The organism is Paraburkholderia strydomiana, from assembly GCF_046030495.1.
GTDB lineage: Bacteria > Pseudomonadota > Gammaproteobacteria > Burkholderiales > Burkholderiaceae > Paraburkholderia > Paraburkholderia strydomiana_A.
The window spans coordinates 1-57156 of the sequence record NZ_JAQQCJ010000009.1 but is presented as its reverse complement, the minus strand read 5'-3'; the positions used below and the strand labels follow the sequence as shown (position 1 = coordinate 57156).

Here is a 57156-nt window from a genome sequence, read left to right as displayed (position 1 = left end):
TCCGGGTTGTAGCCGCCGTTGCCGAACGGCGACGTGCCGCCCGTGCCGATCCACTTGCTGCCGCCTTCGTGGCGCTCTTTCTGTTCGTCGAACAGCTCCTTGAGGCGCTCCATCAGCTTGTCGAGCCCGCCCATCGCCTCGATCTGCGCCTTTTCCTCCGGCGACAGGTCGCGTTGCAGCTTCTTCTTCAGCCAGTCGAGCGGGACGTCGAACGCCAGTTCCGACGCTTTCGCGACGCCGTTGAAATACGCGCCGAACGCCTGATCGAACTTGTCGAAATACTGCTCGTCCTTGACCAGCGTGATGCGCGAAAGGTAGTAGAACTCGTCGAGCGACGGCGCGATCACGTTGGCTTTGAGCGCTTCGAGCAGCGTCAGATATTCCTTCACCGACACCGGCAGCCTGGCGGCGCGCAGCGAGTAGAAGAAGTCGATCAGCATGCGGTGTGCCCTCCAGCGGCGAATGGTCGATGCGACGCGTCGGGCGGCGGTGGGCCGGCATCGACCCGGCTGCCGCTCTTCGACGACGAGGCTCGCCCGATCAACGGTTGTTGCGGTTCATGAAAATCAGCCGTTCGAACAGGCTCACGTCCTGTTCGTTCTTCAGCAGCGCGCCGTGCAATGGCGGAATGATCTGCTTCTGGTCGGACGAGCGCAGCGCTTCGGGCGGAAGGTCTTCGGCGAGCAGCAGCTTGAGCCAGTCGAGCAGCTCCGAGGTGGACGGCTTCTTCTTCAGACCCGCGACGTTGCGCAGTTCGAAAAAGCTCTGCATGGCCGCGGCGAGCAGTTCCTTCCTGATGCCTGGGTAGTGCACCTCGACGATCTGCTGCATCGTGGCCGGATCGGGAAACTTGATGTAGTGGAAGAAGCAGCGGCGCAGGAACGCGTCGGGCAGCTCCTTCTCGTTGTTCGACGTGATGATCACGAGCGGGCGCTGTTTGGCGCGGATCAGCTCGTGCGTCTCGTACACGTAGAACTCCATGCGGTCGAGTTCGCGCAGCAGGTCGTTCGGGAATTCGATGTCGGCCTTGTCGATCTCGTCGATCAGCAGCACGGTTTGCTCGTCCGACTCGAACGCCTGCCACAGCACGCCCTTGACGATGTAGTTGCGGATGTCCTTGACGCGCTCGTCGCCGAGCTGCGAATCGCGCAGGCGCGACACCGCGTCGTATTCGTACAGACCCTGCTGGGCCTTGGTGGTGGACTTGATGTGCCACTGCAGCAGCGGCATGCCGAGCGCGGCGGCGACCTCTTCGGCGAGCATGGTCTTGCCCGTGCCCGGTTCGCCCTTGATCAGCAACGGGCGCTTCAGCGTCATCGCGGCGTTGACCGCGAGCTTGAGGTCGTCGGTGGCGACGTACTGCGATGAGCCTTCGAAACGCATGGCGAGATGCTCTTGATCGGGAAAAAACCCAGTATAAGTCAGAAGCCCTGTTGGCCTGAAACCGGCTCGCGTATGGTGTCAGCCGAGGTTCAGCCCGATGCGCGGGACGGCAAAACGCGTGTTGCGTGCGTGCTGCATGCGTTGCGCACGGGTGGGCCGCGTGCTCGTTTGGTGTTCGTTCGGGATCCACCCAGTGCGGCGGGCGGGTGCCTGAGCTGGGCTTGCCGGTGTTTGAGCCGGTGCCCCGGACGGCGCGGACCGTGCGCTCGGCCACCCCGTCAGGCCTTGCGCGGCGGGCGTGCCGGAGTAAAGCGGCGCCGGCCGTGGCTTTGCAGCCGGCGGGCGGGCCGCTGGCCCCGCGCGGTGGACGTTCTGCGCGGCGTCGCGGTACAATTAGCCCGATTTTTTTGGCCTGCGTGGCTACCCTATAAGAAGAACGGCGCGGGCCGTTGCCTTTTTTGGGCGCCCGTTCCCCTCATGCCAGGTTACATGCTATGAATAAATTCGTCGGCAAACACGTCGTGATCGCAGCGCTGTCGGTGCTCACGGGCTATGCGGTCAGCGCCCAGGCAGCGGATGTGGTTGGTAACGCGAAGGCGGGGCGGGCCAAGGTCGCGATGTGTATCGGCTGCCACGGCATCCCCGAATACCGTACGGCTTATCCCGAGGTCTACCGTGTGCCGATGCTCGGCGGCCAGAATCAGGCATACCTCGAAAACGCGTTGCGTGGCTACAAGAAGGGCGACCGCCATTTCGACACGATGCACGCCATTGCCGTCTCGTTGTCGGATCAGGACATTGCCGACATCGCCGCTTACTACGCGGCGCAAAATGCCTCTTCGAAAAACAATCCCGACAAGTGATCGGCCGCGGCCGTCCATTCAGTCACCCGGCTATCAATTATTCGCGGGATAGGAGAATTCATGATTAAGCCCCAACAGGCACTCCACACGGTGTTCAAGGCTGCTTGCGCGTCGGCGGCGGTGATCGGTCTGGCTGCAGCGAATCTCGCGCATGCCGCCGATGCAGGCAACGGCAAGGTGCTGTCCGAGAGTCACAACTGCGCGGCTTGCCACGGCGTCAATCTGAACAAGCCGGTGAGCCCGGAGTATCCGAAGCTCGCGGGCCAGCACGCCGACTACATCTACTGGGCGCTGCGCCAGTACCAGATGGGCGTGGGCAATCCGCATCTCGGCCGCAACAACGCGATCATGCAGGCGCAGGTGCAGAGCCTGTCGCAGAGCGACATGAAAGACCTCGCGGCTTATATCGAATCGCTGGACGGCGATCTGGTGCAGAAGAAGTAAGCGGGCCGCGTCATGATTTGAGCGTCATTGCCGCGCTGCTTTTCGGATTCGAACGACACCCCGCTTTGGCGGGGTGTTTTGTTTTGGGCGGCGGCGCGGCCGGCGCTCAGTCCGACCTCAGTCGCGCGTCGCGCGCCGCTCGATGCGCTGCAGATAGGCGTCCGTATCCGGCGGCGTGCCGGTGCGCTGCGCTTCCCAGATGGTTTCGCCGAGGCACTCCATGATCGCGTGCTGCGCGTCGTGAGTCGAGCCGAGGCGCGACGCGAGCCGCTCGTGCGCCGCGCGAATGCCCGGCGGCTGGTCGATCGACAACTGTTCGCTGATCGCGAGATGCATCGACAGATGCAGGAATGGATTGGTCTGGCCGCGTTCGGGCGAGTAATCCTGCGCCTGGGCGGCGCCGCTATCGCTGAGGTCCGCGTGATATTCGGGATGCTCGACGATCCAGTCGGCGGCGATCGCTTCCAGCGGCGTCAGAATCTCGCCTTGACGCTGCTTGCGCCAGGTGTCGGTGAAAAAGAGGCGGACTTCATCGCGGCTGGGATTGAACATCGTGGAACCGGTGCGTTTGAGTGGGCGCGCGCGAGACAAGCGCGCAGGCCGGTATTTTACGCCGCGGCGGCGCGCGCTGCTGGCGGCGCGCCGCGCCTCGCGAGGCGGCTCAGAGATCCGGCGGCGGCGTTTTCGGACGGAACTCGCAAAGCGGCTCGATCACGCAATGCCAGCATTCGGGGCGACGCGCCTTGCAGACATAACGGCCATGCAGGATCAGCCAGTGGTGCGCATCCTGTCTGAACTCGGCGGGCGTGAATTTCTCCAGCGCCGCTTCGACCGCGCGGACGTCCTTGCCGGGCGCGAGCCCGGTTCGATTGGCAACCCGAAAGATGTGCGTATCGACCGCGATGGTCGGATGGCCGAACGCGGTGTTCAGAATCACGTTGGCAGTTTTGCGGCCCACGCCCGGCAGACTTTCGAGCGCTTCACGGTCCTCCGGCACTTCGCCGCCGTACTGATCGAGCAGAATGCGGCAGGTCGCGATGACGTTCTTCGCCTTGGTCCGGTACAGCCCGATCGTCTTGATGTAGCCGGTCACGCCTTCCTCGCCGAGATCGAACACCTGCTGCGGCGTGTTCGCGACCGGGAACATCTTGCGCATCGCCTTGTTGACCGACACGTCCGTGGCCTGCGCCGACAACAGCACGGCAATCAGCAGCTCGAACGGTGAAGTGTACTCAAGCTCGGTCGTTGGATGGGGGTTGAGACTCTGTAGCGTTTCGTAGATGGCGCGGCGTTTGTTCGCGTTCATGCGGAGCGTGGCGGGTGCGTTTAGCGCGGGTTGGACGGCGTGTCGGCGTCGGTGTCGTCGTCGGCGGCGTCGGCGAGGCCGAGACGGCGGCGGCGCGCTTCGGCGGCGTCGATCTGCGCCTGCACGTCGGCGCTAACGTGTTCGGTGTTCAACGGGTCTTGGCCTTTGGCAGCCAGTTCTTCTTTCTTCTTGCGAGCGCGCTCGAGCGCGGCCTGGATGATCGCGCGTTTCTTCGCTTCGGCGTCGTCCACGTTGGGGGCCACTGGCGCTGTAGCGGTACCGGCTTGCGTTGTTTGAGTCGCTTGCGTCACGTCCGGAGTGAGCGCCGTGCCCGCGCCGCCGGCGCGGCGCGCAGCAGCACGCGCTTCGGCGGCTTCGCGCTCACGCGTGAGACGGGCTTCGCGCCGGTTGTGACGCGCGCGCGCGGCGTCGGCCTGGCTCTGGGTCCATGCGTTCCAGCCGGTCGCCTCGCCGGTGACGGACGGCATCGCAATGCAGTCGACCGGGCACGGTGGCACGCACAGATCGCAGCCGGTACAGAGTTCGGCAATCACGGTGTGCATCTGTTTCGGTGCGCCAACTATCGCGTCGACCGGACAAGCCTGCATGCACAGCGTGCAGCCGATGCAAACCTGTTCGTCGATAACCGCCAACGGACGCGCGCGTTCGACTCCGTTGGCGGAATTGAGCGGAATCACCGGCCTGCCGAGCAACGCGGCGAGGCGTGCGATACCCTCGGCGCCGCCGGGAGGACACTGGTTGTAATTGGCGTCGCCGTTCGCAACGGCTTCGGCATAGGGACGACATGCGGGATATCCGCACTTCGTGCATTGCGTTTGGGGCAGCAGATCTTCTATGCGATCCGCAAGTATTTTAATGTCTGTCACGGTCACGACGGGGGGCTTGCCTTGCTGCCGCATAGCTTGAACTAAATAGCACATTATCGCCGATTTCCCCAATTGCCATTCGCAATCCATGTGCCATAATCGAAGCGCTTTTTCGAAAGACCGCAGAAAAGGGTGTGTTCCCCAACCATGGCGCGCCCGTTCAACGCTGTCGGTGCAAGGCCCGAGGAGAGGCCGGCGGCGCGATCCGGATAACGCGGCTCACGAAGACGATGCCACCATGAATCAGCCGAAAATCAAAAGAGATCCTGAAGGCACGCGGCGCCGCATTCTGCTTGCGGCGGCCGAAGAGTTTGCAAATGGTGGGCTATTCGGCGCACGCGTCGATCAGATCGCCCGCCGCGCGGAAACGAATGAACGCATGCTCTATTACTACTTCGGTAGCAAGGAGCAGCTTTTCACCGCGGTACTCGAGCACGCGTTCAGTGCGCTCAACGAAGCGGAACGCACACTCGAACTGAACGGCGTCGCGCCGGTCGAGGCCGTGACGCGTCTCGCGCATTTCGTGTGGGATTACTACCGCGATCATCCCGAGTTGCTGCGTCTGGTCAACAACGAGAATCTGCATGAAGCGCGCTACATGCAGAAGTCGACGCGTATCCGCGAAATGATCTCGCCGATCGTCGCGACGCTCGGCGGCATTCTCGAACGCGGGCAGCGTGCGGGGCTGTTTCGCGCCAACATCGATCCGCTGCGCTTTTACGTGACGCTGTCGGGCATGGGCTATTACATCGTGTCGAACCGCTTCACGCTCGAAGCGACGCTCGGCCGCGATTTCAACAGCGCCAGCGAACGCAGTGAAGTGGTTCAGATGAACACCGAGTTGCTGCTCGCGTATCTGTTGCGCAAGTAGGCGCGCAAGTAGGCGCGCACGCGACGTGACGCGCCGTCGCGCGCGTTGGGCGAGGCACAAGCACGCCGTCGCACACCCTATGGCAAAGCGGCATCGCAAACGAAAACGGCCTCCGAAGAGGCCGTCGTTTTTGCCGGATGCCGCGTGCGGATTCGCTCAGGCTTCGACTTTTTCCTTCGCCACTTTCGGCGCCTTGTTGTGCTCGAGGATGAAGTCGCGCAACTGCGGATAAATAATCGTGCGCCAGCGCCGGCCCGAGAAAATGCCGTAATGGCCGCATTTTTCCGCGGTGAAGTGGCGCTTGTCACTCTCCGGAATGCCGGTGCACAGTTCGTGCGCGGCATAGGTCTGACCGTCGCCGGAGATGTCGTCCAGTTCGCCTTCGATGGTGAATAGCGCGGTCTTCGAGATGTCCTGCGGCTTCACCCGCTCGCCGGCGATGTCCCACGTGCCTTCGGCAAGACGGAATTCCTGGAACACCACGCGGATCGTGTCGAGGTAATAGTCCGCGTCCATGTCGAGCACGGCGTTGTACTCGTCGTAGAAGCGGCGATGCGCTTCCGCGTCGTCTTCGTCGCCGCGCAGCAGGCTCTGGTAGAAGTCCCAGTGCGAGGCCGCGTGACGTTCCGGATTCATGGCGACAAAGCCGGTGTGCTGCAGGAAGCCCGGGTAAACCTTACGGCCCACACCCGGATAGTTCGGCGGCACCGTGAAAATCACGTTGTTCTCGAACCACTCGTACGAGTGCTGGGTGGCGAGCGAATTGACCGAGGTCGGGCTCTTACGCGCGTCGATCGGGCCGCCCATCATCGTCATGGTGCGCGGCGTGTCTTCGCCGCGGCTCGCCAGCAGCGAAATGGCCGCGAGCACAGGCACCGTAGGCTGGCACACCGAGATCACATGCAGATTCTTCGCGCCGATGTGACGGATGAATTCCTGGATGTAGGCGACGTAGTCGTTCAGACCGAACTCGCCGGCTTCGAGCGGCACCATGCGCGCGTCGATCCAGTCGGTCAGGTACACCTTGTGGTCTTGCAGCAACGTCCGCACGGTATCGCGCAGCAGCGTAGCGTGGTGTCCCGACAACGGTGCGCAGACCAGCACGACCGGTTCGTCCTTCAACTGCGTGACGGCGTCGCTGTCGTCGGCGAAACGCTTGAAGCGCATCAGGCGGCAGAACGGCTTCTCGACGATGATCTGCTCGATGATCGGGATGTTGTGACCATCTTTGACAATCTGGTGAAGATTGAACTCGGGCTTTTCGTAATCTTTACCCAGCCGGTACAGTAGTTCGTAGCCGGCCGACAGACGGGTTGCGCCCGGCACGTAGGCCAGTGGACTGGCAGGATTCGCGAACGATTTCGACGCGGCCTGGGCCCAGGCGGTAAGGGGGCTCAACATCGCCCGTTGGAATTCGTGCAGTTGATAGAGCATGGGTGCTCCGTTTTAAGCGGTTCGCATGGGGCTTCGCAAACACGCGTAAGGCGTTGCGGCGGGCCGTTTTGATTGTTGGCGCATTGATTTTCGGCCGACAGGTTGATCGATCATATCGAACAAAGTGCATTTGTGCAATGCAGCAATCTGCGCGCGGGTAGCACGCAAACTGTCATTAAATCATGCTACTGGCGATGTTGCCGCGCCGCTATCGGGGGTTGCCTCAGCCTTCAGTTTTCCGGAGCGGCCGCCGTTATGGCCCGGATGCCCGGTTGCCTGGGCCATTTCCTGTTCGTGCTTCATCAGGTTCAGGCCCGTGTGCACCAGCGCCACGTGCGAAAACGCCTGCGGGAAATTGCCGACCAGGCGCTTTACCGCCGGATCGTACTCTTCGGCGAGGAGGCCCACGTCGTTGCATAGCCCAAGCAATCGTTCGTACATCGCGATGGCCTCGTCGATACGGCCTTGCAGCGCGAGGTTGTCCACCATCCAGAACGAGCACGCGAGAAACGTGCCTTCCCCGGGCGGCAGGCCGTCGTCGTATTCGGTGGTGCGGTAGCGCATCACGAAGCCGTCGTGCATCAGGTCGCGCTCGATCGCCGCCACGGTGCCCTTGATGCGCGGATCGTGCGGCGGCAGGAAGCCGAGCATCGGCAGCAGCAGCACGCTTGCGTCGAGCTGGTCGCTGCCGTAGTACTGCGAGAACGCGTCGAGCTCGGCATTCCACGCTTTCTCGCAGACCTCCGCGTGAATCTGCGCGCGGGTGGCGCGCCATTCGTCGAGCGGGCCGTCGAGCTTGAACATTTCGGCCGAGCGGATCGCGCGATCGAACGCGACCCACGCCATCACCTTCGAGAAAGTGAAATGCTGGCGGCCGCCGCGCGTTTCCCAGATGCCTTCGTCGGGCTCCTGCCAGATCGTGCCGAGGTGTTCGAGCAGCGCGCGCTGCACGTTCCATGCGGTGTCGTCCGCCTGCAGGCCGCCGACGCGCGCCAGATGCAGCGCGTTCATTACTTCGCCATACACGTCGAGCTGGCGCTGGCCGACCGCGTTGTTGCCGATGCGCACCGGCTTCGCGCCTTGATAACCGGGCAGCCAGTCGATTTCGAATTCCGGCAGCCGCCGCTCGCCGGCGATCCCGTACATGATCTGCAGCTGCTCGGGCGAGCCGGCCATCACGCGGCCGAGCCAACTGCGCCATGCGCGCGCTTCGTCGTAGTAGCCGCCGCGCATCATCGCGAGCAACGTGATGGTGGCGTCGCGCAACCAGCAGTAGCGGTAGTCCCAGTTGCGCGTGCCACCGAGCTGCTCTGGCAGCGACGTGGTGGGCGCCGCGACGATGCCGCCGGTCGGCTCGTAGGCGAGCGCCTTCAGCGTGATCAGCGAGCGGCGGATCGCGCCGGCCCAGCGTCCTTCGACGGTGCCGCGCGCCGACCATTCGAGCCAGTGATTCTCGCTGCGCGCGAGCGACGTATGCGGATCGCGCGCGGGCGGAATGCGCAGATGCGAGGCCGCGTAGGCGAGCGAGAACGGCACCCGCTCGCCTTCGCTGACGGTGAAGTCGGCAACTGTCTTCATGTCTTCGCCGCGCAGCGCGACCGGCGTGCGCAGCACCGCGTTGTCCGGTCCGACGATCGCCTTGATGCCGCTGTCGTGCTTGAGCTTGTCGACCCACGGAATGGAAAAGCCGTAGTCGAAGCGCAGCACCAGTTCCATCTTCATGCGCACGGTGCCGCGTTTGCCGACGACGATGCGCACCATCTCCGACCAGCCGTTACCCGGCGGCATGAAGTCGATCAGCGTGACGGCGCCCTCGGGCGTTTCGAAATCGGTCTCGAGGATCAGGGTTTCGCCGCGATAGCGACGCGTGATGGTCGGCGCGGCGTTCGGGTCTTCCGATACCGGCGAGATCAGCCAGCGGCCGTTCTCGGGCGTGCCGAGCAGGGCGGCGAAACAGGCGCCGGAGTCGAAGCGCGGCCAGCAGAGCCAGTCGACGGAACCTTCGCGGGAGACGAGCGCGGCCGTGTGGCCGTCGCCGATGAGCGCATAGTCTTCGATGTTTGCGGGCATAGGGGAGCGTGTCGGTGATGACGCACGGCGAGGCCGTCGCGCTGGGTCATGGTTACTACCGGACCCGCGCGATGCGCATTGGTTCATCACGCAATGCGGCAAAACGCGGGTTGGTAATTGTCAAATCAGTGCCTACAATCGGATTTCGAGCCGAGCCCGGAGCCCGACCGGGCAGCGAGTCGGCCTTGCCCATGGCGCACGCAGGCGCCGTTTCCGAGGACGAAAGCCATGCTGAACCCGACGAAAACCGATTGCATCACGATACTCTCGGCCGCCAGCCAACTCGCCGGCGATTCGATGTTGCCGCTCGATCATGGCCGGCTGGGGCTGAGCCGCAACGGCATGCTGGCCGCTGCCGCGTTTCTGGTCGAACGGGCCTGCTTCCGGCGCTATCAGGAAGGTGACGGCCATTATGCCGTCGGCGCGCTGTCGTTGCAGGGACGCTTGCGGCTCGACCAGCTGTCGAACGGTTGACGCTCGGCGACGGGGCGCGTAAGCCGCGAGGCCGATGAGTGAGGCGGCGCTCCATGCGTCCGGTTTGATGACCTGCTAATCCGCTTGCGCAAAGCTGCATCGTGATGCGATGCAGCTTCGTTTCTGCCGCCGCATTTCCCACGTTTCTGTTCCGTGTCACGCGCGCGCTTTGCCGCGCCTTCCTTGCGCATTGACGATGTGCGGCCGGGCCGGCCCTGCGCCCGGCCGCACGTCGATTGCCGCCAACTCAGAAGTGCGACGACCCCACACCGAAGATCCCAATGATGCCGATGATGATCAGATAGAGCGCGACGATGTAGTTCAACAGGCGCGGCATGACGAGAATCAGAATGCCGGCGATCAACGAAACGAGCGGGCCCAGGCTGAGTGTGACGTTCATGAAGACTCCGTAGTGTGAAACGCGTAAGACGCGATTGAAGAAACGTCCCGCGACGCGGGACAATGGCTGCCGATGCGTGCCGGCAGCCGGATTCGCTGCATGATCCGACCCAACGCTTTTATACTTGCCTCGATAAGAACAACGCTCGACTCGCCGCGCGGCAGACCAGCGACATCATTACAACCGCTTCGATCCAATAACCGATGTGGAGGAGGTCATATGCTTCGTCGTCGCCGGGCGGCCGTGCGTGCCATTTCGAGTCCCGCTTCATCTGCTTTCCCGCCTTCCGTTTCGCCTGCCGCCGCTGCTTGCGGGGCGGGACACTCCGGGCGGCCTGCGCCTCTACGCGCCGCCCGCTCGATAATAAAAGGTTTCGTGCTCATGGTCTCGATTGTTGCGTCGCACGCGTATGCGCAAGATTCCGGCCCGGTCCCCGCGGACGGCGTCTACAACATGCTGGTCGGCACCTACACCAGCGGCAAGAGCGAGGGGATCTACGTCTATCGCTTCGACACGAAGACAGGTGCGGCCACGCGCGTGTCGGTGGCGCAGACGGTCAATCCTTCGTTCCTCGTGGTGAGCCGTGACCGCCGCTTCGTCTATGCGGTCAACGAATTGCCCGGTGACGATGGCCCGGCCACGCAGCGCGGCGGTGTCAGCGCATTTCGCTTTGACGCCGCACAGGGGCAACTGACGTTCCTCAACAAGGTGTCGTCGGATGGCAATGATCCGTGCTATCTGAGTTTGTCGCCGGATGAGAAGTATCTGCTGAGCGCGAACTACTCGGTGGCGGCCGACCCCGGCGGCAGCTTCGCGGTGTTTCCGGTTGAGGGCGATGGCCGGCTCGGCGCGTCGGTGCTCACCGTGCATCACGAGGGCGGCGGTCCGGTGAAGGGGCGGCAGGACAACTCGCACGTTCACTCCACCGTGTTTTCGCCGGATGGGCGCTATCTCTTCGCGCAGGACCTCGGCGCCGACAAGCTCTACGCGTATCGCTACACGCCGGGCGACAGTCACGGCCCGGTCACGCCGACCGATTGGGGCTATACCCAGCAGAAGGCGGGCACGGGTCCGCGTCATCTGATCTTCGGCGCCAACGGCAAGCATGCGTACCTGACGAGCGAGCTGAACGCCTCGGTCAGCACGTTCGACTACGCCGACGGCAAGCTCAAGCTGGTGCAAACGCTTCCTCTGACGCAGCCAGGCTTCAAGGGCGCGGTCGGTGGGGCGGCGATCCATCTGTCGCCGGACGGACGCTTCGTGTACGCGTCCAATCGCGGCGACGCGAACGAGATCGTGATCTTTTCGGTCGATCCAGCCAACGGGCATCTGAAGAAGATCGGGCATCAATCGAGTCTCGGCAAGTCGCCGCGTGAGTTCGCGATCGATCCGACCGGCAACTGGCTGATCGTTGGCAATCAGAACAGCGATACGGTGTACGTGTTCAAGCGCGATCGTCAAACCGGTTTACTCGATCCGACGCCGAAGCAGCACTTCGAACTCGGCGCGCCGGTGGACTTCAAGCTGGTGTCGCCGTCGTGAAAGGACGGTGTCGTGCTTGATTCGAACGTGTGGGTGGAATGAAAAACGGGCCGCTTCGAGCGGCCCGTTTTTTTGCCTTGCGGCCGGCTCGGCAACTCGCCTTGCAACCGTCGACAGCCGATCAGCCATCCCTTGCAAGCCGCCGAGCGACAACCCACCGGGCCGCTATTCCGCCGGCCCCGGCGCGAGCACTTCGCGGCTGCCGTTGATGCTCATCGCCGACACGAGTCCCGCCGTCTCCATCTGCTCGACGAGGCGTGCCGCGCGGTTATAGCCGATGCGCAACTGCCGCTGCACCGACGAAATCGACGCGCGCCGCGTGCGCACCACGAACGCTACGGCTTCGTCATAGAGCGGATCGGCTTCCGCATCCGGCGATTCGCCGAACAGGTCCTGCGCCGCGCCGCCATCGGTAGCCGGGCCATCGAGAATGCCTTCCTCGTATTGCGGCTCGCCGAACTGCTTCAGATACTCGACGATCCGATGCACTTCCTCGTCGGCGACGAAAGCGCCGTGCACGCGTTGCGGATAGCCCGTACCCGGCGGCAGGAACAGCATGTCGCCCTGGCCGAGCAGCGACTCCGCGCCCATCTGATCGAGAATCGTGCGCGAGTCGATCTTCGACGACACCTGGAACGCGACGCGCGTCGGAATGTTCGCCTTGATGAGCCCGGTGATCACGTCGACCGAGGGCCGCTGAGTCGCCAGAATCAGGTGGATGCCGGCGGCGCGCGCCTTCTGCGCGAGCCGCGCGATCAGCTCTTCGATCTTCTTGCCCGCGACCATCATCAGGTCGGCCAACTCGTCGATCACCACCACGATCAGCGGCAGCGGCGCAAGCGGCTCGGGCGCTTCGGGCGTCAGCGAGAACGGGTTGCCGAGCTTCTTGCCCTTCACCTCGGTGTCACGGATCTTCTGGTTGAAGCCCGCGAGATTGCGCACGCCGACCGCGGACATCAGCCGGTAGCGCTTCTCCATTTCGCCGACGCACCAGTTCAGCGCATTGGCCGCGAGCTTCATGTCGGTGACGACCGGCGCGAGCAGGTGCGGGATGCCTTCGTACACCGACAGCTCCAGCATCTTCGGATCGATCATGATGAGGCGCACTTCCTCGGGCGTCGCCTTGTAGAGCAGCGAGCAGATCATCGCGTTGATCGCGACTGACTTGCCCGAACCGGTCGTGCCCGCGACCAGCATGTGCGGCGCCTTCGCCAGATCGGCGACGACCGGGTGACCGGTGATGTCCTTGCCCATCGCGAGCGTGAGTTGCGAGTGCGAGTTCTGGTAGACGCTTGCCTCGAGGATTTCGGACAGGCGGATCGTCTGGCGCTTCGCGTTTGGCAATTCGAGGCCCATGCAGGTCTTGCCGGGAATCGTTTCGACCACGCGGATGGAGGTGAGGCCGAGACCGCGCGACAGGTCTTTCATCAGGCCGACGATCTGACTGCCGCGCACGCCGAGCGCGGGCTCGACTTCGAAGCGGGTGATGACCGGACCCGCCGACGCGCCGACCACGGTGACCGGCACTTTGAATTCCTGCAGACGCTGCTCGATCAGCAGGCCGGTTTCGATGAGCTTTTCCTCGGAAACCGGTTCGACGTCGGTGTCGGCGCGCTCCAGCAGATCGAGCGTGGGCAGCTCGACCATCGATGCAGCGGGCGCGTGGAATTCGAAGCCGTTGGCCGGGGCGTGGCCGCGCAGCGGGGGGCGCTGGACGGCGGGCTCCGGGGACGGAGATGCCGATGGTGCGAACGTCACTGACGCGACGGGCGGTTCGGTCGTGCGGGCGGCGATAGCGGACTCTTCGGTGCCGTCCGCTTCTTCAATACCGATGGCAGGTGCCGACGATGCGGCCTGAGCCGCGAAACCCGGGAAGCGAACCACGTTCGACGCTTGCGGCTCGAGGCTTGGCGACGCGGCTGAAGAGGGGGTGTTCGCTGTGACGTTCGCTGCGGTGCTTGCCGCTGTTGCCGGTGCGAAAGTGCTCCCCGCTTCCGCTTCGTTTCGCAGGGCAGGGACGTGTGCCGTTTCTGGTTGGCTCAGTGTTGCTGCTTCGTTTGCATTCGCGCTTGCGACGTGCGTCGACGGGGTCTCGTGAGATGTCGATGCGTTTTCTGCTGGAACGCTGCTGCGGCTGACCGGCGGCGCGATCGATACCGTCGTGTCGTGCTGGGTCGCGATGACGTCGGCCTTGGTTTCCCAAGGCGCAAGCGTCTTATCGGCAAAGACTTCTGCGGCCGGTACGGGCGGTTGCATCGTCGTTGCAGGAACGGCGGGCGATTCGACGACCGGAGCGGGTTCTTCCACACGCGCCGCGACACTTTCATTCGTGGGCGCTGCGACGCTCGGCGCGATGGTGTGCGTCGACGCTACTGTTTCGCTGACTGGTTGCGTGAGCTCGGCAATCGGGTGCGTGTGGCTGTCGATGTGAACGGTCGATTGCGCCGGGTCGTCTTCGATGGGCGATGCGTCCGGTGCTGGCTGTTCTTCGCTCGCTTCCAACTGGGCCGCGAAGATCTGGAATGGCGTGGGCGTCACTGCCGGCGTCATGCCTTGCGGGGCAACTGTGACGGATGCATGCGTAGGCGGTGCGGGTGTCGCAGATGTGAACGCAGCGGAGGGCGGCGTGGGCGCAGATGCAGCATGCGCAGATGCAGCGGGGATAGACGCAACAGGCACAAACGCCGCATCCACTTCCGCAGGCTTGTCCACTTGCGCGACAAATCCAGGCGCCGCCGTCAGCGGCGCGTGAATGATCGGCGGCTCGATTGGCCAATGCACGATGGGCTCTGCATTCGTCTCGACTGGCGCATCGACTGCGGCTTCCATCCACGGTGACTCGACGGGCGCCGCTTCAATTGGCGTTTGCTCAAATGACGGCGCAACAGGCGGCTCGACCGCAGGCTCGGCAAGCTCCGGCAAAGGCTCATCCGCACGCGCCGGCGAAGCCGTCCCAACCGCGCTGGCATGGCGTGCATCCTCACCAGGCCAGTCAACCTCGACCGACGGCCCGGCGTGCGCCGCCGGCGTCATCTTCACGCCTTCCGCGCCGCTGCTGCGCGCGAGGCTGACGCCGGCCAGATCGGTCCAGCGCGCGGCGTTTTCCGCGATGCTGCGCAGCGTTTCCTGGACGCTGGCGGGCGGCGAAACTGTCTGCGCCGCCGCCATGGGCCGCGTGTAACTTGGTGCCGTCCGAGACGTGGCCGACGTCGGCGTGACCGCGTTCGCCAGCGGGGCGGCCGGGAACGGTTGACGGGTCGCGACAGTGCTGTCGAGCGGAGCCGCTGCACGCTGCATCGCTGCCGAACGGCCCGCACCGGTTGCGGTATTCATCATCGAACCGGCCGCAGTGCTTGCGGCCGTACCTGCCGCTATGCCGTGCGCAGCTCTCGCCGACGCGCCTGCCGCGCTCGACGCGCCTGCCGCGCTCGACGCGGCAGCACCGGCCACACCCGCCGCCATCGCCGAACCCGCGCCCGAATCAACCGACGCCCCCGACCGCTGTTCGCCAGCCGAGCGCCGGCCGACCTGCAACGCGCCATCGCGAGGCACCGCGGCAGAGGCGCCTGAAATGCCAGCCGCCCCAGCTCCCACCGACACTCCCGCACGCGGCGACGCAGTCTCCCGCAACCACCCGGCAGGCGCGACCGGCTCAGCCGGCATGAACGCCGCCTTATCGGCATTCGGCGCCGACTTCTGCATCGACGCCTGCCGCGGCGCAATCGCCGCGCCCGTGCGCAGCACTGGCTCGATTTGCGTCGCCTGGCTGCGCGGCGTCACGTTACCCGCGCGCCAGCTCGACCCGGCACCGCGCGCCGCCGCATCCTTGCCGGCCGCCGCGCCGCCCGCCGCCGCGCCACGCCCGCGCGCCGGCGGCCGCCACACGGTCGGACGCGTGTAGCGTCCATTGCTTTTCGGCGCCATCGTATTCGTGGCCGGCGAAACGTGCGAAGACAAACCGTCATCGACGCTGCGATGACGGCGCGCTTCCTCGTCGCGCCTGGCCAGTCCGGGCGACAGGCCGAGACCGAACGCGCCGTCCGCCCACGCGGCGAAATCACGCCAGCGGAAGTCGATCAGCCAGGGCAGGCTGATGAGAAGCAGGGCGAGCGCCGCTAGCGGCGTGCCGATATGCCCGAGCAGATGACCGAAGCCCGCAGCGAGCGCATGGCCCAGGCCATTGAGGCCTGCCACGTCGAGCAGCGACGCCTCGAGCGTGCAACTCGCCACCATCACGCAGACGAAGCCGAGCCAAAGGCGGATCGTGCCGGGGCCGCGCAAGCCTGCGCCGCCCGGCAGCACCGACTTCACGAGGCGCCACAAAAGAGGAATGAACCAGACGGCCGACCCGCCGAACCAGCCGAAAACTACCGTGTGCATACTAGACATCAACGAATGACGGACGCGCGAAAACGCAATCCGTCGAGTTTAAACCGGCGAAGCTCGAGGCTTCGAAGGCCGACGCAAGGATGCTTGCGTCCCAAGGGAGAGCAGACCGGTGCGCGGCCTGCCATCGGCGAAAAACAACGGCTGACGGAACACCGGGCGCACCTCGCGCGAGGCGGCCCGAACGCGGGTGCAAGTGTTCGACGGTGCGTCGAGTTGCCCGGGCGCGTACCACCACTTCACGTCGCGGGCGGGCGAGCCGGTTGCCCGCTCGGGCACCCTCTGGCGCACCTTTCATTTGGTGCTGCGATCGAAGGTCAGCGTGTCGCCGTTATCGAGCGTCAACTGCATCTGCTGCGGCTCGCGCATCTGCACCCCGGTGCGCTCGATGCGCGTCAGCGCGTCGAGAAACGCACCTTCGATATTGCCGCCCGGCGACGTGCACGCCATGCGCGTGCCGGCCAGCGGACCGAAGCTGAGCTTGCCGTCCTTCAGCGCGTATGTGCCCATGAAGCGATTGCAGCCGGAAAAGCCGCTCGCGTGACGCTGGCCCTTCGAAGTGGAGAGCATCAGCGTGATCGGTCCGCCCTGATCAGTGGACGGAATCGCGCGCGCCGTGCCGTCGGCCTGCTTCCAGGCGCTCAGCACCCAGCTCGTGTCGTCGAGCAGTTGCACGGCGGCGGGATTGAATGGATCAGGCGCCGCGGCGGCCGAGTCGGGATGTTTCGGGATCGCGCAGGCGCCCAGCAGCGCGGCGACGCTCAGCGCGGCAAGAGCCGCGCGCACGGACGGGGTGAAGCGCGCAACACGTCGCGCGGAGGAGCTTTGGAGCATGGCGTCGTTCCTCTTCAAACTGGCGAAGGCGTAAGGGTAACGCACTAAGCTGGCCGCACGCGAGCGCAACGGCGTGTGAAAATTTTAGTGAGATAGCAGCGGCGCGCGGGCGCGCCATTGCCGCGTCCTTCGCGCGCGCTGCGTGCACCCCTGATGCACCTTTCGCGCACGAACAATGACAGGACAAAGCGGGCGCCGCGAGCAAGCCGCGGCGAGGGGCCCGCATGTTAACATCGTGTTCTGATCAATCCCACCCTCATCCTGACTTTTTCTGGAGACCCCATGCAGATCGGCCAACGGATCGGCACGCCCCTTTCTGAATCCGCCACGCGCGTCATGCTGCTCGGCGCCGGCGAACTCGGCAAGGAGGTGATCATCGCGCTGCAACGGCTGGGTGTCGAAGTGATCGCCGTCGACCGTTACCCGAATGCGCCGGGCCATCAGGTCGCGCATCGCTCGCACGTGATCGACATGACCGACCGCGCCGCGCTGCGCGCGCTGGTCGAGCAGGAGCGTCCACATCTGATCGTCCCCGAGATCGAGGCGATCGCCACAGACGCGCTCGCCGCGATCGAAACCGACGGTCTCGCCGAAGTCATCCCGACCGCGCGCGCCACGCAACTCACCATGAACCGCGAAGGCATTCGCCGTCTCGCCGCGGAAGAGCTCGGCTTGCCGACCTCGCCATACGCGTTCGCCGATTCGCTCGACGAACTGCGCGCCGGGATCGCCAAGGTCGGCTATCCGTGCGTCGTGAAACCCGTCATGTCGTCGTCGGGCAAGGGGCAGTCGGTGCTCAGGAGCGAGGCCGACGTCGAAGCCGCCTGGCAATACGCGATGGCGGGCGGCCGCGTGAATCACGGCCGCGTGATCGTCGAAGGCTTTATCGACTTTGAATACGAGATCACGCAGTTGACGGTGCGCGCGATCGACCCGGCGAGCGGCGAAGTCAGCACGTATTTCTGCGATCCGATCGGCCACGTGCAGGTGGCGGGCGACTACGTCGAATCGTGGCAGCCGCAGCCGATGAGCCCGCTCGCGCTTGAACGCTCGCGCGAAGTGGCGCATAAGGTGACGGCCGCGCTCGGCGGCCGGGGTCTCTTCGGCGTGGAACTTTTCGTGCGCGGCGATGATGTATGGTTCTCGGAAGTGAGTCCGCGTCCGCACGACACGGGGCTCGTCACGCTGTGCTCGCAACGCTTCTCGGAGTTCGAACTGCATGCGCGCGCGATCCTCGGCTTGCCGGTGGATACGTCGCTGCGGGCGCCGGGGGCGTCGGCGGTAATTTATGGCGGGCTGGACGAAGCCGGAATTGCTTTCGAAGGCGTCGCGGCAGCGTTGGCGGTGCCCAATGCGGACCTGCGCCTGTTCGGCAAGCCGGAGAGTTTCGTCAAGCGTCGCATGGGCGTGGCGCTCGCCACCGGCGAGAACCTCGACGAAGCACGCTCGCGCGCGAAGCAGGCCGCGGCGGCGGTGCGGCCGGTGTCGGCGAAATAAGCCCGGGTGCCGTGCGCGAAGATGCCTCACGCGTGTCGAGGTGTGCAACGCGACGCACGACACCCGCGCGGCACCACGCGCGACACCCATTTACGCGCTGGCCACGCTTGCCGGGCGCTCCAAACAGAATGATGGAAGCTCGTCGAGCTCATCGGGATCGAGGTATTTATGGCGCCTGACTCGCGCAAGACCACGCAGTGCGGCATGACCGGCCGACTCGGCGCACTCGGCGTGGCGCTCGCGCTGTGTGCCGGGCTCACGGGCTGCGGTCTCGCGGCCGCGCCGTGCCGGGTCGCATCGGCCGGGCTGAAGATCGTGCCGCTGGTCGGACACGTCGCCGCCGCGCCGACCGATGCGTGCGCGGCGGTAATCGATCCTTGAGCGGCCGGTCGTCGCGTCATTCGCGTTCCGTCCGGTTGGGTATGCCGCCACAAACGCCGCATCAAACGCCATAGCAAAACAGCAACAAGCGAGGCATCCGATGAAGACATGGCTGGTTGCAGCAATCACAGCGGCGGGCCTCGCCGCGCTCGACGGCAACGCATGGGCCGCGCCATTTCAGGTCACGCAGATTCAGAGCAAAAATCGCCAGACGCACAAGTACACCTGCGCGACCGGCAAGATTCTGCAGGTCACTTACTGGAACACCGCGAACGGCCAGAGCTTCGCGCTCGTGCCGGTGAATGGCAAACCGCTGCTGTTCGTCAACACGATGTCGGCGTCCGGTGCGAAATACCAGGCCGGCAGCTACACGTGGTGGACCAAGGGCCCGCGCGCCGATCTCTATGACGCGATGAACGGCGAGAATGCGCCGCCGGTTCTCTCCGACTGCGTCACCATCGTCCGCTAGGCGTGATGCGGCGGCTCTCCTTGTGCGTGCCGCCGCTTCGCCTTTGCCTGCTTCACCCCACCCCCGCCACCCCCGCCGCACCGCATGTCCCGCCTGCGCGCATCATTTCCGTTCGAGTAGTAAGCTGTCCGGCATGGCATTTGCCGTGCCGTCGTGCCATGCCGCGCGCTGTGCGCGCGGCCGTCGTCGTCTTCGATCGTCCGTTTCCGGAGCCTGAGGGTTGGGCTCACGGCCCGCGTCCGTATCATCAAGCGAGACCTCAATGAAAGCATCGGACCTGTTCGTCAAATCGCTGGAAGCCGAAGGTGTCGAGTATGTGTTCGGCATCCCCGGTGAAGAAAATCTCGATCTGCTCGAATCGCTGCGCCGCTCGAGAATCCGTCTGATTCTCACGCGCCACGAACAGGCGGCCGGTTTCATGGCCGCCACTTATGGGCGCCTCACCGGCCGCACCGGTGTATGTCTGGCCACGCTCGGCCCCGGCGCGACCAACTTCGTGACCGCCGCCGCGTATGCGCAGCTAGGCGGCATGCCAATGCTGATGGTCACCGGGCAAAAGCCGATCAAGTCGAGCAAGCAGGGCCATTTTCAGATCGTCGACGTGGTGCGGATGATGGAGCCGCTCACCAAGTACACGCGGCAGATCGTGTCGATCAGCAACATTCCGGCGGCGGTGCGCGAGGCGGTCCGGCAGGCCGAGGAAGAGCGGCCCGGCGCCACCCACCTCGAATTGCCCGAAGACGTCGCGCACGAAGAGGGCGACGGCAAGCCGATCCCGAAGAGCTATAGCCGCCGCCCCGTCGCCGAGGAAAAAGCGGTCGCGCGCGCGGTCGAGGCGATCATCGGCGCGAAGCATCCGTTGCTGATGATCGGCGCGGGCGGCAACCGCAAGACCACCACCAAGATGCTGCGCGAGTTCGTCGATCAGATCGGCATACCGTTCTTCACCACGCAGATGGGCAAGGGCGTGATCGACGAATCGCATCCGATGTGGCTCGGCAACGCGACCCTGTCCGACGGCGACTTCGTGCACCGCGCGATCGAGCACGCGGACTGCATCATCAACGTGGGTCACGACGTGATCGAGAAGCCGCCGTTCTTCATGCGCAGCGGCGAAGCGGGCGAGAAGACGGTGATTCACGTCAACTTTCTCGGCGCGGAAGTCGACACGGTGTATTTCCCGCAGATCGAAGTGGTCGGCGACATCGCCAACGCGGTATGGCAGTTGAAGGAAAGCCTCAAGGAGCGTCAGGAGCATTGGGACTTCACGCGCTTCAAGGAGATCAAGCAGCACTTCGAGGCGCATCTGGTCAAAGGCCAGCACGACGACCGCTTCCCGATGTATCCGGTGCGGATCGTCAACGATGTGTACGAGACCACGCCGGTGGACGGCATCGTGTGTCTGGACAACGGCATGTACAAGATCTGGTTCGCCCGCTACTACCGCGCGCATGAACCGAATTCGCTGCTGCTCGACAACGCGCTCGCGTCGATGGGCGCGGGCTTGCCCTCGGCGATCGCCACCAAGATCGTGCACCCGGATCGCAAGGTGATGGCCGTATGCGGTGACGGCGGCTTCCTGATGAATTCGCAGGAACTGGAAACGGCGGTGCGTCTGAAGCTCGATCTGGTGATCCTGATCCTGCGCGACGACGCGTTCGGCATGATCCGCTGGAAGCAGGAGAACATGAACTTCCCCGACTACGGCATGACGCTCGCCAATCCGGATTTCGTCGCGTACGCGCAGAGCTATGGCGCGAAGGGGCATCGGATCGAATCGGCCGCGGAGTTCGCGCCTTTGCTGCGCGAATGCTTCGTGACGCCCGGTGTGCACGTGATCGATGTGCCGATCGACTACTCGGACAACGAGCGCGTGCTCAACCGCGAGATCAAGCGGCTGTCCGCGCAACTGTGAGTTTCGTCTGACCCGGAAGCGGGCGGCATGGCGCTTGCGCGCCGTGCCGCCGCGACTGCTGGTACCGCTTTTGCTGCTTCTTGCTGCTGTCAGGTATCGGATCAAGGAGAACGCATCATGTTGAAGAAGACTTACCCGTACTACCTCGCCAACGAGGCGGTGGCCGCCAACACCGATCTCGAAGTCACCGATAAATTCAGCGGCGAAGTGGCGACCCGCGTCGCGATGGCCGACGCGGCAGCGATCGACAAGGCGATCGGCCACGCCGTCGACGCGATGCCCGCCATGCGCGCGTTCCCGCCGTTCAAGCGCCAGGCGGTGCTCGAACACTGTGTGAAACGCTTTCGCGAGCGTTATGACGAACTGGCGCTCGCGCTGTGCATCGAGGCGGGCAAGCCGATCAACGATTCGAAAGGCGAGGTCACGCGCCTGATCGACACGTTCAAGGTGGCCGCCGAGGAGAGCGTGAGGATCGACGGCGAGATCGTCAATCTGGAGATTTCACCGCGCGCGAAGGGCTATCACGGCTACGTGAAGCGCGTGCCGATCGGGCCGTGCTCGTTCATCTCGCCGTTCAATTTTCCGTTGAATCTGACCGCGCACAAGGTCGCGCCGGCGATTGCCGCGGGCGTGCCGTTCGTGCTGAAGCCGGCGAGCCGCACACCGGTCGGCGCGCTGATCATGGGCGAGATCCTTGCGGAAACCGATCTGCCGAAAGGCGCGTTCTCGATCCTTCCCGCGCATCGCGACGGCGCCGATCTGTTTACTACCGACGAACGTTTCAAGCTGCTGTCGTTCACCGGTTCGCCGGCGGTCGGGTGGGATCTGAAGGCGAAGGCCGGCAAGAAGAAAGTGATTCTGGAGCTGGGTGGCAACGCGGCCGCGATCGTCGACGGCGATCAGGGCGGCAAGCTCGACTACGTGGTCGAGCGGCTCGCGTTCGGCGCGTTCTATCAGTCGGGGCAGAGCTGCATCGGCGTGCAGCGGATTCTGGTGCACGTGAAGGTGTACGACGCGCTGCGCGAGAAGCTGATTGCGAAAACGCAGTCGCTGGTGATGGGCGATCCGAAAGACGAAAAGACCTTCGTCGGGCCGATGATCTCCGAATCGGAGTCCAAACGCCTCGCCGGCTGGATGGACGGCGCGGTGCAGGCGGGCGCGACAATCGTTGCGGGCGGCAAGGTCGACGGCGCGATGTTCGAGGCCACGCTGCTCGAAGGCGTGAAGCGCGACACCGATCTGTATCGGAAGGAAGCTTTCGGGCCGGTCGCGATCCTGGAGCGCTTCGACGATTTCGAGGCCGCGCTCGCGACGGTCAACGACAGCGACTTCGGTCTGCAAGCGGGCGTGTTCACTGATTCGCTCGCGCATGCGCATCGCGCGTGGGACGCGCTCGAAGTGGGCGGTGTGGTGATCAACGACGTGCCGTCGTTCCGGGTCGACAATATGCCGTATGGCGGCGTGAAGGATTCGGGGCTGGGGCGCGAAGGTGTGCGCTACGCGATCGAAGATATGACTGAGATGCGTTTGATGGTGATGCGCGAGACGTGGTGAGGGGGCGTGGCGGTTGGGAAGCGAGCGGGCTAGGGCAGGCGCCGGCTACGCGAGCTCCTCCTGTCACGCAATTGTCGCCTGCGCGCACTACGCTCGCGAGCGAGGCGGGCCGCCGCCCGGCGGCGATCCGCCGGCGTTCGCGCGATGCGCTCCCGCGACGAGCTTTCGCCGACGTAAGCAGAAAGCCGTCACGTGCGCCATGAGTGTTTTTGCTGAAGTGCTACAATACCGGCCTTTCCGGCGGGTGTTTCCGCCGGCCGGAGCCGGCCGCAGTTTTCCCGAAGCACTGACGGGTCCCGTGCGGAACGCCGTGGCTCCGCCTTCATCCTGATGCCCTCTGCGGTTTCGACCGCTGCCGCGCGCACCCGCGCCAAGCGCATTTTTAGCGAAAGCCACCATGTCCGACACAGCCGTCACGCCCAGCACTGCGACTTTTGATCAATTCGGTCTCGCGCCCGACATCCTGAAAGCCGTCAAAGAATCGGGCTACACCACGCCAACGCCTATCCAGGCGGAGGCGATTCCCGTCGTGCTGGCCGGCCGTGACGTGATGGGCGCCGCGCAGACCGGCACCGGCAAGACCGCGAGTTTCTCGCTGCCGATCATCCAGCGGCTGCTGCCGCAGGCCAGCACGAGCGCATCGCCCGCACGCCATCCGGTGCGCGCGCTGATCCTCACGCCGACCCGCGAACTCGCCGACCAGGTCGCCGCGAACGTGCAGTCGTATGCGAAGCACACGGCGCTGCGCAGCGCCGTGGTGTTCGGCGGCGTGGACATGAATCCGCAGTCCGAGCAACTGCGCCGCGGCGTCGAAATCCTGATCGCCACGCCGGGCCGTCTGCTCGATCACGTGCAACAGAAAACCGCCAACCTGGGCCAGGTGCAGATCCTCGTGCTCGACGAAGCCGACCGAATGCTCGACATGGGCTTCCTGCCGGACCTGCAGCGCATCCTGAACCTGCTGCCGAAGGAACGTCAGACGCTGCTGTTCTCGGCCACCTTCTCGGGCGAAATCAAGAAGCTCGCGGCCACGTATCTGCGCAACCCGCAGACCATCGAAGTCGCGCGCAGCAACTCGACCGCGACCAACGTTACCCAGATCGTCTACGAAGTCGCCGAGGGCGACAAGACCGGCGCGGTCGTGCAACTGATCCGCGAGCGCAGCCTCAAGCAGGTGATCGTGTTCTGCAACAGCAAAATCGGCGCGAGCCGGCTTGCGCGCAGCCTCGAACGCGACGGCGTGGTGGCGACCGCGATTCACGGCGACCGCTCGCAGAACGAGCGTATGCAGGCGCTCGACGCGTTCAAGCGCGGCGAGATCGAAGCGCTGGTGGCGACCGACGTCGCCGCACGCGGTCTGGACATCGCCGAACTGCCGGCGGTGATCAACTTCGACCTGCCGTTCAACGCGGAAGATTACGTGCACCGGATCGGCCGTACCGGGCGTGCTGGGGCGTCGGGCGACGCGCTGTCGCTGTGCAGCCCGAACGAGCGCAAGCAGCTTGCCGATATCGAGAAGCTGATCAAGCGGCCTCTGGATGTGCAACGCCTGACCGTTGCAGCGCCGGTGCGTCATCACCATGAAGAGCGCGCGCCGCGCCGCGAGCGCAGCGGCGATGGCCGTGAGGGTCGCGACGAGCGCGGCAGCCGCCGTCGTACGGGCGCGCCGTCGTCGGGCTCGTTCGACCGGCCGCATCACCATCGCGCGCAGCCAGTGGATGACTTTTTCCTGAAGCCGTATGAGCCGTCGGCATCTTCGATGCGTAAGGTCGAAGAAGCGGCCGCAGCGGCCACGCCGCAGAAGTCGGGCTCGAAGCAGCCGTTGGCGGCATTGCTGGGCGGGTTTGGCATGCCGAGGAAGTCGACTTCGTCGTCGTGATGCTGGCGGGGAAGGTTTAGTGCCTTTTGACGCCTTGCAAGGTTCTTCAGACGCTTCTGTGGTTTAAACGTCTCAAGCACCTCAAGCATCTCAAGCGCTTCGCGGTTTTAACCGCGAAGCGCTTTTTATTTTGTGACGCCCATGCGCCGGGCCCATGCCGTCGTGGCGGCGGCATAGAAGCCGTCCAGCGTCGTGTGGGCCTGGCCGTTCAGGTCGCCGAGTCCCAGATGGCGCGCCGCGGCGCTCAGCGCTTCGAGCGGCCTGTCGCTGTCGAGCGCGGTTGCGCCGTTCTGCTTGCTCAGCTTTTCGCCGAGTTCGTTCGTCACGACGGGCACATGCAGATACCGCGGCGTCGGCACACCAAGGCAGCGTTGCAGATAAATCTGCCGCGCAGTCGAATCCATCAGATCCACGCCGCGCACGATGTGCGTGATGCCCGCATCCGCATCGTCGACCACCACCGCCAACTGATACGCCCATTGGTCGTCCGCACGCTTCAGAACGAAGTCGCCGACTTCGGTGGCGAGGTTTTGCGTCCGCCGGCCCTGCCAGCGATCGTCGAACGCGATCACGGCAGCAGCGCCGTCGGGCACGCGCAGCCGCCAGGCGCGCGCCGGTTTGCCGTTCAGACCGTGACGGCAGGTGCCGGGGTACGCGAGGGTCGTGTTGCGCGCATGCGCGTGCAGCAGCGAGTCGGCGATTTCCTTGCGCGTGCAGCCGCACGGATAGATCAGCCCGGTCGGCTTCAGTTGCGCCAGCGCCTGCTCGTAGCGCGCCACGCGCCGGCTTTGCCAGAGGGGTGCTTCATCGGCGTGCATGCCGAAGCGCGCGAGGGTCGCGAGGATGTCGTCGGCGGCGCCCGGCACGGTGCGCGGCCGGTCGATGTCTTCGATCCGCACGAGCCAGGTGCCCTCATGCGCGCGGGCGTCGAGCCAGCTTGCCAGTGCGCTGACCAGCGAGCCGAAATGCAGCGGCCCGGTAGGCGACGGTGCAAAGCGTCCGCGATAGGTCATGGTCGGGTGGCGTTGTGGTGCGCCGCCACCATCACGCCGCGCGCGCCGCCTTGCCGTCCGGATGACACGCCGGGCAGGTCTTGCCCGCCACGTACAGCGGGGATTGCTGCGCTTCGGGCGTGACCACGGCGCGGCAGCCGAAGCATTGCGCGGTCGCGGTAGGCTGCAGCAGCGGGTTCAGCGCGGTGCGGTAGTCGAACACGAAGCAGTCGCCGTGATAATGCGCGCCGCCCACTTCCTCGAAGTACTTCAGGATGCCGCCTTCGAGCTGGTACACGTTTTCGATGCCGACTTCCTTCATGTGGATCGCGGCTTTCTCGCAGCGAATCCCACCGGTGCAGAACGACACCACCGTCTTGCCTTCGAGATCGGCGCGATTGTTCTCGATCACCTCGGGAAACTCGCTGAATTTCGTAATGCGGTAGTCGAGCGCGTCGTCGAACGTGCCGACGTCCACTTCGAATGCGTTGCGCGTGTCGAGCATCACGACCGGGCGGCCCTCGTCATCATGACCGCGGTCCAGCCAGGCCTTCAGCGTGGGAGCGTCGACGAACGGCGCGCGGCCGAGTTCCGGACGGATGGCCGGCTTCTTCATCGTGATGATTTCGCGCTTGAGCTTGACCAGCATGCGCGTGAACGGCTGCTTGTCCGACAGGCTTTCCTTGAATTGCAGGTTCGCGAACTTGCCCTCGAACAGCGCATCGTGACGGATGTAGTCGATGAACGCGTCGGTGTGCTCGCGCGAGCCGGCGACGAACAGGTTGATGCCTTCCGGTGCCAGCAGAACGGTGCCGCGCAGGCCAAGCGCGTTGCAGCGTTCAGTGACGAGCGGGCGCCAGGCGGCGGTGTCTTCGATGGTCGCGAAATGATACGCGGCGAGATTGACGATACTCATGTGTGTTCAGCGGTAAGCAGCGGTAAGCAGCGGTATGAAGTGGCCGGCGTGGCGAAGCGCGGGGGCGTCGAGCCGCCGCGCGCGGCCCGGGATAGCCGGGCGGAGCCAGGGTGTCGCGGCCACGTCGAAAAGGGCGAAAGCGCTATTATCCCTCAACCCGGCGTTTCCCCGGACTCGGCCGAATGGCCAGCCGATTGCGCCAGCTCAAATTGTCCGGCAATTTGTGGCGCCGGGTGGTGCGGTTTCCTGCGGTCGCCGCACGGTCGAGCCTGCCGCTCAAGCCGCGCGCCATGTTGCGAAACGCCCGCGCCGTGGCGCTGCCGCGTTCGCGTCCTAAGCCGGACGGCTAACGCGCGGTTTTGCGCTGAACACGGCGGAAGGGTGGAGTTACAATGTCGCCCATGTCAGATCCCCGCTTCGTTCATCTCCGCGTTCACTCCGAATTCTCGATTGCCGACGGCATCGTGCGTCTTGACGACATCGTCAAGGCCGCGGCCAAAGACGGCCAGGGCGCGCTCGCCCTCACCGATCTCGGCAACGCGTTCGGCCTCGTCCGTTTCTACAAGGAAGCCCGCGGCAAAGGGGTCAAACCCATTGCCGGCTGCGACGTCTGGATCACCAATCCGGACGACCGCGACAAGCCTTCCCGTTTGCTGCTGCTGGTCAAGGACCGGCGCGGCTATCTGAATCTGTGCGAACTGCTCAGCAAGGCATCGCTCACGAACCAGCATCGCGGCCGCGCGGAAGTCGAAGCCGGCTGGCTCGAATCCGGGCTCGGCGAGGGGCTGCTCGCGTTGTCGGGCGCGCAGCAGGGCGACGTGGGGCTCGCGCTTGCGGCCGGCAACGAGGAAGCGGCGAGGCGCAACGCGCTGCATTGGGCGAAGGTGTTCCCGGGAGGCTTCTACATCGAGCTGCAGCGTTGCGCCCAGCCGGGCGGCGAGCAATACGTGCAACAGGCGGTCGCGCTCGCGGCATCGCTGAAATTGCCGGTGGTCGCCACGCATCCGATGCAGTTCATGACGCCGGACGACTTCACCGCGCACGAAGCGCGCGTGTGTATTTCCGAGGGCGACATTCTCGCGAATCCGCGCCGCCCGAAGCGCTTCACGTCCGAGCAGTATTTCCGCACGCAGGAGGAAATGGCCGCGCTGTTCGCGGACATTCCGTCGGCGCTCGCCAACACCGTCGAGATCGCGAAGCGTTGCAATCTCACGCTCGAACTCGGCAAGCCGAAGCTGCCGCTGTTCCCGACGCCCGACCGCATGTCGCTCGACGACTATCTCGTGCTGCTGTCGAAAGAGGGCCTCGAAAAGCGTCTCGAACAGTTGTACCCGGACGAAGCCGAGCGCGCCGCGCAGCGCGAAACCTACTACCAGCGCCTCGAATTCGAGTGCGGCACGATCATCAAGATGGGCTTTCCGGGCTACTTCCTGATCGTCGCGGACTTCATCAACTGGGCGAAGAACAACGGCGTGCCGGTCGGACCGGGCCGGGGCTCGGGCGCGGGTTCGCTGGTCGCCTACGCGCTCGGCGTGACCGATCTCGACCCGCTGCGCTACAACCTGCTGTTCGAGCGTTTCCTGAATCCGGAGCGGGTGTCGATGCCCGACTTCGACATCGACTTCTGCCAGCACGGCCGCGATCGCGTGATCCAGTACGTGAAGGAGAAGTACGGTGCGGACGCCGTATCGCAGATCGCGACGTTCGGCACGATGGCCGCGAAAGCGGCGGTGCGCGACATCGGCCGGGTGCTCGATCTCGGCTACATGTTCACCGACGGCATCGCCAAGCTGATTCCTTTCAAGCCGGGCAAGCACGTCACGATCGCCGACGCGATGAAGGAAGAGCCGCTGTTGCAGGAGCGCTTCGATAACGAAGACGAAGTGCATCAGCTGATCGAACTCGCGCAGCGCGTCGAAGGCCTCACGCGTAACGTCGGCATGCACGCGGGCGGCGTGCTGATCGCGCCCGGCAAGCTGACCGATTTCTGCCCGCTCTACACGCAGGGCGACGAAAGCGGCGTCGTCAGCCAGTACGACAAGGACGACGTCGAAGCCGTCGGCCTCGTGAAGTTCGACTTTCTGGGCTTGACCACGCTGACGATTCTCGACTGGGCCGAGCGCTATATCCGCCGCCTCGATCCGTCGAAGCAGGACTGGTCGCTCGGCCAGGTACCGCTCGACGATCCGGCGTCGTTCTCGGTTCTCAAGAAAGCGAATACGGTCGCCGTGTTCCAGCTGGAAAGCCGCGGCATGCAGGGCATGCTGAAAGACGCGCAGCCCGACCGCTTCGAAGACATCATCGCGCTGGTCGCGTTGTACCGTCCGGGCCCGATGGACCTGATCCCGAGCTTCTGCGCGCGTAAGCACGGCCGCGAAGTGGTCGAGTATCCGGACCCGCGTGTCGAATCTGTTCTGAAAGAGACCTACGGCATCATGGTCTACCAGGAGCAGGTGATGCAGATGGCGCAGATCATCGGCGGCTACTCGCTGGGCGGCGCCGACTTGCTGCGTCGCGCGATGGGTAAGAAGAAGGCCGAGGAGATGGCCGAGCATCGCGAGTTGTTCCGTCAGGGCGCCGCGAAGAACGGGCTGACCGCCGAGAAGGCCGACGAAATCTTCGACTTGATGGAGAAGTTCGCGGGCTACGGCTTCAACAAGTCGCACGCGGCCGCGTATGCGCTGCTCGCGTACTACACCGCGTGGCTCAAGGCGCACCATCCGGCGGAATTCATGGCGGCGAATATGTCGCTCGCCATGGACGACACGGACAAGGTCAAGATCCTGTTCGAAGACTGTCTGACGAACAAGATGGCCGTGTTGCCGCCGGACGTGAATCTGTCCGCGTATCGCTTCGAGCCGGTCGCCGAAGCCGACGGCAAGCGCTCGAAAACGATTCGCTATGGCCTGGGCGCGGTCAAGGGCAGCGGCCAGAACGCGATCGAAGAAATCCTGCGCGCGCGCGAAGACGGCCCGTTCATCGACATCTTCGATTTCTGCAACCGCGTCGACCGCCGCATCGTCAATCGCCGCACGATTGAAGCGTTGATTCGCGCGGGCGCGTTCGACACCTTGCATGCGAATCGCGCGCAGCTGATCGCGTCCGTTTCGCTCGCGATGGAAGCGGCCGAGCAGGCGAGTGCCAATGCGTTGCAAGCGGGTCTGTTCGACATGGGCGACGCGCCGTCGCAAGGTCACGAACTGGTCGACGAGCCGGAATGGCCGGAAAAGAAGAAGCTGCAGGAAGAGAAGGCCGCGCTCGGCTTTTATCTGTCGGGCCATTTGTTCGACGCCTACAAGGACGAAGTGCGCCGCTTCGTGCGCCAGAAGATCGGCGAGTTGAAGGAAGGGCGCGACAAGCTGGTCGCGGGCGTGATCGCGTCGCTGCGCACGCAGATGACCCAGCGCGGCAAGATGCTGATCGCGCTGCTCGACGACGGCACCGGCCAGTGCGAAGTGACGGTCTTCAACGAGACCTTCGAAGCGCACAAGCAACTGTTCAAGGAAGACGAACTGCTGGTCGTGCAAGGCCAGGCGCGTAACGACGCGTTCACGGGCGGCATCCGCTTTACCGTCGACACGGTCATGGATCTGGGCCGCGCGCGCTGCCGCTACGCGGAAGCCGTGAAGGTGCAGATGAACGGCAATGCGGATGCGCTGGCGTTGCGCCGCGTGCTCGAAGCGCATAGCGCCGGCAAGGACGAGCCGCAGGCGGCTCCCGCGCCGGCGGCATCATCGCGCGGCAATGGCGGCGGGCGCAACGACGGCGGTTATGGCAACGACAGTGGCCGTCAACGCCAGGCTGTGCAGATTCCGAACGGCCTGGCTGTGCAGGTGGTTTATCGCAGCGAAAACGCGCAAGGTGAAATGCGTCTGGGCGATGCCTGGCGCGTGAAGCCGACCGACGAACTGCTCGCCGCGTTGCGTGGCGAGTTTGCGGGAAGTTCGATCGAGATCGTTTATTGAGGTTCGGGTTTGGTCCGCGCGGTTCGGGCGGACCAAATTTCGGCCCGCGTTGAGCGCCGTCACTCCACGCCGCCTTAGCTTCACCCCCTGCCGCGCCGCGCCGCTTCGCCCAAACGCGCCAGCTTTAAAAACCGGTAGTACACCGTTTCCGCGTTGAACACAGCAATCATGAAGCCGGCGCGGCCATCCAGAAAACCGCGCCGCAGCAGATAGGTCCGCACGAACGCCCACGCGCCGCGCCCAAGCGCCTTGCCGAAGCTGCCGCGCTGACCCGCCGCGTGACGTTGCTGCGCGCCCGCCGTCGAATACGCATCGAGCTTGCGCAGCACGCCTTCGAAGTCCTCGTACGAGTAGTGCATCAGCTTGCCGGTCAGACGCTGCGCTGGGGTGTCGAACACGAGGCGCTCGTGCACGAGGTCGTCGGAGAAACGCGCGGCGCCGCGTTTGAACAGACGCGGAATCCAGTCCGGGTACCAGCCGCTGTGATGAATCCAGTGGCCGCAAAAACTCGACAGCCGGTCCACCGCGTAGACGTCGGCGGTGGGGGCGATGAGCGCCGCGCGCATTGCCACAGCCAGTTCCGGCGAGACGATTTCGTCGGCGTCGATCGATAGAATCCAGCTTGTGCTGAGCGCGTCGACCGCGCGGTTCTTTTGCGGGCCGAAGCCGGGCCAGTCGGTTTGTTCGATCACGCGGGCGCCGTGCGCGCGGGCGATGTCGGCGGTGCCGTCGGTGCTGCCGCCGTCGATCACGACGATCTGATCGGCAAAGGCCACGGCTTGCAGGCATTCGGCCAGCCGCGCCGCCGCGTTTCGGGTGATGATGGCGACGCCGAGGGTGGTTTCTTGCATACCTGAGTTGCGTAGGCTGGGTTCGAGTGGCGAGGAACGCGGGATGGTGGAGGCTAGACGTGCAAACGAGTCTCGCGAGTATACACAGCCTCGCTCATCCGGCCCCACGCTAAAGCGCCAGGCGCAGCGCGTGGAGCGTCGGCCGTCGCGCGCCTGGCTTTGCGGGTTCTCGCGTGCGGTGACCACACCCCCCAACGCCACCCACTCCGTCCCGGCCTCCACCCCCAACCGATTACAATGCTCTTTTTCGATATTCCCCGCAGCGCCCATCCGGCGCGCCGCGCGGTTGCTGTCCCGCATTCACAGAGGATTCCTTGAGCGCGAAGCCAACGTTAAGCAAACCCATCGGTTCAGGTGAGGCGTCGTCGCCGGCCGTCGTTTTCCGGCGCCTGTGGCCGTATATCAAGCCGCTGCTGTGGGTGGTGGTCGGCGCGATCGTCGCGATGGCCGTCAGCGCCGGCACCGACGCCGCCATCCCCGCCTTGCTCAAACCGCTGCTGGACAAGGGCTTCGGCGCGCACGCGAGCGACAACGCCAAGTGGTTCGTGCCGGGCGCGGTGATCGGCCTCGCACTGGTTCGCGGCGTGTCGCAATACGCCTCCGGCTATCTGCTCGCGTACGTGTCGAACAAGATCCTGCTCGACCTGCGCCTGAAGATGTTCAACCGGATGATCCACACGAGCGTCGCGTTTTTCCAGCGTGAGACCGCGAGCACGGTGATCAACGCGATCGTGTTCGAGGTGAACCAGATTCTCAACGTGCTGCTCAGCGTGATGGTGACGCTCGTGCGCGACTCGCTGACGGTGATCTTCCTGCTCGGCTATCTGTTCTATCTGAACTGGCGTTTGACGCTGATCGTCGCGGTGCTGCTGCCGGGGATCGGCTGGCTGGTCGGCAAGATCAATCGCCGTCTGCGGCGCCTGAACCGCGAACATCAGCTGCTGACCAACGAGCTGTCGTACATCGTCGAGGAGACGGTGGGCGGCTACAAGGTCGTCAAGGTGCATAACGGCGAGCAGTACGAGATCGACCGCTTCACGGCGATGAGCAAGCGCCTGCGCGGCTACGCGATGCGCATGACGGTGTCCGGCGGTCTCGCGCAGCCGTTGACGCAGTTCCTCGCGTCGATTGCGCTCGCCGTCGTGATTACGATCGCGGTGGTGCAGTCGTCGTCGGACCAGACCACCGTGGGCGGCTTCGTCGCGTTCGTCACGTCGATGCTGCTGATCATTTCGCCGCTCAAGCATCTGATGGACGTGAACCAGCCGCTGCAGCGCGGCATGACGGCCTGCGAGCTGATCTTCGGTCTGATCGACGAGCCCTCTGAGCCGGAAGGCGGCGGCAAGCCGCTCGAGCGCGCGCGCGGCGAGGTGGAGTTCCGCGACGTGTCGTTCAATTACAGCACCAACGGCACGAGCGCCACGCATAACCGCCACACGCTCGATCAGGTGTCGTTCAAGGTGGCGCCGGGAGAAATGGTCGCGCTGGCGGGTCCGTCGGGCAGCGGCAAGACCACGCTCGTGAATCTGCTGCCGCGCTTTTTCGATCCGACCGGCGGCCAGATTCTGGTCGACGGCGTGCCGCTGCCGGAATACGACCTGCACGCGCTGCGCAGCCAGGTCGCGATGGTCAGCCAGGACGTGGTGCTGTTCAACGACACGGTCGCCAACAACGTCGCGTACGGCCAGACGGCCGATGCCGAGAAGGTCAAGGCGGCGCTGCGCGCGGCCAACCTGTGGGACACCGTCGAGGCGATGCCGAACGGCATCGAGACCCTGGTCGGCGACAACGGCATGATGCTCTCGGGCGGCCAGCGGCAGCGTCTGGCGATTGCGCGCGCGATCTACAAGGACGCGCCGATCCTGATTCTCGACGAAGCCACTTCCGCGCTCGATTCCGAATCCGAGCGCCACGTGCAGTCCGCGCTGGAAACCTTGATGAAGGGCCGCACGACGCTGGTCATCGCGCACCGCCTGTCGACGATCGAGCGCGCCGACCGGATTCTCGTGATGGAAGCGGGGCGCATCGTCGAGCGTGGCAGCCATCGTGAATTGCTGAAGCAGGATGGGCTGTATGCGCATTTGCACCGCATCCAGTTCCAGCAGAACGCGGCCTGATCAGGCCGGTTCGAGCGACGCCCGGTCTGGTGGCTGAGCGTCGCGTCTTCATTGCCCCGTTGAGCGGGGAAGCACTTTCCACATTCCGTCCGGCATCGTCCGGCTCGTGGCGCTGTCAGCAGGGTTTGGCGGCTGGCACCCGGGCCGCCTGAATGCCGCTGACGGCGGCGGGTTAGCTATGTCTCGTTGCCAGCGCGCCGCGCGGCGCACCGCCATTGCAACGCGCGAACTCAGCGACGGTTTTTACGCACCACGCGCTTGAGCCAGATGCCCGGCGCGTACACCGCCGGACAGCTAGCGTACAGAAACATCCGAATGCGCAGCCCGAGCTTCACGCCGGCACTGCGCATCAGCAAGCCGATACGCTCGCCGGGACTGCCTGCTTCGAACATCGCGTGGATGAACCGTTCACGCGCGAGCTTGGGCGCCATGGCCGCACGCATGCGTTCGCCCACACCCGCCACCTCTGCGTCGCGCTGCAACTGCGCCAGTTCCGCCAGTCCGTAACGATTGCTCTGGCGCATCCGCGCGATCAGCTCGTCCACCGAACCATAGCGGCGTTTGCGCGACAACCCACCGCGCCGGTAGCGCACCAGCGGCTCGCGCAGGCTCATGGCGCCGCCCGACAGGATCGCGCGCAGCACCATGATCTGATCTTCGGCCGCAGCGCCCGCCAGCATCGGTCCGAAGCGCTCGAACAGCCGCCGCGACCACGTGTGCGCCGCGCCGATCAGCCAGGGACGGCCCGCCAACCAGTCGTCGAAACTGCGATAGGTGTCGAGTTCGGTGGGGCTCAGCCGCTCGTGAACGTGGCCTGCTTCGTCCATGTCGGCGAGGTCGGTAGCAATCAGATCGGCGCGGCGCCCGTGCGCGAGCCAGAAGTCGACCACGCGCTCGCAGCGGGTCGACGCCGACATGTCGTCGCCCGCGGCGACGAACAGCAGCTCTCCCTGGGCCAGTTGCGCGATTTGCGACAGGTGCGCGCTGATCCCCTGGTTGGCCGCGTTGCGCCGCGTGATCACCCGATGCGGACCGTCGTAGCCGGCGAGCGCCGCTTCGATCGCGGCGAAGGTCGCGTCGCTGGACGCGTCGTCGGAGATGATGATTTCGAGCGGCTGATAGGTCTGCGCGAGCGCGCTGCGCACGGCATCGCCGATCTGTTCAGCCTGGTTGTAAGCGATCAGCAGCATCGTGACCAGCGGGCGTTCGGTGCCCGGCGCGGCGCAGGGCGCTGCGGGCGACGGATGAGGCGGCAGGCTATCGGTCATGGAGTCGGAGCGGTTGCAATTGGGCTAGATTTTAATCGGTGCAGACGCGGCTGCGGGATTGCGGCTTCGATTCGAGCGCCGCGGCAGGCATCCTTTACAATTGCCGCTGCTTTCGACCAGGCGGCCCGCGCGGCGCCGCGTGTCCATGCCCGAGTAACACCGTATGTGCGCTGCGTGCGCCCTTCACCGAGATCCGATCCTTGTCCGACCCGACCCGCCGTCCACTCACCGACATTGCGCTGACCACCCAGGCGCTGAAAAACAGCGGCGGCGCCGAACGCTATACGCGCGACGTGATCGCCGGCCTGCATCGGATGGGCTTGCGGCCTACGCTGTTCGCCCGCGAAATCGACCGAAGCCTGCCCGAAGCGGCATGGATCGACGCACAGCCGCTGAACGTGCACTGGGCGCCGCGCAAGCTGCGCAACCTCGCGTTCGACTGGCGGCTGAAGCAGCGGCTCAAACGGCACCGCCCCGCTTGCGTGTTTTCGATCAATCACTCCACCCAGGCCGACGTCGCGCTGTGCGGCGGCACGCATCCGGGCTCGCTCGAAGCCGCCGGGCGCAGCGCGCGCCGCAGCGACGAGTGGCAGATCGACATGGAGCGGCGCGTCTACACGCACGCGCGTTCGATCATTGCGCATTCGCAACTGATGAGCCGCGAGTTGCAGCGCTTTTACGGCGTGCCGGCGGAGCGCATCGACGTCATCTATCCGCCGGTCGACACTGCGCGCTTCCAGCCGCTCACCGACGAAGCCCGCGCGACGGTGCGCCGCCAGCTCGACTTGCCCGAAGACCGCGTGATCTTCGTGTTCTCGTCGACCAGTCACGAGCGCAAAGGCTATCCGCTGCTGGAGGCGTTTTTTGCGCGGACCACGCTGCCGGTGTGCCTCGTCGTCGCCGGCCGGCCGGTGCCGAAGACCAGTGAGACGATTCGCTACGTCGGCTACAGCAAGGAGATCGAGAAGCTGTTCGCGGCCGCCGACTTCACGGTCGTCGCATCGGCGTACGAGCCGTTCGGCCTCGTGGGCGTCGAGTCCGTGATGTGCGGCACGCCGCTCGTGATCGCGGACAACGTCGGCTCGGCGGAGACCGTCACCGGCGCGGCGAAGATCGAGTTCTCGCGGCAGTCGGCGGGGAGTTTCGAGCGGGCGATCGGGCAGGCGGTGGAGCGGGTGCGCGGCGGCGGCGCGCGGATCGCACGGCCGCTCGAGAATCTGGTGTACGACCCGAGCGTCGATGCGCATGTTGCCGCGCTTTATGAGCTGTTCACGCGGTGAGCTGATCGGCTGATGGGCGGGTCGGGCCTCGGACCGGCGCGGGAGCACGCCGAATCGGCGCAGAGCGGGGAGCAAACCGGCCCGATCCCCCGGGCGCCCGCTCGCCGAACTCCGCCCGACCTCAAACCTTGACGCCGCCAGCGCGGCGAGCCGCGTGTAAAGCCGGCGCGCTCTGCAGTTCGCGCTTCCTTGCATCGACCACCGCGAGCAGCGTGGCGACCAGCAACGCGAGCAGCACCGTGACCATGATCGGCACGAGCACGTCGATGGTCAGCCCGAAGATCACGGTGCTGGTGGCGACCGCGAGGCCCGCGTAAGAGGCCGCGCGGATCGCCGGGTCGGTCGAATGCCGGTGCCGCCAGAAATACACCGAGATCCCATAGTAGAACAGCAGCAGGCCCGCCACGCCGATCGCACCCATCTCGGCGAGCGCCGAGAAAAAGTCGCTATGGGCGCGCTCGTTGACGATCTCGGCCTTCACTTCACCACGCTTGGCCATCACGCCCAGCTCCTCGGCCAGATGTCCCTTGCCGACGCCGTACACCGGGTGATGCATGAAAATCAGCCGCGACGCGTTCCACAACTGCAGGCGCAGACCCACCGAGGTGTAATCCTCGCCCTTGTGCATCATCGAGACGTCGGTCGACACTTCGCTCAGGCGCTTCTGGATGCGCTCGGTCGACAGCAGCGTGCCGGCCACGAGCACGATCGCCAGCGTCGCGATCAGCAGACGCTTCTTGTGCGCAAACCACTGGTACTGCATACCGAGCAGCACCACGAACACCGGCACGGCCAGCCAGCCGCCACGCGTGCCCGACAGATACGACGCATAGCCGCCCGCCACCAGCGCCAGCACACGCGGCACCAGCAAGCGCCAGTCGCGGGGCTTGTCCCAGCCGAGCGTGAAGACCGACAGGAAAGCGAGCAGCAGTGCGGTATCGCCGAACGGAATCGCGTTGGTGTAGGAATTATTCAGACGATTCGCATCGGTCCAGCCGCCAGGGGGCTGATCGACGATCGCCCAGAGGCCGACCGCCAGCGCGCCGGCCGCGCAGCCCCAGCCGATCATGCGCAGATTGCGCGATGGCAATTGCCGCAGCAGCAGGAAGATCGGCAGCGCGAGCACGAAGCGCGACAGCGCGTCGAACTGCCGGGGCAGCCAGTAGCCGAACAGCAATTGCTGCGCGCCGATCGCGACGACCAGCGCCAGCATGCCGATGGTGAACCAGCGGTAGGTGCGCAGCGCCGAAAAATAGCCCGGCATGCGCCGGTTGACGACGGCGGCGCCGAGCGCCAGCGCGAGAATTGCGAAAAAGCAATAGCCGGTGCCGCCGCGCCACATCAGATTGACTGCGGGCGCGAGAAACAGCAGGGCTGTACAGAGCCAGACCAGACTGGAAGCAAAAATCATAGGGCAACGATTTGTATGAACACTACCGTTCCGGTGGTGGAGTTGCTGGGGGAGCCGGACCATTGAGAGAAGTTTTTTCAAGACGGTAGAGCGAACGGGATTATAACCGCGCCCCTCCTTGCAAAATGCTTGCTGTCGCACGCGGAAAGGTGCGGGAAGACGGCGCCACGGCACGGCGCGGCGAATCGGCCGGCAAAGGGCGCGAACGCAAGGCGGCGCAGCGTTTGCGGTGCCCGGCGCGGCGGTCCGCGTGACCTTGCGCGCAGCGCTTCGCGCTCGGCGCAGGCGACCCGCCATTGGCCGCGGCCCTGGCGGCCGGCGCCCCGGTATTTGCCGTACGCACGGGCTGCGGCGGTACAATCCCGCGAAACTCATGGCCGGCGCGCGGCGCATGCCGTGCCCGCAGCCAGCTCAACGGACCGAATCGATGTTCTCAATCATCATCCCGACCTGGAACAACCTGCCTTACCTGCGCCTCGTGATCGAGAGCCTGCGGCGTCATTCGACGCACGCGCATCAGATCATCGTGCACGTCAATGACGGCTCGGACGGCACGCTTGCCTGGGTGCGCGACGAGGGGCTCGAACATACCGCGTCGCCCGGCAACATCGGCATCTGCCACGCGGTCAATATCGCCGCGGCGCGCGCGACGCACGATTACATCGTCTACATGAACGACGACATGTACTGCTGCCCCGGCTGGGACGACGCGCTCGTCAAACGCCTCGCGCAGATGCCCGCCGACAACCTGTTCATGCTGTCCGGCACGATGGTCGAGCCGGTCGATTCCGGCAATCCGTGCGTGGTGGTGCGCAACTTCGGCCGCGACGTGGAGACTTTCCGCGCCGACGAACTGGTCGCCGCCGCGCCCGGCATGGCGCGCGCCGACTGGCGCGGCGCGACATGGCCGCCGACGCTCGTGCATCGCGACTGGTGGCATAAGGTGGGCGGCTATAGCAGCGAATTGAGTCCCGGCATGAGCAGCGACAACGACTTTTCGATGAAATTGTGGGACGCCGGCTGCCGCGTGTTCCTCGGCGTCGGCGACAGTCTCGTGTATCACTTCCAGCAGAAGAGCACCGGCAAGGTCGTCAAGAACGACGGGCGTCGTCAGTTCCTGAACAAGTGGGGCATGACGCAGGCCACGTTCGATCGCTACTATCTGCGGCGCGGCACGGCTGTCGAGGGCGGCGCGGCGGTGAGCGAGCCCGAGCGCACCGGACGTCTGCGCCGCGCGCTGCTCAAGTCGCGGATCAAGCGGGCGTTCAGCTGACGGGTCTGGTCGTGCGCAAGCGGGCGTTCAGACGCGAGCGCCCGAACCTCGCCGGCTACGCGTCGGCCCGCAACGACGGTGCACGCCCGTCACTCACGCGCGTCACACGCCGCCCGTCACCAGCGGCAGCACCGTCAGGTCCGGATGCGTGCCGTCGACGATGCTGCGTCCCACATGCACCCCTTCATAGAGCGCGTCGTCCTTACCGGCGAAGCTCTCCTCGCCGTCAGCATGAAACGCTACGGCATGGCCGGGAATCGCCGGATCGGCGCCCGGATGACAGACATAGCCGACATACGTGTAGCGGTTATCCGCCGCGGCTGACGGCCTGGTCTCGTCGGGCGGGGTCTTGGGCAGAAGCGCCACGTGAATCTCGAAGCCCTCGTATTCCACCATTTGCCAAGGTGCGGTTTCATCGGCCATGGCCGCCTCCGTCTTTGCCGTGTCTACCAAAAAGTCTAGGTGATCCGCGATCGAAACGCGCTCGAAGACGGATACGGCAAAACCATTACGGCTTGATCGCGCCAAGCTGTTTGAGCAGCGTCAGATTGTCTTCGAGGTGCCAGTTCTCGACGATACGGCCGTCCTTCACGCGGTATAGATCGAACGCCTGGAAGTCGACAGTCTGGCCGCTGCCTTGCAGGTTCTGGAACTGCCCGGTGAAGTGTCCATGGAAATGCAGATGGACCGACGCGCGGTCGCCCGCCACGACGAGGTCGTCGATATCCGCATGCAGGTCGGGGACGGCCGCGCGGAATCCCTTCGAGGCCTGCAACGGGCCGCGAGGCCCCTGCGGCCGGCCGTCCGGCAACGTGCGGTCGATGAACGCAGGCGACAGCGCGAGCTTCGCGTAGGCTTCGTCGCCAGTGTTCCAGAACGCGGCGTAGCGGCGCGCGGCCAGCGCGACGGCATTGGTTTGCGCCGATGCGGCATCGACGGCGAAGTGGTGCGGCGCGGGCAGGGCGGCGTCGCTTGCGGCGTAGGCGCTCAGCGTGCCGGCAAGTCCGACGGCCAGCACGACGTGACGAACGAGGCGCGATACCGGTGAGGTGGACATGGGGCGCTCCAGAGAAGTGTAAGTGGATGAAACAGATTCTCCGGCTAACGACCACGTTTGATAATCGGCTTGGCAATTAAAGGATTTTCATTTTTAATTTGAAAATCCTGGCGAAATCAAACGGGTCCGCCCAAACGCCCCGGCGCGTTCGTCATATAGAATGGCGCGCTTTGCCCGGAAACGACCTCGCCCATGTGGTTCAAAAACCTTCAGCTGCACCGTCTTCCCGCTCCGTGGTCCGTCACCCCCGAACAGATGCAGAAGTGGCTCGCGCCGCACGCGTTTGCGCCCGGCAATAGCGTCGAGATGCAAAGCCACGGCTGGGCGTCGCCGCGCGACAACGATTCGCTGGTGTACGCGCTCAACGGCCAGATGCTGCTGGTGTTCCGCACCGAAAAGAAACTGCTGCCCGCGTCGGTCGTCACCCAGGTGACCAAGGCGCGCGCGCTCGAACTCGAGGAACAGCAGGGTTTCAAACCCGGTCGCAAGCAAATGCGCGAATTGAAGGAGCAGGTCACCGACGAACTGCTGCCGCGCGCCTTCAGCATTCGCCGCGACACGCGCGTGTGGATCGATTGCAAGAACGGCTGGCTCGTGATCGACGCGGCTTCGCAAACGGTCGCCGACGAAGTACGCGGCCTGCTGGTGAAGTCGATCGATCAGCTGCCGCTCGGCACGGTGCGCGTCACGCAGTCGCCGGTCGCGGCGATGACCGGCTGGCTCCTCTCCGGGGAAGGTCCGGCGGGCTTCACGCTCGACCAGGATACCGAATTGCGCTCGCCCACCGAAGGCAACGCTACCGTGCGCTACGTCGGACATACTTTGGATACCGAAGATATGCGCCGTCATATCGAAGCGGGCAAGCAGTGCATGCGCCTCGCGATGACGTGGAACGACCGCGTGTCGTTCGTGCTGACGCCCTCGCTGACGATCAAGCGCATCGCGCCGCTCGACGTGCTGAAGGAAGCGAGCGACCCGACCGCGCAGAACGACGACGAGCGTTTCGATTCCGACGTCACACTGATGACAGCCGAACTCGACCGCATGCTGACCGATCTGCTCGACGCGTTGGGCGGTGAGCAGGGCGACGCGCTCCCGCAGGCTGCGGCGGCCTGATCCGCGCGCTGGTTCGGCAAGGACCGGCGTGTTGTGCATCGAGGTGGCGGCATCGACCATGCTGGATTCGCGATATCTGAATCCTGCGTGGTCGAATTCTGGTCTTCACGCTCAGGGCATCGCGCTGCGGGGCGGTGTGCGGCAAGCTCGCGAATCGGTCCGGCTGCGATCTCGACCAGCGTGCATCCTTGCACGCTACTCCCCACGACCAACCGTACGCCGTCTTGAGCATCGGCAAGCGCGGTGCGCGCGCGTCGTCGGCGAAAGCGCGTTGGCAGCCATCGCACGAATCCGTTTAAGCCGTCGTTCGATTTTGTTCTGCGTCCGCGCGAGCGCGCCCGCCGCATCGCGCCGTTGTGCGCATCGAATCTGTATAAGATGACGATCGAACTCGTGCATCCGCCAGGGAGGGCTTGCGATGGTTCGTCTGGTCATGATTCTGCTGGGCGTCGATTATCTGCGTACCCGCTGGCGATCGTTGCGGATCATCGGCTGGCTGAGTGTGCTGCTCGGGGTGGTGATATTCATCGACGCGCTCGATAACGCACTCTATTTTCCGATCACGCCGTTCGCGGTGTTGCTGCTGCTCGAAGGACTCTGCACGCTGGCCGTCGCATGGACCGGCATGGGCGGCCAACGCACGTTGCGCTACGTGAAGGGCTTCGCGTTCAGCTTTGCCGCGACGCTGATTCTCGCCGGCCATCATCACGGCCATTTCATTCTGTCGATGATCTTCGGCATGCTCTTTCTGGCCGACGGCTTGCTGCAGATCGTTTCCGCAAGGGTGGTCCGCTATCGCACATGGCGGCTCGCGATCATCGGCGGCAGCCTCGAAATCGCGTTGGCGATTTTCTTCTTCCAACCGTTCCCGACGCACTATGTGGGCACCGTGCCGTACTGTCTCGGCCTCGGGCTGATGTTCGGCGGCTGGAACCTGATTCTGCTGAGCACGCGTGTGCGGCGTCTCGCGTCGAACCCGGCGGTGGCCGCCGACGATGCCGCCGCGCATGCAGCGGCCGCACCCGCTGCGCCAGCCAGCGCGGCGTCGCCCGGACGGACGGGCACGCTCGAATGGGATGGTCCGCCCGCCGCCGACGAAGCCGCGTTGACCGTGCACGTGTGGACTCCGGTGGGATCCGCTAAAAGCGAGGCGCGGCGGCAGCCGATCGTCGACCGCTATATCGCGGCGGTGGACCGCAATGGCGTGATATCGACCGGGCATGCCGCGCTCGAATCGCCCGAGGGCATCTACATCAGCCTGTACCCGGGCGTGGAGATCGATCGTTCACCGGACGATTTCACGCGGCTGTTGCGCGCCACGCGCGAGAACGACGTGCCCGGCGTGTTCCAGCCCGACTACCCGACCGAATCGAAGGCGTGGTGTCCGTCGACGGTGCAGGTACGCATCCGCAATTACGATCCGGTCCGCTTGCGCCGCTTCTGGGAGACCTATCGGCAGGACACGACCTACAACCTGACGCATCGCAACTGTTCGAGCAGTGTGTCGCGCGCGCTGGAGGCCGCGCTCGAGGGCGCATCGGCGCGCGTGTGGGGCAACCTCGGCGGCTGGCGGCCGTTTCTGCGCGTGATCACGACACCGGAATTGTGGGTGGCCGCGCAACTGCGCAAACGCGCCGCGACGATGGCGTGGACTCCCGGCCTCACGCTCGACTATGCGCGCGCGCTCAGCATGCTGGCCGACCCGCGGCCTTCGGGCTGGGTCAGGATGGCGCGGCTCGCCGTGCGCAGAATGGTGCGCTCGCGGCAGCAGTGGCGCGAAGAGGCACGCAACGCGACGGTGGCGCAGGCGGGGGAGCGCGGTGTGGCGTCGGGAGCGGTGCGGGATTGAGGCGTGAGTGATGCGGTGGCGAGACTTGAACAACGACGCACGATCGGCGCGTGCGTGAAACGCAACCGGCCCATCATCGGCATCGCAACGAAAATGGCAATTGCGTCAACGGCTTGCGGATTTTGCCTTGCAGTTATGCACAGATTTTTGAACAGATTCTGTTGATAACTTCTGGACCCCAAACCACCGCTCAGGTGAGTTGAACCAATCAATCTAACGGAGCGCGCCGACCCCATCGCTCATGGATATCGCCCGTGCCGTGCGAGCCGCTCGACGCGCATCGCCGTGCCAAACCGGTAAAGTTTCGGTGTGCGAATGCCGACACGCTCAGCATCCAGTCCGCATCGCGAATCGGGTTCGAACCACCACTCAACAACTGATCGTCGCGGTAATCGTGTCGCTATAGTTGCCGGGCATCGGCGTGCTCTTCGCCAGCACGAGTCCGTACACCTTGATCGACACCGCGTTGCCGCTCCCCCGTGCCGGTGGCCATCGTCGTGCCCGAGTTGCCGTCGCCCCAGGCGCTGGTGTGGGTCGAGTCAGTGTAAAGCTGGTAATTCACCGCGCCGCCCCCGCCCACGCGTCGCTACGCGTGCCATCAATTGGTATGCCGCGTCATTCACCGAGCGCCAGCGCGCGCTTGCGTCGCAGCAATGAGGAGCCGAGCGACACCGCCGCGCCGATGCCGCCCATCGCCAGCGACAGCGTGACGATCAGCGGTCCGGTTTGCGTGCGCGCCGAGAACAGACCGACCAGCAGACCGGCGAGCGGTTGTGTCAGGTTGTTCAGCAGGATCACGACGCCGGTCGTCTTGCCGTAGTCCTCCGGCGGAATGATCCGCTGGCGCGCACCGCGAATGTAGACGTTGAACATCTTGTCGAAGCCGACGATCAGCAGGAAGCCGAGTGCGTAACCGCGAGGCGCGGCACTTGCGCCGGCGATCACGCCGCCCGCGCAGATCGCCACGAACGCGACCCGGCCGAGCACCTTGGCCGGCCATGCGGTTCGCGCGATGGTCAACAGGATCAGCACCGTGGCGACGGCGCCGGCTGTTTGAAGCGCGGCATAGTAGTGGTTCGATTGCGCGTGATAGCCGGTCACCATCGCAGCCGACGTGGCGAGCGTCACGCCGATCACGAGGTTTTCGGCGGCTGCGAGCAGCACGAGCTTCTTCAGACCCGGCAGCACCAGCACATGGCGCAGCGCGATGCGCAGCGGCCGGGTCCAGTGGCCCGCGAGAGCGGGCAGCGGATTGCCGGGCTCGAAGCCGCTCGTGCGCCGCCACAGCAGCAGCGCGCCATCGGCGGCGACGAATAGCACGCCGGTGGCGCCGACCACCCATTCCCAACGCCACCAGCCGAGCAGCAGCGCGGCCAGCATCGGACCGAGGACGAAGCCCAACTGGTCGGCGAGTTGCGAGAAGGCGAGCACGCGTTGAAACTGCTGCGTGCTGAAAATTTGCGGCAGCATCACCTCGCGTGCCACCAGCCCCTGGCTCGTCAACACGCCGCAGATCGCCGAGAGCGCGATCAGCCAGCCGATTCCGCCAAACAGCAGGTACGCGAGCACGCCGCCGAAGCACGTCAGCGCCCGCACGGTCTGACTGACGCGCATCAGCCTGAGCGGCGAAACGCGATCGCACAGCGCGCCGAAGAAAGGGAACACGAGGTAACGCGGCAGCGTTTCGATGAAGAACGCGAGGCCCGACCACGAGACCTGGCGTGTTGTCTGGAACACGACGAGGGGGACGAGAAACAGCAGAATCTGATCGGCGAGACGCGCGACAAACAGCGAGCAGAAGAAAGCCTGATGATTGACGCGCACCGTGGATGTCCCGTCGTTTATGGGTCGACACCGATGCTATCAAAGATGACGGCGCTGGTCGCGCCGCAAAACGCGCTGCCCGCCGGCCGCGACACCGCGTGAGCGGTGTGCCGTGGCCGGCGGGCGGGCGGGGCGAGGACCGCTTACTCTGCGCCGCGATACGCGTGCTCCAGTTGCGCGACATCCAGCTTGACCATTTGCATCATCGCTTTCATCACGCGGCTTGCTTTCGCGGTGTCCGGGTCGCGCAGCATGTCGCCGAGCGCGTCGGGCACGATTTGCCACGACACGCCGAAGCGGTCCTGCAGCCAGCCGCATTGCCACGGCTTGCCGCCGTCGAGGAGCTTCGACCAGTAATGGTCGATCTCCGCCTGCGAGCTGCAATGCACGAATAGCGAAATGGCCGGGGTGAACGGAAATTGCGCGCCGCCGTTCAAGGCCATGAACTCCTGGCCTTCGATCTCGAACGTGACGACCAGCACGTCGCCCTCCGGGCCTGGTCCGGCGTCCGTGTAATGCATCGTGGTGGCGATGCGCGAAGCGGAAAACACGGACGTATAGAAGCGGGCCGCTTCTGCCGCATTGCCGTCGAACCACAGGCACGGCGCAATCTTTTGCATGACGGTTCTCCTTCTGTCAGGCGGATCGGGCTTGCGCTGCTTGCGCTTGACTGGCGCGTCAGTCGCATTTCATCGTGGCCATGGCCTGCTGGATTTCTTCCGCGCTCAGATCGCGTGTGTGTGTGGCGAGCGACCAGCGATGGCCGAACGGGTCCTGCAACTGGCCGTAGCGGTCGCCCCAGAACATGTCGGCGACCGGCATCAGGACCGTCGCGCCGGCCTCGACGGCCTGTTTGAAGCTGGCGTCGACGTCCTGCACGTAGTGGTGAATCGTGACCGGCGTGCCCTTCAGCGTATTCGGGCCGAATGCCTGATGGTCGGGCCACTCGTCGGTCAGCATCAGCATGGAGTCGCCGATCTTCAGGCAGGCGTGCATCACCTTGCCGCCCGGTCCCGGCAGGCGGAACTGTTCGACCGCGCTGAAGGCCTTCGTGTAGAACGCGATGGCGTCCGCGGCGTTGGCGCAGATCAGATACGGGGTAAGCGAGTGCATCCCGTCGGGGATCGGTTTGACGGCGGCGCTGGTCATGACGGTGACTCCTTGAAGTAACAGGTTCGCGAGGTGAAAGACTGGCTGCGTGAGCCAGGTCTTCAACGTTACGACGAGTCCAGGGCAGTTGAATCGACACTCCGGGAAAAATATTTTCGGTGTGGGGCCGCGATTCGCGCCAGCACCCGCCAAAACCCATTCAACCGGCCGGATTGTCTTCATCCGGCGGCGCGGAAGACGGCGGTGGCAAAACCCCGTCCGGCGTGCCGAGAATGCTGATCTGGAACGTTCGCGTGGCCGCCAGCGATTGCAGCGTGCCATCCTCAGGGATGTGCTCGAAGAGCGGCAGGATCACCGAGCCGCCGATCACCGCGCGCCGGCTGTTGTCGGCAGGCCGTAAGCCCCACACGTCCTGATAGACGACCGGTACCGCGACGCCGTCGCGCGTCGTGTTGCCGATGTACAGCATCACGTGGCCGCCGATGTAGATCAGCGTGCGAAATGGCTCGCCGTGCCGGGCGAGATAGTCGAGCCGCTGCGCGGGGGCGGAGGCGGACAGGTCGATCATGCGTCCCGCGCTCATCTGCGTCGACGAATGGCGCGGCAGCCATACGCCGAACGCGGCGAAGATGCTTTGCAGTTCCGACGAACAGTCGTTATAGAGCCCGCTGTTGCCCCAGCCATACGGCCGTCCGATCAGCGTTTTCATCAGCATCGCCAGATGACGCGGCGTGGCGGCGAGCGGCATGGGCGCGATTTGCGCTTCGCTCAGCGTAGCGGTGCGGATGAGCGCGCGGCCATCGGTATCGCGGACCGGGACGAATACTTCGCGCATCGCGGGGAGCGGGGTAATGCCGGCCGCCTGGTTGTCGGTCTCGCTGACGCCTCCGTCGGCGGACGTTGGCCGCCCGGCGTGCGCCAGCGAGTCGGGCGACGACGGCAGCAGCGGCAACATCGTGCCTGCGGGCGCGTCGAAGCGGAACACGCCGCCGCTGTCGCGCACGGGCGCTGATGCGACCGTCACCGCGCCGAGCGATTTGCCGGTCGCGGCGCGCCATGCGTCGATGAAGCGGTCGTCGGTCATCGCGACGCCGTCGCTACGCACCCAGCCCTGCACGTCGGGCGTCTGCACGTAGTGCCACGCGCCGTCGGCGCTGCTGCCCAGCACATACAACGGCGTGCCCGGCCGCGCGGCCGAAATCTGCAGGTTGTCGAACGGATAGCCTTCGCCGGCCAGACGATGGTCGTAGAACGAGGGATCGGTGGTCGGCAGTTCGCGCACCATCAGATTGGTAGCGGCGATTGCGCGGCGCCCGGGTTGATAGACCGGCGCGTGCGTGAATTGCCCGACGTCCATGTTCCGCGCGATCGCATCGATCCATGCCTTGTCGTGCGGGCGGAAGTTCTCGCCATAGCCGAGCGCCGCGCCGCTCCTGCCGGTGTTGTCGAATTTGGCGATGCGGCGCTGCTGCAATGCGGCAATGTCCGCGCCTTGCTGGCGATACACGCGCGTCGTCACGTAGACCGAATTCCACGGCGACGCTGCGTTCGCGCCGGTGCCGAAGTAGCGCGCGTAGAGCGCCCTGAAATGCGCCTGCTGATCCGCCGCGCTGAAGAACGGCTGGTCGTAGCCCGGGCTGTCCGGTTTGAGCCAGTGATCGACGTTCTGGTCGTAAGCGGCTAGCGGAAACAGCGTGACAGTATCGACCGATGCGTGCGCGTCGCGCGGCGGCGGGGTGCTGCACGCGGCGAGCGTCGTGAGGGCGGCGCACAGCGCGGCGGCGCGGCACGCGTTCGGCCATGAAGCGGCGAAGCGGGACAGGACGGCAACGGACATGGAGTTCGGCACGGAGGATCGAAGGACACGATGATACGGTGTCCGCGACGCGCATTGCGTTGTGCCGTGCTGTGCCGTGTTGAGCCGGCGCTGCGTTACGCATGCCCATGCTCGACGCTTCTGTGTTCTGATACTGATTCGGAACGCTCAGCGCGAGTGCGCGCGACGCCACGTCATGAGCAGGCGGGCGCAGCCGGCAAGCATTCCATTAGCCGTTTCATACCTGAATCCCGCCTCGCAACGTTCGTGCGAGGCGCTCTGATCAAGCAAGGAGCACGACATGCAAACCAGCGCGCGCAATCAATTCGCCGGCGAAGTGGCCGAAGTCAAACACGGCGCCGTGAACGACGAAGTCACGCTGCGCACTCGGGACGGTCTGGAGATCGTCGCGATCATCACGCATGGCAGTGCGACGTCGCTCGGCCTCGCAGCCGGCAAGAAGGCGTTTGCGCTGGTGAAGGCGTCGTCGGTGATCGTGATGGTCGACGTCGCGAAGAACCAGGTGTCGGCGCGCAACTGCATCGCCGGCACGGTATCGGCGGTGACGAAGGGCGCAGTGAACTCCGAAGTGACGATCAGCGCGGGCGGTGCGCAGATCGCGGCGATCATCACCAACGAGAGCGTCGAGCGCCTCGGCCTCGCGAGCAGTAAAGCGGCGACCGCGATTTTCAAGGCGTCGAGCGTGATTATCGGCGTCGATCAGTAAATCGGTGGCCGAAGGTCGGGCGCGGTGCGGGGCTTCTCGTGATTGGGTGGAAAGCCGGCGAGGCTGACGGTTGAGGACCGCGCGTGACATGCAAAGCGCGGCAAGCGCGGCAGGGCACCGCGCGGAGCGACACGACACGGCATCGCGCCGCGCAGCAAGGTGCCACACCATGAACTAACCGCCCGCTTGCTTTAAACTGCACACCCTTGCTGTTCTCTTTCCGCTTTCATCACGGACACCGTCATGTTCGAAGTCTCCTCCGCCTCGCATCTGCCCAAAGCCGCGCATTACGCAGAACTGGTCGCCCAGGCGCGCGCGCTGCTCGCCGACGAATCCGACTGGATCGCCAACGCCGCGAATTTTTCCGCCTTCGTGTTTCATTCGCTGAGCGATCTGAACTGGGCCGGCTTCTACTTTCATGATGGCCGCGAACTGGTCGTCGGACCGTTTCAGGGCAAGCCCGCGTGCGTGCGCATCGCCCTTGGCAAGGGCGTGTGCGGCACGGCCGCGCAAACCCGTCAGACCCAGGTCGTGCGCGACGTGCACGATTTTCCCGGCCATATCGCGTGCGATGCGGCGTCGCAATCCGAAATCGTCGTGCCGCTCGTCGCGCCGGACGGCACGCTGATCGGCGTGTGGGACGTCGACAGCCCGGTCGTCGCGCGTTTCGATGAGGAAGACGCGAAGGGCATGGAAGCGCTCTGCGCCGTGTTCATCGAAGCCGCGTTGCCGCGCGCGGAGTCCGCGTCCTGAGTGGCGGCGTAAATGGGTGCTTGTACAGGGAGTCGGGCCGCTCTGGGGAGCAAGCGGGCTGGTGTGCTCTTCTAATAACGCCGGAGCGAACGCCGAAGCGATCGACTACGCCGGGACCACGCTGAACTGACCGCGAGCATCGGCATCGTTGCGCATCCGTGCGACGGCAGCGATGCGCCCGCACGCCGCGCAACTTGAAGCGCTCGGGTGTGACGAGGCGCAGGTTCTGGTTTTCCCGGCCGATTACGATTGCGGCGTTACGGAATGTGTTGAAGCCGCTCGGGATGGTGTGATGTGTGTAGTGGTTAGCTATCCATATCAAACTGCCTGGTGAATTTGGGCGGCGAGTGACGTACCTTGGCCTCGACCCTCTCTTCGACCGGGGGCCTGCGTACAACCTCGCGCTCATCACGTTTCAATCTTCCAGATGCCGCAGCGCATCGCTGCGATGCACGGCATGCTTGCCGCTTTTCTCGCTTTCCACTTCGTAATGCGGGTCGGATTCCGATGCGTCGATAGTTCTGCCGTCCACAGTCGTGTGAGTAGAAATGACACGCACGATCCTGCCTTGCGTCATACCTTGCGGCGTATTCCAACTGACGCGATCGTGCAGTTTCAGATGGGGAGAAGACATCGGGCACTCCTCGATTGATTGGGGCGCAATCGACGCGCACGTCGCTGAAGCCTCGGATAGGCCTTCATTTGCGGATCTCGGGAATCGATTTTGGGCGAGTCATCCAGACGGAGTCGGGAGCAAGCGATGTGCCTCGCCATGCTCACCCGGCCGGGCGGGAACATATCCTGCTACCCGCATCGGGAGAAAATTTCCCGCACTGGAACGCAGACTTACGATGAACGACCTCTTTGCCCGTCTAATGCATTTTCAGCCGTCGTTGATCGTCACCATCACGCACGACGCCCTTCATATCGTATTGGCCGTGCTGATTTTCGTGGTCGGCTGGTGGCTGTCGAACCGTGTCGGCGCGATGTTCGCCAAAGCGCTCGCGCGCACGCGCGCGGACCCGACGCTCGCACCGATGCTCGCCGCGATGGGCACGTGGGCGGTGCGCGTGCTCGCGTTCATCGCGGCGCTCGGTGAAGTCGGTATCGCGACCGCCAGCGTGCTCGCCGTGCTCGGCGCAGCCGGCCTCGCCATCGGCCTCGCGCTGCAGGGTACGTTGCAGAACATCGCAGCCGGCATGATGCTGCTGTTGCTGCGGCCGTTTCGCGTCGGCGACGTGATCGAGGGCGTTGGCGCGGCTGCCGGGATCGTGCGCGAAGTGGGCCTGTTCACGACGCGTATCGAGCGCGGCGACGGCAACGCGGTGTTCGTGCCGAATAGCCAGATCTGGAGCAATCCGGTGATCAACTACAGCAGCGGTGGCACGCAGCGCATCGAAGTCGAAGTGGAACTGGCCGAGCGCAAGGACGTCGATGCTGCGATCGGCGAACTGAAGAAACTGGTCGCCGACGAACCCCGCGTGTTGAGCGGCGCGACGCTTGCGCCGGTCGTCACGGTCGCCAGCTATCCGGACGATGGCGGTGCGACGCTGCGCATCGCCGCATGGGTGCGTACGCCCGACGTGCCGCTCGCCAGCGGCGATTTGCAGGCGCATGCGCAAGCGGCGCTTGAACAGGCGGGTTGCCCGGTGGCGGCTTGAGGTCGGTGGCGCGTGGCTGGGCGTGGCGTACGTGGCGCGCTCTCGCGAGGTTCGCTTCGAGTGCCGTGGGCGACGAAGACGCGAGCGTTTGTGATGCGTGGTCCACGAACCTCATGCTGTGTTTTTGCCTGCCGCGTGGCTGACGTTGCTTGCAGGCGTTGATGTGCCGACTCGTCGTCGCCCATGCGCGTCTTGATGTAAGAGTCGACGGGGGAGGCGATGATCGCGTCGACTTCGAGTGCGGATGGCGCGAAACACGCCACGTCTGGGATATTCGCTCACCAACTCCGCACTGCGCCGTTGCATGACGTCAGCCAGAGCGTAGCGCTGTGTTCAAGCGCTCGACCGTCGCGTTTAGGCCGCTTGTTACGCTCGTGGATGAGCAAGAAAAAATCGTAGCATCTCCGCAGTGGCGTCCGGCCCGGCCGGATCCGTGTACGAGCCGCGCTGACTGCCGCCGGCCCACGCGTGCCCCGCGCCGTGAATCGACCAATACTCCGCCTCGACGCCGTTCTCCGCGACGAGTCGCTGCAACGTCGCGGCGCGTCTGTTGCCTGACGCCCCCGCCGCCGACGCCGGGGCGACCGTCGTGGCGCTTGCCTCGAAGCTCGCAACGAGCTCAAGGGCGTTCGACGGATGCACCGTCGTATCCACATCGCCATGAAACACGATCAGCGGGCGCTGCGGTGCGGCGCGCATGCGGGCGCGCGGCGGCTTGCCGCCCTTCATCGCGGCGAGCGCGGAGGGCAGGTCCTTCGCGCATCCGTAGGCGAGCCCCGAATGCACACAGGCGGCGGCGTACAGCTCGGGCGAGGTCTTCAGCATGATGTCCGCCATCGCGCCGCCCGCCGACAGACCCGCCACGTACACGCGCGTGGCATCGACGCGATAGCGCGTCATCACCTCGCGCGTGATCCCCGCGATCAATGACGGTTCACCGTGCTCGCGCTGTTGATCGGCAGGCTTGAACCAGTTCCAGCATTTCGAATGATTGGCTGCTTGCGATTGATTCGGATAGACGGCGATGAAGCCGTGACGCTCTGCCATTTCGTTCATGCGCGTGCCGGCCGCGAAGTCGTCGGCATTCTGGGTACAGCCGTGCAGCATGACGATCAATGGCATCGGCTCGTGGTTGTAGACGGCCGGCACGTACAGCTTGTATTGACGCTGGCCCGCGCTGTTGCTGAAAGTGTGAGTGCTGAAGGCGCCGGGTGTGTCTGCGTCGATTGTGTAGGGGGCAGGGGCATGCGGGCGCACGTGGGGGTGTGCCCGAGCCTGTGCTTGTGCCTGGGTTTGCGCCTGGGTTTGAACCTCGGGCCATGCTCGCGTCCAATCGCTCGCCGTCGATCGCGGTTGCGCTGTCTGCGCGTGGCTCCCCTGAGCGTTGGCGCCCGCGAGCGCGCGTTGAACCGCTGCGGTCGCTTCCTGGGGACCTTTTGTACGCAGCAGATCGAAGGCGTCTTTCATCGACTTCAGGAAATCTTCGTTCATGTTCATGGTGGGTTGCATTGCCTTGCGTGGTGGCGTGAGTGAACCGGCGACATGCCGAGGTTCAGCGATGCGATGAGTCGAGGCAGACGCCTAGCTGATGCGGCCGGCAAGCGCCGCTTTGACCGCCGGCGACGCGTGAAAGGCACCCAGCACGACGACCGAGGCGATGGTGGCAGCCGCGAGTTCCGGCGGCACGTCGGCGGCGATGCTGGCGAGGCCGAGTACGTGAATGTCGAGCTGCTCGTGCGCGGCCTGAGCTGCTTCGAGATCCTGTCGCGAGAAGTGCTGCAAGCCGAGCACCATCGCGCGGCGCGTCACCGTTTCCGTGACGACCTGTGCGTGCACGGCAAGCTGATTGCGGATCGCCGTGCGGATCAGGTCGGTGCGATTCGTGTAAAAGCCTTCTTCGACCAGCAGATCGATCTGGCCGAGGTCGATCGGCCCCAGGTTGATGGTGATTTTCTCGGTCTCGCCGCCTTTGGGGCGGGAGCTGCCGACGAGATTGAGTTTGGGCACTTTAACTCCGGAGGGAATCCCGCTGGAATCCATTTAACATCCAATGGGATGGTTATACGCCCCTCGACCGAGGGGCGTCAAATGGGAAATTGAGGGCCAGAGGGCAGGGCGGCGCCGCGCGGAATATCCGGCGCAGGCGTGCCGCGGGGCCGTATCGACGCAACCGCGGCATGATTCCGGGCATGGTCGAAGCCGGCTCATCGACAAGGATGTATTGCATGCCCGGATCGATCTGCACGGATCGGCGCAATCGCCCGAAGATCAGGAGGCGACCAGGATTGTCGCCTGGGAAGTCAACAGTTCAACGTGCTTGCCGATGATCGTTGCCCTGGGATTGGTGGCGGGTCCACACTGTCCCGTCGAGTTGGTGCGATGGTCACCGCCGGCGTCGCCCTCGCTTCAATCAAACTGCGGCTGCCCTTTGTCCACGCGGCAGGATCGCATCGAAATTTGCGATCACGATTCATCCGTCGAACTTGACCAGGTCCTTAAAGATCAGTCGACCCCAGCTATTTCCACGCGCCTGCACGAGCAGTCCGCCTTCCGAAAGTCCGCCAAGTTTGATCGTCGAGAAACCGAGATTTTCCGCAAGCGCACCAATCTCCGCTGCGGCGCCGTCGTCGTCGCTCGCCAGGAACACGACTCTCCTGCCACCATGTACGGCCGGATCCTCGCCAAGGACTGCAGCGCCCAAATGATTGAAGCCCTTAACCAGTCTGCCGCCAGTGAAGGCCTGCGCGACGGCCTTGGAAGAAGGTTGTCCCCCCAGTTCCTCAGGGGGCACCCCGTAGGCATTGGTCACATCGACGATGGTCTTGCCCTGCCAGTTCGGCAGCGCCTTCGCGACCTCCCGGTGCGCCTCGAAACGGACAGCGAGAAAGACAATGTCTGCCTTGACCGCTTCCGCCAGTTTCTTGGGAATGATCGTGGGTCCGATCGCGGCCGCAGTGGATGCGAAGCTTTCCGGGTCGCGCGTGGTTGCAACGGATACTTCGATGCCGTTGCGGGCAAATGCCTTGGCCAGGGCCTGGCCGATATTGCCGAAGCCGATAATTGCGTAGCTCATATATTCTCCTTCAGTTTGCCGCTCCCCCCGACGCTCCGAATAATCGAATGGAGCGCCCGGCCGGGCTTGGCGCGTCAGAGTTGCGCAAGGCCGCCGTCAACGGCGACCTCGCTGGCGGTCATGAAGCTGCTATCCGGCGACGCGAGAAAGGCGGCCACCGCTGCGATCTCCGCCGGATCAGCCATGCGCTGGAGCGGAGTCATCGAGGCGAAGACCTTCTGGCCCTCCTCGCCTAGCGCTTCCTTCGCGAGTTCGGTCGCCGTCGCCCCGGGCGACAGCACGTTCACCCGGATGCCGGTGCCCTTCAGGTCCTCCGCCCAGGTCCGCGCGAGGTTGCGCACCGCCGCTTTGCTCGCGCTGTAGGCGCCCATTGCCGGGGCGCCCGTGGTGCCGGCGCTTGATCCGGTCAGGATGATCGAACCGCCCTTGCCCATCAGCGGCAGTGCCTTCTGGACCGTGAAGATCGTCCCCTTCACATTGGTATCGAAGGTTTCGTCAATGTGCTCGGCGGTGATCTTGCCAAGCGCAAGCTGGCTTCCCGCCCCGGCATTGGCGACGACGATATCGAGGGTTCCGCGCTCGGCCTTCACCGCCGCGTAGAGTCGGTCGAGGTCGGCCAGATCGGAGACCGAGCCCTTCACCGCGCGGGCATTGGGCCCGAGGTCGGCCACAGCGGCGTCGAGCGCTTCCTGCCGCCGGCCGAAGATGAAGACGAAGGCGCCCTCCTCGACAAAGCGCTTTGCTGTGGCGCGGCCGATGCCGGTAGCGCCACCGGTGATCACGGCGGTCTTTCCATTCAGTCTGTTCATGTCATGCATCCTTCGTTGGAGTTGCTCGGGAGCAGGGAACTGTATTCATGAACCACATGAACACATAGAACCCGAACCCTTTGACTGCGAGTGCCGAAGCAAAAGTGACAAACACGATTCTGGAGGTCTTGATTCATGAAGCCAATTGACTAAATATCTATGGATACCATCTACTCTTTGGATATGTATGCTCGATAACGTCACCATCAATCAACTTCGGGCCTTCGTTGCCGTGTGTGACCAGGGAAGCTTTTCCGGGGCTGCACGGGAGCTCAGGCGTGCACAGTCAGCGATCAGTCACGCGATCAGCGCGCTCGAGAGTGCCTTTGATGTGATGCTGTTCGAGCGCAACGCTCGCAAAGCGACGCTTACGGCCGCGGGCCGCAGCCTCCTGCCTGATGCTCGTGGGGTGATCTCACGCACCGAGGAAATGAAGATGCGCGCGGTTGCGATTGCTGAAGCCGGGGTACCACAGGTCTCGATCGCAGTGGATACCTATTTTCCGCGCGCGCACCTGATTGAATGCCTGCGCAGCCTGCAGTCGGACTGTCCAACCGTTGCAATCAATCTGCGCATGACGACCATGCAAGGCGGCGAGCGTTTGGTTCTAGAAGGCACGTGCGCATTGGCGGTGACGATCACCGACGTGCCGGAACTGAGCCCGGGGACCATAGAAAGGCAGCATTTATGTGAAGCGCAAATGGTGACCGTCTGCGCGCCATCGCATCCGCTGGCTGCAATCGCGGGGCCGATCCCGCGCGAGGAATTTGGCCGGCACATCCAGCTCGTCGTCACCGACAATCAGCCCGATGCGGAAAAGACACAACAGGGGGTCGCCGGTGAACGCCAGTGGCTGGTGAATGACCTCGGCGCGAAGCACGATTTGCTCAGGGGAGGCTTATGCTGGGGGCACATGCCGCATCATGTGATTGCGGAAGACCTCGCGAATGGAACACTTGTCGAACTCCAGCGGCGCGCATGGCACATGCGCCCCCTCACGTTCATGATCTCGCAGCGGCGCGGGTACTCGTTTTCCGAATGCGAGACACGGCTGGTCGAGCTCCTTGGCAATCGTCATCGCTTCTCAAAGGGTGCCAGCAAGCGCTCCGTCTCACGCAAAGGCAAAAAAGCGTGAAGGCCCCGCCACGCGTGAGCAACAGCTAGTACCGCCTGCCGCTCCTCGACGGATGTCCTATGCTGCTTTGGATCTCCGATTCCCTTTCCCCTTGGAAGGGTTCCCGGACCCGCCGCGCGGGCCGCCGTACAGCTTTCAGCAGGAAAAGCGCAGGGCTCCGCGGCGCTCGCCCTCGCATCACGTGGACTCGATCCGCAGCGAGCCAAACTCAACCGCGATTTCTGCCCCCAGCGTGGCGTACATGTAGGCCACGTTAGCCCCGTTAAGATCGCTTAGGCGTTCTGTCTTTGCCAGAATGTCTCGTGCACGGATGTAGCCCGCGTCGTCCGGTCGTAGTAACCGGATCGCGTAGACGATGTTCAACAATCCCCAATTTTCAAGGTGAACGCAGGTCACGCCTTCGAAAGTGACTGTTGCGCGCTTGTCGTCGAGGTAGAGGCCGAGAGTCAGCGTGCGCGGTTCGCGGTTCGGTCCAGTCGCAACAATGTCAAGATACCAGTCGTGGAAGTGACCGAACTTTTCGAGTGATTCTGTAATCGTCATGAGTGGGTCTATGGAAGTATTGAAACCGGCCAGCCTGGTCGCGGCTCGTGCCGTCCCAATTATGCGCGTGTGGATTGGCGTTCCCGTGATGGGCTTCGAAGTCGATATCCGTCATCGGCGTTCCATTCGGGCCGTACTGGCGCAACTGCGGCATCGTTCCGGGCATGCTCGAAGCCCATGGGCGCTCCTTTAAATGGCATGCCAGCTATCTGCTCCGTGTCGCTGCCTGCTGCGTCGGGTGCGTACTCGAACGGCTGCGCATCGCCGAGCGGTGTAGCGGTTTCCGTCAGATCGTCCACAGTGTCGGCCAGTGACGAATCGGCGCGGCTCGCATAGCGGTCCGTAACCGCATTAACGCGGTCCACCATGTCGTTATAGTTTTCGATGTAGGCCGTCGCAGCGTCGTAAGTCATGCTGAATTCGGTCATCAACGATTCGCGAAAGCTGCGCATTTTCGGCTGTGCAGGAGTAGCCATCGCGACGGCGCCACCTGAGCGGGATTGCTCGGCGATTAACACGACACTCTCGCCGCGAATCATGGACTGCAAGGTCTGTATGACCTCAAGGTCAGCGCCATTCCTTGCCAATCGGTGGTGCCAATGAAAGTTCGTCCCGAGAAACGAGCGGACGCGCTGCACGAGCGCAGCATCCTTTGTCCATACATCGGCATAGGCGCGTTGGGAGAGCTTCTTGCCTTCTTCGACCGCCTGTTTCTGTTCGGTGGTTAGAAAGATGCGCCCACCTTCGTATGCATCCTTGCTGTACATCATCCACCGCTGCGACGCGTCTGTTTTGAGTTCAGAACTGCTCACCGATAAGTCTCGTAGCTTATGAGGGCGTAAACCTGGCAGATCGTCGGGAGCCTACGTTTGGGATATCCGTCACAAAAGAAGAAGCCGACCATCGCGGGTCGGCTTCTTCGTGTCGGTCTTTCCCGGCTGTTCGTTCGTGCTACTGGGTGCGCCAGTATTTCCGGGCCTGGTCGTAACCGACTGTCATCGGATAACGCGGAGGACTGAAG

49 protein-coding genes and 1 pseudogene (1 of these 50 only partly in view) are annotated in these 57156 nt (G+C 64.6%); 21 read left to right on the top strand and 29 right to left on the bottom strand.

The window, feature by feature from the left end; genetic code table 11:
• Both PQQ53_RS13940 and PQQ53_RS13935 read right to left on the bottom strand, forming a co-directional pair.
• Window positions 1-440 carry the start of a vWA domain-containing protein gene (locus tag PQQ53_RS13940; RefSeq protein WP_408324498.1) on the bottom strand. It extends 736 nt beyond the left edge of the window, so only the first 440 of its 1176 coding nucleotides appear in the window; its start codon is at window positions 438-440; the stop codon falls past the left edge of the window.
• Between the two features lie 100 nt (window positions 441-540).
• The gene (locus PQQ53_RS13935; protein WP_408141681.1) at window positions 541-1383 is read right to left on the bottom strand and encodes an AAA family ATPase; all 843 of its coding nucleotides are present in this window, start codon (window positions 1381-1383) and stop codon (window positions 541-543) included.
• 494 nt (window positions 1384-1877) lie between these two features.
• Between PQQ53_RS13935 and PQQ53_RS13930 the strand changes: the two genes are divergently transcribed.
• Window positions 1878-2246: a c-type cytochrome gene (locus PQQ53_RS13930; RefSeq protein ID WP_168663539.1), complete on the top strand. Its 369-nt coding sequence runs from the start codon at window positions 1878-1880 to the stop codon at window positions 2244-2246.
• A gap of 60 nt (window positions 2247-2306) precedes the next feature.
• The gene (locus PQQ53_RS13925; protein ID WP_408153886.1) at window positions 2307-2690 is read left to right on the top strand and encodes a c-type cytochrome; all 384 of its coding nucleotides are present in this window, start codon (window positions 2307-2309) and stop codon (window positions 2688-2690) included.
• Between the two features lie 117 nt (window positions 2691-2807).
• Here PQQ53_RS13925 and PQQ53_RS13920 read toward each other — a convergent pair whose 3' ends face one another.
• From PQQ53_RS13920 to rsxB, 3 genes are all read right to left on the bottom strand, one after another.
• Window positions 2808-3242 (bottom strand): DUF1841 family protein, encoded by a 435-nt coding sequence (locus PQQ53_RS13920; RefSeq protein WP_121319308.1) that lies wholly within the window; start codon window positions 3240-3242, stop codon window positions 2808-2810.
• Between the two features lie 109 nt (window positions 3243-3351).
• Window positions 3352-3996: an endonuclease III gene (gene nth / locus PQQ53_RS13915; RefSeq protein ID WP_408141684.1), complete on the bottom strand. Its 645-nt coding sequence runs from the start codon at window positions 3994-3996 to the stop codon at window positions 3352-3354.
• Window positions 3997-4016: 20 nt separating this feature from the next.
• A complete protein-coding gene (rsxB, locus tag PQQ53_RS13910; protein ID WP_408324496.1) occupies window positions 4017-4883 on the bottom strand; it encodes an electron transport complex subunit RsxB in 867 nt (288 codons plus the stop codon).
• Window positions 4884-5121: 238 nt separating this feature from the next.
• Here rsxB and PQQ53_RS13905 point away from each other — a divergent pair, with 238 nt between their 5' ends.
• On the top strand, window positions 5122-5754 hold the full coding sequence (locus PQQ53_RS13905) for a TetR/AcrR family transcriptional regulator (RefSeq protein ID WP_408141686.1): 633 nt from the start codon (window positions 5122-5124) through the stop codon (window positions 5752-5754).
• A 156-nt stretch (window positions 5755-5910) separates the two neighbouring features.
• Here PQQ53_RS13905 and PQQ53_RS13900 read toward each other — a convergent pair whose 3' ends face one another.
• Both PQQ53_RS13900 and PQQ53_RS13895 read right to left on the bottom strand, forming a co-directional pair.
• The gene (locus tag PQQ53_RS13900; protein WP_408141687.1) at window positions 5911-7188 is read right to left on the bottom strand and encodes a polyhydroxyalkanoate depolymerase; all 1278 of its coding nucleotides are present in this window, start codon (window positions 7186-7188) and stop codon (window positions 5911-5913) included.
• A gap of 180 nt (window positions 7189-7368) precedes the next feature.
• Complete coding sequence (locus tag PQQ53_RS13895; protein ID WP_408141688.1) at window positions 7369-9258, bottom strand: glycoside hydrolase family 15 protein; 1890 nt, start codon at window positions 9256-9258, stop codon at window positions 7369-7371.
• A gap of 228 nt (window positions 9259-9486) precedes the next feature.
• Here PQQ53_RS13895 and PQQ53_RS13890 point away from each other — a divergent pair, with 228 nt between their 5' ends.
• On the top strand, window positions 9487-9732 hold the full coding sequence (locus PQQ53_RS13890; protein WP_121316915.1) for a hypothetical protein: 246 nt from the start codon (window positions 9487-9489) through the stop codon (window positions 9730-9732).
• A 247-nt stretch (window positions 9733-9979) separates the two neighbouring features.
• Here PQQ53_RS13890 and PQQ53_RS13885 read toward each other — a convergent pair whose 3' ends face one another.
• A complete protein-coding gene (locus tag PQQ53_RS13885; RefSeq protein WP_007175701.1) occupies window positions 9980-10132 on the bottom strand; it encodes a DUF3096 domain-containing protein in 153 nt (50 codons plus the stop codon).
• 381 nt (window positions 10133-10513) lie between these two features.
• Here PQQ53_RS13885 and PQQ53_RS13880 point away from each other — a divergent pair, with 381 nt between their 5' ends.
• The gene (locus tag PQQ53_RS13880) at window positions 10514-11674 is read left to right on the top strand and encodes a lactonase family protein (protein ID WP_408324494.1); all 1161 of its coding nucleotides are present in this window, start codon (window positions 10514-10516) and stop codon (window positions 11672-11674) included.
• Window positions 11675-11839: 165 nt separating this feature from the next.
• Here the strand turns inward: PQQ53_RS13880 and PQQ53_RS13875 are convergent, their stop codons facing one another.
• Both PQQ53_RS13875 and PQQ53_RS13870 read right to left on the bottom strand, forming a co-directional pair.
• Window positions 11840-16054, bottom strand: coding sequence for an FtsK/SpoIIIE family DNA translocase (locus tag PQQ53_RS13875; RefSeq protein ID WP_408324492.1), 4215 nt, complete (start codon window positions 16052-16054; stop codon window positions 11840-11842).
• 300 nt (window positions 16055-16354) lie between these two features.
• Complete coding sequence (locus PQQ53_RS13870; RefSeq protein WP_408141691.1) at window positions 16355-16894, bottom strand: META domain-containing protein; 540 nt, start codon at window positions 16892-16894, stop codon at window positions 16355-16357.
• A gap of 282 nt (window positions 16895-17176) precedes the next feature.
• Here PQQ53_RS13870 and purT point away from each other — a divergent pair, with 282 nt between their 5' ends.
• The 6 genes from purT to PQQ53_RS13840 all read left to right on the top strand — a co-directional run bounded on the left by purT (window position 17177) and on the right by PQQ53_RS13840 (window position 24589).
• Entirely contained in the window at window positions 17177-18391 is a 1215-nt protein-coding gene (purT, locus tag PQQ53_RS13865) for a formate-dependent phosphoribosylglycinamide formyltransferase (protein WP_408153896.1), read from the top strand.
• A 168-nt stretch (window positions 18392-18559) separates the two neighbouring features.
• Window positions 18560-18772: a DUF6726 family protein gene (locus PQQ53_RS13860; protein ID WP_408141693.1), complete on the top strand. Its 213-nt coding sequence runs from the start codon at window positions 18560-18562 to the stop codon at window positions 18770-18772.
• Between the two features lie 100 nt (window positions 18773-18872).
• Window positions 18873-19241: an MliC family protein gene (locus PQQ53_RS13855; protein ID WP_408141694.1), complete on the top strand. Its 369-nt coding sequence runs from the start codon at window positions 18873-18875 to the stop codon at window positions 19239-19241.
• A gap of 262 nt (window positions 19242-19503) precedes the next feature.
• On the top strand, window positions 19504-21156 hold the full coding sequence (locus PQQ53_RS13850) for an acetolactate synthase large subunit (protein ID WP_408324491.1): 1653 nt from the start codon (window positions 19504-19506) through the stop codon (window positions 21154-21156).
• Window positions 21157-21273: 117 nt separating this feature from the next.
• Window positions 21274-22710: an aldehyde dehydrogenase family protein gene (locus PQQ53_RS13845; RefSeq protein WP_408141696.1), complete on the top strand. Its 1437-nt coding sequence runs from the start codon at window positions 21274-21276 to the stop codon at window positions 22708-22710.
• Between the two features lie 397 nt (window positions 22711-23107).
• A complete protein-coding gene (locus PQQ53_RS13840; protein ID WP_408153900.1) occupies window positions 23108-24589 on the top strand; it encodes a DEAD/DEAH box helicase in 1482 nt (493 codons plus the stop codon).
• Between the two features lie 125 nt (window positions 24590-24714).
• Here the strand turns inward: PQQ53_RS13840 and gluQRS are convergent, their stop codons facing one another.
• Together gluQRS and PQQ53_RS13830 are read right to left on the bottom strand one after the other, a co-directional pair.
• Window positions 24715-25602, bottom strand: a complete 888-nt coding sequence (gene gluQRS, locus PQQ53_RS13835) for a tRNA glutamyl-Q(34) synthetase GluQRS (RefSeq protein WP_408324489.1) — start codon at window positions 25600-25602, stop codon at window positions 24715-24717.
• Between the two features lie 31 nt (window positions 25603-25633).
• Window positions 25634-26497, bottom strand: coding sequence for a sulfurtransferase (locus PQQ53_RS13830; RefSeq protein ID WP_408324488.1), 864 nt, complete (start codon window positions 26495-26497; stop codon window positions 25634-25636).
• Between the two features lie 392 nt (window positions 26498-26889).
• Between PQQ53_RS13830 and dnaE the strand changes: the two genes are divergently transcribed.
• Window positions 26890-30462 (top strand): DNA polymerase III subunit alpha, encoded by a 3573-nt coding sequence (gene dnaE, locus PQQ53_RS13825; protein WP_408324486.1) that lies wholly within the window; start codon window positions 26890-26892, stop codon window positions 30460-30462.
• 80 nt (window positions 30463-30542) lie between these two features.
• On the opposite strand, the gene PQQ53_RS13820 is transcribed toward dnaE, so the two are convergent.
• On the bottom strand, window positions 30543-31313 hold the full coding sequence (locus tag PQQ53_RS13820) for a glycosyltransferase family 2 protein (RefSeq protein ID WP_408141702.1): 771 nt from the start codon (window positions 31311-31313) through the stop codon (window positions 30543-30545).
• A gap of 314 nt (window positions 31314-31627) precedes the next feature.
• On the opposite strand from PQQ53_RS13820, the gene msbA reads away from it, so the two are divergent.
• Window positions 31628-33430, top strand: a complete 1803-nt coding sequence (gene msbA / locus PQQ53_RS13815) for a lipid A export permease/ATP-binding protein MsbA (protein ID WP_408141703.1) — start codon at window positions 31628-31630, stop codon at window positions 33428-33430.
• 230 nt (window positions 33431-33660) lie between these two features.
• On the opposite strand, the gene PQQ53_RS13810 is transcribed toward msbA, so the two are convergent.
• Window positions 33661-34698 (bottom strand): glycosyltransferase family 2 protein, encoded by a 1038-nt coding sequence (locus PQQ53_RS13810; protein ID WP_408153904.1) that lies wholly within the window; start codon window positions 34696-34698, stop codon window positions 33661-33663.
• 200 nt (window positions 34699-34898) lie between these two features.
• Between PQQ53_RS13810 and PQQ53_RS13805 the strand changes: the two genes are divergently transcribed.
• Complete coding sequence (locus PQQ53_RS13805; protein WP_408324484.1) at window positions 34899-35978, top strand: glycosyltransferase family 4 protein; 1080 nt, start codon at window positions 34899-34901, stop codon at window positions 35976-35978.
• Between the two features lie 121 nt (window positions 35979-36099).
• On the opposite strand, the gene PQQ53_RS13800 is transcribed toward PQQ53_RS13805, so the two are convergent.
• On the bottom strand, window positions 36100-37389 hold the full coding sequence (locus PQQ53_RS13800) for an O-antigen ligase family protein (RefSeq protein WP_408153908.1): 1290 nt from the start codon (window positions 37387-37389) through the stop codon (window positions 36100-36102).
• A gap of 427 nt (window positions 37390-37816) precedes the next feature.
• On the opposite strand from PQQ53_RS13800, the gene PQQ53_RS13795 reads away from it, so the two are divergent.
• Window positions 37817-38662, top strand: coding sequence for a glycosyltransferase family 2 protein (locus PQQ53_RS13795; protein ID WP_408141707.1), 846 nt, complete (start codon window positions 37817-37819; stop codon window positions 38660-38662).
• Between the two features lie 102 nt (window positions 38663-38764).
• On the opposite strand, the gene PQQ53_RS13790 is transcribed toward PQQ53_RS13795, so the two are convergent.
• Together PQQ53_RS13790 and PQQ53_RS13785 are read right to left on the bottom strand one after the other, a co-directional pair.
• Window positions 38765-39085, bottom strand: a complete 321-nt coding sequence (locus PQQ53_RS13790) for a hypothetical protein (RefSeq protein WP_408153910.1) — start codon at window positions 39083-39085, stop codon at window positions 38765-38767.
• Between the two features lie 85 nt (window positions 39086-39170).
• The gene (locus PQQ53_RS13785; protein ID WP_408141709.1) at window positions 39171-39719 is read right to left on the bottom strand and encodes an ester cyclase; all 549 of its coding nucleotides are present in this window, start codon (window positions 39717-39719) and stop codon (window positions 39171-39173) included.
• A 192-nt stretch (window positions 39720-39911) separates the two neighbouring features.
• Here PQQ53_RS13785 and PQQ53_RS13780 point away from each other — a divergent pair, with 192 nt between their 5' ends.
• Window positions 39912-40835: a recombination-associated protein RdgC gene (locus PQQ53_RS13780; RefSeq protein ID WP_408324483.1), complete on the top strand. Its 924-nt coding sequence runs from the start codon at window positions 39912-39914 to the stop codon at window positions 40833-40835.
• A 418-nt stretch (window positions 40836-41253) separates the two neighbouring features.
• Window positions 41254-42684, top strand: a complete 1431-nt coding sequence (locus PQQ53_RS13775; protein ID WP_408141711.1) for an HdeD family acid-resistance protein — start codon at window positions 41254-41256, stop codon at window positions 42682-42684.
• Between the two features lie 369 nt (window positions 42685-43053).
• On the opposite strand, the pseudogene PQQ53_RS13770 reads toward PQQ53_RS13775, so the two are convergent.
• From PQQ53_RS13770 to PQQ53_RS13750, 5 genes and pseudogenes are all read right to left on the bottom strand, one after another.
• Window positions 43054-43270: pseudogene (locus tag PQQ53_RS13770) on the bottom strand (spore coat protein U domain-containing protein); the annotation flags it as partial.
• A gap of 29 nt (window positions 43271-43299) precedes the next feature.
• Window positions 43300-44508 carry an MFS transporter gene (locus PQQ53_RS13765; RefSeq protein WP_408324482.1) on the bottom strand — a complete coding sequence of 403 codons (1209 nt, stop codon included), beginning with the start codon at window positions 44506-44508 and terminating at the stop codon, window positions 43300-43302.
• Between the two features lie 143 nt (window positions 44509-44651).
• Window positions 44652-45128, bottom strand: a complete 477-nt coding sequence (locus PQQ53_RS13760) for a VOC family protein (protein ID WP_408153918.1) — start codon at window positions 45126-45128, stop codon at window positions 44652-44654.
• Between the two features lie 58 nt (window positions 45129-45186).
• Complete coding sequence (locus tag PQQ53_RS13755) at window positions 45187-45657, bottom strand: VOC family protein (RefSeq protein WP_408141714.1); 471 nt, start codon at window positions 45655-45657, stop codon at window positions 45187-45189.
• Between the two features lie 160 nt (window positions 45658-45817).
• Window positions 45818-47455, bottom strand: a complete 1638-nt coding sequence (locus PQQ53_RS13750) for an SH3 domain-containing protein (protein ID WP_408324480.1) — start codon at window positions 47453-47455, stop codon at window positions 45818-45820.
• Window positions 47456-47735: 280 nt separating this feature from the next.
• Here PQQ53_RS13750 and PQQ53_RS13745 point away from each other — a divergent pair, with 280 nt between their 5' ends.
• Together PQQ53_RS13745 and msrC are read left to right on the top strand one after the other, a co-directional pair.
• Window positions 47736-48161: a TOBE domain-containing protein gene (locus tag PQQ53_RS13745; RefSeq protein WP_408324478.1), complete on the top strand. Its 426-nt coding sequence runs from the start codon at window positions 47736-47738 to the stop codon at window positions 48159-48161.
• A 243-nt stretch (window positions 48162-48404) separates the two neighbouring features.
• Window positions 48405-48914 (top strand): free L-methionine (R)-S-oxide reductase MsrC, encoded by a 510-nt coding sequence (gene msrC / locus PQQ53_RS13740; protein ID WP_408141718.1) that lies wholly within the window; start codon window positions 48405-48407, stop codon window positions 48912-48914.
• 415 nt (window positions 48915-49329) lie between these two features.
• On the opposite strand, the gene PQQ53_RS13735 is transcribed toward msrC, so the two are convergent.
• Complete coding sequence (locus PQQ53_RS13735; protein ID WP_408324477.1) at window positions 49330-49548, bottom strand: hypervirulence associated TUDOR domain-containing protein; 219 nt, start codon at window positions 49546-49548, stop codon at window positions 49330-49332.
• Between the two features lie 217 nt (window positions 49549-49765).
• On the opposite strand from PQQ53_RS13735, the gene PQQ53_RS13730 reads away from it, so the two are divergent.
• Window positions 49766-50575, top strand: coding sequence for a mechanosensitive ion channel family protein (locus tag PQQ53_RS13730; RefSeq protein ID WP_408153922.1), 810 nt, complete (start codon window positions 49766-49768; stop codon window positions 50573-50575).
• Window positions 50576-50941: 366 nt separating this feature from the next.
• On the opposite strand, the gene PQQ53_RS13725 is transcribed toward PQQ53_RS13730, so the two are convergent.
• The 4 genes from PQQ53_RS13725 to PQQ53_RS13710 form a co-directional block, all read right to left on the bottom strand.
• The gene (locus PQQ53_RS13725; RefSeq protein WP_408324475.1) at window positions 50942-52072 is read right to left on the bottom strand and encodes an extracellular catalytic domain type 1 short-chain-length polyhydroxyalkanoate depolymerase; all 1131 of its coding nucleotides are present in this window, start codon (window positions 52070-52072) and stop codon (window positions 50942-50944) included.
• 84 nt (window positions 52073-52156) lie between these two features.
• Window positions 52157-52582: a ribbon-helix-helix domain-containing protein gene (locus PQQ53_RS13720; protein ID WP_500862405.1), complete on the bottom strand. Its 426-nt coding sequence runs from the start codon at window positions 52580-52582 to the stop codon at window positions 52157-52159.
• Window positions 52583-53045: 463 nt separating this feature from the next.
• On the bottom strand, window positions 53046-53648 hold the full coding sequence (locus PQQ53_RS13715; RefSeq protein ID WP_408153928.1) for an NADPH-dependent F420 reductase: 603 nt from the start codon (window positions 53646-53648) through the stop codon (window positions 53046-53048).
• Between the two features lie 74 nt (window positions 53649-53722).
• Window positions 53723-54457, bottom strand: coding sequence for an SDR family NAD(P)-dependent oxidoreductase (locus PQQ53_RS13710; RefSeq protein ID WP_408324472.1), 735 nt, complete (start codon window positions 54455-54457; stop codon window positions 53723-53725).
• A 187-nt stretch (window positions 54458-54644) separates the two neighbouring features.
• Here PQQ53_RS13710 and PQQ53_RS13705 point away from each other — a divergent pair, with 187 nt between their 5' ends.
• Window positions 54645-55592: a LysR family transcriptional regulator gene (locus PQQ53_RS13705; protein ID WP_408324471.1), complete on the top strand. Its 948-nt coding sequence runs from the start codon at window positions 54645-54647 to the stop codon at window positions 55590-55592.
• Between the two features lie 177 nt (window positions 55593-55769).
• On the opposite strand, the gene PQQ53_RS13700 is transcribed toward PQQ53_RS13705, so the two are convergent.
• Together PQQ53_RS13700 and PQQ53_RS13695 are read right to left on the bottom strand one after the other, a co-directional pair.
• Window positions 55770-56135, bottom strand: a complete 366-nt coding sequence (locus tag PQQ53_RS13700) for a hypothetical protein (protein ID WP_408141726.1) — start codon at window positions 56133-56135, stop codon at window positions 55770-55772.
• Between the two features lie 59 nt (window positions 56136-56194).
• Window positions 56195-56947, bottom strand: coding sequence for a hypothetical protein (locus PQQ53_RS13695; RefSeq protein WP_408324469.1), 753 nt, complete (start codon window positions 56945-56947; stop codon window positions 56195-56197).
• Between the last annotated feature and the right edge of the window lie 209 nt (window positions 56948-57156).

Coding starts and splice junctions, on each gene's coding strand:
- PQQ53_RS13935 (WP_408141681.1), bottom strand. CDS start 1,383: ATGCGTTTCGAAGGCTCATCGCAGTACGTCGCCACCGACGACCTCAAG.
- PQQ53_RS13930 (WP_168663539.1), top strand. CDS start 1,878: ATGAATAAATTCGTCGGCAAACACGTCGTGATCGCAGCGCTGTCGGTG.
- PQQ53_RS13925 (WP_408153886.1), top strand. CDS start 2,307: ATGATTAAGCCCCAACAGGCACTCCACACGGTGTTCAAGGCTGCTTGC.
- PQQ53_RS13920 (WP_121319308.1), bottom strand. CDS start 3,242: ATGTTCAATCCCAGCCGCGATGAAGTCCGCCTCTTTTTCACCGACACC.
- nth (WP_408141684.1), bottom strand. CDS start 3,996: ATGAACGCGAACAAACGCCGCGCCATCTACGAAACGCTACAGAGTCTC.
- PQQ53_RS13905 (WP_408141686.1), top strand. CDS start 5,122: ATGAATCAGCCGAAAATCAAAAGAGATCCTGAAGGCACGCGGCGCCGC.
- PQQ53_RS13900 (WP_408141687.1), bottom strand. CDS start 7,188: ATGCTCTATCAACTGCACGAATTCCAACGGGCGATGTTGAGCCCCCTT.
- PQQ53_RS13895 (WP_408141688.1), bottom strand. CDS start 9,258: ATGCCCGCAAACATCGAAGACTATGCGCTCATCGGCGACGGCCACACG.
- PQQ53_RS13890 (WP_121316915.1), top strand. CDS start 9,487: ATGCTGAACCCGACGAAAACCGATTGCATCACGATACTCTCGGCCGCC.
- PQQ53_RS13885 (WP_007175701.1), bottom strand. CDS start 10,132: ATGAACGTCACACTCAGCCTGGGCCCGCTCGTTTCGTTGATCGCCGGC.
- PQQ53_RS13880 (WP_408324494.1), top strand. CDS start 10,514: ATGGTCTCGATTGTTGCGTCGCACGCGTATGCGCAAGATTCCGGCCCG.
- PQQ53_RS13875 (WP_408324492.1), bottom strand. CDS start 16,054: ATGCACACGGTAGTTTTCGGCTGGTTCGGCGGGTCGGCCGTCTGGTTC.
- PQQ53_RS13870 (WP_408141691.1), bottom strand. CDS start 16,894: ATGCTCCAAAGCTCCTCCGCGCGACGTGTTGCGCGCTTCACCCCGTCC.
- purT (WP_408153896.1), top strand. CDS start 17,177: ATGCAGATCGGCCAACGGATCGGCACGCCCCTTTCTGAATCCGCCACG.
- PQQ53_RS13860 (WP_408141693.1), top strand. CDS start 18,560: ATGGCGCCTGACTCGCGCAAGACCACGCAGTGCGGCATGACCGGCCGA.
- PQQ53_RS13855 (WP_408141694.1), top strand. CDS start 18,873: ATGAAGACATGGCTGGTTGCAGCAATCACAGCGGCGGGCCTCGCCGCG.
- PQQ53_RS13850 (WP_408324491.1), top strand. CDS start 19,504: ATGAAAGCATCGGACCTGTTCGTCAAATCGCTGGAAGCCGAAGGTGTC.
- PQQ53_RS13845 (WP_408141696.1), top strand. CDS start 21,274: ATGTTGAAGAAGACTTACCCGTACTACCTCGCCAACGAGGCGGTGGCC.
- PQQ53_RS13840 (WP_408153900.1), top strand. CDS start 23,108: ATGTCCGACACAGCCGTCACGCCCAGCACTGCGACTTTTGATCAATTC.
- gluQRS (WP_408324489.1), bottom strand. CDS start 25,602: ATGACCTATCGCGGACGCTTTGCACCGTCGCCTACCGGGCCGCTGCAT.
- PQQ53_RS13830 (WP_408324488.1), bottom strand. CDS start 26,497: ATGAGTATCGTCAATCTCGCCGCGTATCATTTCGCGACCATCGAAGAC.
- dnaE (WP_408324486.1), top strand. CDS start 26,890: ATGTCGCCCATGTCAGATCCCCGCTTCGTTCATCTCCGCGTTCACTCC.
- PQQ53_RS13820 (WP_408141702.1), bottom strand. CDS start 31,313: ATGCAAGAAACCACCCTCGGCGTCGCCATCATCACCCGAAACGCGGCG.
- PQQ53_RS13810 (WP_408153904.1), bottom strand. CDS start 34,698: ATGACCGATAGCCTGCCGCCTCATCCGTCGCCCGCAGCGCCCTGCGCC.
- PQQ53_RS13800 (WP_408153908.1), bottom strand. CDS start 37,389: ATGATTTTTGCTTCCAGTCTGGTCTGGCTCTGTACAGCCCTGCTGTTT.
- PQQ53_RS13795 (WP_408141707.1), top strand. CDS start 37,817: ATGTTCTCAATCATCATCCCGACCTGGAACAACCTGCCTTACCTGCGC.
- PQQ53_RS13790 (WP_408153910.1), bottom strand. CDS start 39,085: ATGGCCGATGAAACCGCACCTTGGCAAATGGTGGAATACGAGGGCTTC.
- PQQ53_RS13785 (WP_408141709.1), bottom strand. CDS start 39,719: ATGTCCACCTCACCGGTATCGCGCCTCGTTCGTCACGTCGTGCTGGCC.
- PQQ53_RS13780 (WP_408324483.1), top strand. CDS start 39,912: ATGTGGTTCAAAAACCTTCAGCTGCACCGTCTTCCCGCTCCGTGGTCC.
- PQQ53_RS13775 (WP_408141711.1), top strand. CDS start 41,254: ATGGTTCGTCTGGTCATGATTCTGCTGGGCGTCGATTATCTGCGTACC.
- PQQ53_RS13760 (WP_408153918.1), bottom strand. CDS start 45,128: ATGCAAAAGATTGCGCCGTGCCTGTGGTTCGACGGCAATGCGGCAGAA.
- PQQ53_RS13755 (WP_408141714.1), bottom strand. CDS start 45,657: ATGACCAGCGCCGCCGTCAAACCGATCCCCGACGGGATGCACTCGCTT.
- PQQ53_RS13750 (WP_408324480.1), bottom strand. CDS start 47,455: ATGTCCGTTGCCGTCCTGTCCCGCTTCGCCGCTTCATGGCCGAACGCG.
- PQQ53_RS13745 (WP_408324478.1), top strand. CDS start 47,736: ATGCAAACCAGCGCGCGCAATCAATTCGCCGGCGAAGTGGCCGAAGTC.
- msrC (WP_408141718.1), top strand. CDS start 48,405: ATGTTCGAAGTCTCCTCCGCCTCGCATCTGCCCAAAGCCGCGCATTAC.
- PQQ53_RS13735 (WP_408324477.1), bottom strand. CDS start 49,548: ATGTCTTCTCCCCATCTGAAACTGCACGATCGCGTCAGTTGGAATACG.
- PQQ53_RS13730 (WP_408153922.1), top strand. CDS start 49,766: ATGAACGACCTCTTTGCCCGTCTAATGCATTTTCAGCCGTCGTTGATC.
- PQQ53_RS13725 (WP_408324475.1), bottom strand. CDS start 52,072: ATGAACATGAACGAAGATTTCCTGAAGTCGATGAAAGACGCCTTCGAT.
- PQQ53_RS13715 (WP_408153928.1), bottom strand. CDS start 53,648: ATGAGCTACGCAATTATCGGCTTCGGCAATATCGGCCAGGCCCTGGCC.
- PQQ53_RS13710 (WP_408324472.1), bottom strand. CDS start 54,457: ATGAACAGACTGAATGGAAAGACCGCCGTGATCACCGGTGGCGCTACC.
- PQQ53_RS13705 (WP_408324471.1), top strand. CDS start 54,645: ATGCTCGATAACGTCACCATCAATCAACTTCGGGCCTTCGTTGCCGTG.
- PQQ53_RS13700 (WP_408141726.1), bottom strand. CDS start 56,135: ATGACGATTACAGAATCACTCGAAAAGTTCGGTCACTTCCACGACTGG.